At 70.8% G+C, this 57,671-nt stretch carries 51 protein-coding genes and 1 pseudogene (2 of these 52 only partly in view); 32 read left to right on the top strand and 20 right to left on the bottom strand.

Annotation, left to right across the window (positions count from 1 at the left end; all coding sequences use genetic code 11):
• Together CLV43_RS01330 and CLV43_RS01335 are read right to left on the bottom strand one after the other, a co-directional pair.
• Positions 1-1,036, bottom strand: partial view of an SWIM zinc finger family protein gene (locus tag CLV43_RS01330; protein WP_106185102.1) — the 5' portion only. The gene continues 251 nt to the left of window position 1, outside the view; the window shows 1,036 of its 1,287 coding nt (coding positions 1-1,036); the start codon lies at positions 1,034-1,036; its stop codon lies beyond the left edge, outside the window.
• A 38-nt stretch (positions 1,037-1,074) separates the two neighbouring features.
• Positions 1,075-2,253, bottom strand: a complete 1,179-nt coding sequence (locus tag CLV43_RS01335) for a homogentisate 1,2-dioxygenase (protein ID WP_106185898.1) — start codon at positions 2,251-2,253, stop codon at positions 1,075-1,077.
• A gap of 68 nt (positions 2,254-2,321) precedes the next feature.
• On the opposite strand from CLV43_RS01335, the gene CLV43_RS01340 reads away from it, so the two are divergent.
• Genes CLV43_RS01340 through CLV43_RS01350 form a run of 3 tightly spaced genes read left to right on the top strand, consistent with a single transcriptional unit; the run spans position 2,322 to position 5,053 of the window.
• Complete coding sequence (locus tag CLV43_RS01340; RefSeq protein ID WP_425445711.1) at positions 2,322-3,188, top strand: hypothetical protein; 867 nt, start codon at positions 2,322-2,324, stop codon at positions 3,186-3,188.
• On the top strand, positions 3,185-4,366 hold the full coding sequence (locus CLV43_RS01345) for a fumarylacetoacetate hydrolase family protein (RefSeq protein WP_106185104.1): 1,182 nt from the start codon (positions 3,185-3,187) through the stop codon (positions 4,364-4,366). Before CLV43_RS01340 ends, CLV43_RS01345 begins: the two co-directional genes overlap by 4 nt.
• A gap of 6 nt (positions 4,367-4,372) precedes the next feature.
• On the top strand, positions 4,373-5,053 hold the full coding sequence (locus tag CLV43_RS01350) for an IclR family transcriptional regulator (RefSeq protein ID WP_106185105.1): 681 nt from the start codon (positions 4,373-4,375) through the stop codon (positions 5,051-5,053).
• A gap of 1 nt (position 5,054) precedes the next feature.
• On the opposite strand, the gene CLV43_RS01355 is transcribed toward CLV43_RS01350, so the two are convergent.
• A complete protein-coding gene (locus tag CLV43_RS01355) occupies positions 5,055-5,657 on the bottom strand; it encodes a TMEM165/GDT1 family protein (protein WP_106185106.1) in 603 nt (200 codons plus the stop codon).
• 349 nt (positions 5,658-6,006) lie between these two features.
• Between CLV43_RS01355 and CLV43_RS01360 the strand changes: the two genes are divergently transcribed.
• From CLV43_RS01360 to CLV43_RS01375, 4 genes are read left to right on the top strand one after another with little or no spacing between them, the layout of a single operon-like run.
• Positions 6,007-7,470, top strand: a complete 1,464-nt coding sequence (locus CLV43_RS01360) for a cytochrome ubiquinol oxidase subunit I (protein ID WP_106185107.1) — start codon at positions 6,007-6,009, stop codon at positions 7,468-7,470.
• A 13-nt stretch (positions 7,471-7,483) separates the two neighbouring features.
• Positions 7,484-8,497, top strand: coding sequence for a cytochrome d ubiquinol oxidase subunit II (gene cydB, locus CLV43_RS01365; protein WP_106185108.1), 1,014 nt, complete (start codon positions 7,484-7,486; stop codon positions 8,495-8,497).
• A complete protein-coding gene (gene cydD, locus CLV43_RS01370) occupies positions 8,494-11,862 on the top strand; it encodes a thiol reductant ABC exporter subunit CydD (RefSeq protein WP_245886055.1) in 3,369 nt (1,122 codons plus the stop codon). Before cydB ends, cydD begins: the two co-directional genes overlap by 4 nt.
• A 5-nt stretch (positions 11,863-11,867) precedes the next feature.
• A complete protein-coding gene (locus tag CLV43_RS01375) occupies positions 11,868-12,989 on the top strand; it encodes a sensor histidine kinase (protein ID WP_425445712.1) in 1,122 nt (373 codons plus the stop codon).
• A 43-nt stretch (positions 12,990-13,032) separates the two neighbouring features.
• Here the strand turns inward: CLV43_RS01375 and CLV43_RS01380 are convergent, their stop codons facing one another.
• Positions 13,033-13,662: a response regulator gene (locus CLV43_RS01380; RefSeq protein ID WP_106185900.1), complete on the bottom strand. Its 630-nt coding sequence runs from the start codon at positions 13,660-13,662 to the stop codon at positions 13,033-13,035.
• Positions 13,663-13,722: 60 nt separating this feature from the next.
• Between CLV43_RS01380 and CLV43_RS01385 the strand changes: the two genes are divergently transcribed.
• Positions 13,723-14,205 carry a GNAT family N-acetyltransferase gene (locus CLV43_RS01385; RefSeq protein ID WP_106185110.1) on the top strand — a complete coding sequence of 161 codons (483 nt, stop codon included), beginning with the start codon at positions 13,723-13,725 and terminating at the stop codon, positions 14,203-14,205.
• Positions 14,206-14,256: 51 nt separating this feature from the next.
• Here the strand turns inward: CLV43_RS01385 and CLV43_RS01390 are convergent, their stop codons facing one another.
• Positions 14,257-14,853: a macro domain-containing protein gene (locus tag CLV43_RS01390; RefSeq protein ID WP_245886056.1), complete on the bottom strand. Its 597-nt coding sequence runs from the start codon at positions 14,851-14,853 to the stop codon at positions 14,257-14,259.
• A 114-nt stretch (positions 14,854-14,967) separates the two neighbouring features.
• On the opposite strand from CLV43_RS01390, the gene pheA reads away from it, so the two are divergent.
• Positions 14,968-15,882 carry a prephenate dehydratase gene (gene pheA, locus CLV43_RS01395; protein ID WP_106185112.1) on the top strand — a complete coding sequence of 305 codons (915 nt, stop codon included), beginning with the start codon at positions 14,968-14,970 and terminating at the stop codon, positions 15,880-15,882.
• On the top strand, positions 15,879-16,502 hold the full coding sequence (locus CLV43_RS01400; protein WP_106185113.1) for a histidine phosphatase family protein: 624 nt from the start codon (positions 15,879-15,881) through the stop codon (positions 16,500-16,502). The genes pheA and CLV43_RS01400 overlap by 4 nt, the downstream gene beginning before the upstream one ends.
• A 9-nt stretch (positions 16,503-16,511) precedes the next feature.
• Here CLV43_RS01400 and CLV43_RS01405 read toward each other — a convergent pair whose 3' ends face one another.
• The 3 genes from CLV43_RS01405 to CLV43_RS01415 form a co-directional block, all read right to left on the bottom strand.
• Entirely contained in the window at positions 16,512-17,720 is a 1,209-nt protein-coding gene (locus CLV43_RS01405; protein WP_106185901.1) for a cytochrome P450 family protein, read from the bottom strand.
• 195 nt (positions 17,721-17,915) lie between these two features.
• Complete coding sequence (locus CLV43_RS01410; protein ID WP_106185114.1) at positions 17,916-18,266, bottom strand: metallopeptidase family protein; 351 nt, start codon at positions 18,264-18,266, stop codon at positions 17,916-17,918.
• Positions 18,263-19,297 carry a septum formation family protein gene (locus CLV43_RS01415; RefSeq protein ID WP_106185115.1) on the bottom strand — a complete coding sequence of 345 codons (1,035 nt, stop codon included), beginning with the start codon at positions 19,295-19,297 and terminating at the stop codon, positions 18,263-18,265. The genes CLV43_RS01410 and CLV43_RS01415 overlap by 4 nt, the downstream gene beginning before the upstream one ends.
• Before the next feature lie 180 nt (positions 19,298-19,477).
• Here CLV43_RS01415 and CLV43_RS01420 point away from each other — a divergent pair, with 180 nt between their 5' ends.
• The 5 genes from CLV43_RS01420 (at position 19,478) to CLV43_RS01440 (ending at position 24,689) form a co-directional block, all read left to right on the top strand.
• Positions 19,478-20,185 carry a hypothetical protein gene (locus tag CLV43_RS01420; protein WP_342749742.1) on the top strand — a complete coding sequence of 236 codons (708 nt, stop codon included), beginning with the start codon at positions 19,478-19,480 and terminating at the stop codon, positions 20,183-20,185.
• A gap of 1 nt (position 20,186) precedes the next feature.
• Positions 20,187-21,350: a glutathionylspermidine synthase family protein gene (locus CLV43_RS01425; protein ID WP_106185116.1), complete on the top strand. Its 1,164-nt coding sequence runs from the start codon at positions 20,187-20,189 to the stop codon at positions 21,348-21,350.
• A gap of 25 nt (positions 21,351-21,375) precedes the next feature.
• Positions 21,376-21,828 (top strand): DUF350 domain-containing protein, encoded by a 453-nt coding sequence (locus CLV43_RS01430; protein ID WP_106185117.1) that lies wholly within the window; start codon positions 21,376-21,378, stop codon positions 21,826-21,828.
• 48 nt (positions 21,829-21,876) lie between these two features.
• A complete protein-coding gene (serS, locus tag CLV43_RS01435; protein ID WP_106185118.1) occupies positions 21,877-23,136 on the top strand; it encodes a serine--tRNA ligase in 1,260 nt (419 codons plus the stop codon).
• Positions 23,137-23,318: 182 nt separating this feature from the next.
• The gene (locus CLV43_RS01440) at positions 23,319-24,689 is read left to right on the top strand and encodes a hypothetical protein (RefSeq protein ID WP_106185119.1); all 1,371 of its coding nucleotides are present in this window, start codon (positions 23,319-23,321) and stop codon (positions 24,687-24,689) included.
• 82 nt (positions 24,690-24,771) lie between these two features.
• Here CLV43_RS01440 and lhgO read toward each other — a convergent pair whose 3' ends face one another.
• The 3 genes from lhgO to CLV43_RS01455 form a co-directional block, all read right to left on the bottom strand.
• A complete protein-coding gene (gene lhgO, locus CLV43_RS01445) occupies positions 24,772-25,944 on the bottom strand; it encodes an L-2-hydroxyglutarate oxidase (RefSeq protein WP_106185903.1) in 1,173 nt (390 codons plus the stop codon).
• Between the two features lie 11 nt (positions 25,945-25,955).
• The gene (locus CLV43_RS01450) at positions 25,956-27,152 is read right to left on the bottom strand and encodes a glycosyltransferase family 4 protein (RefSeq protein ID WP_170155661.1); all 1,197 of its coding nucleotides are present in this window, start codon (positions 27,150-27,152) and stop codon (positions 25,956-25,958) included.
• Positions 27,153-27,295: 143 nt separating this feature from the next.
• Complete coding sequence (locus CLV43_RS01455) at positions 27,296-28,102, bottom strand: glycosyltransferase (RefSeq protein ID WP_211304193.1); 807 nt, start codon at positions 28,100-28,102, stop codon at positions 27,296-27,298.
• A gap of 335 nt (positions 28,103-28,437) precedes the next feature.
• Between CLV43_RS01455 and CLV43_RS01460 the strand changes: the two genes are divergently transcribed.
• On the top strand, positions 28,438-30,435 hold the full coding sequence (locus CLV43_RS01460) for a glycosyltransferase family protein (protein ID WP_106185122.1): 1,998 nt from the start codon (positions 28,438-28,440) through the stop codon (positions 30,433-30,435).
• Positions 30,436-30,961: 526 nt separating this feature from the next.
• On the opposite strand, the gene CLV43_RS01465 is transcribed toward CLV43_RS01460, so the two are convergent.
• Positions 30,962-31,936 (bottom strand): Gfo/Idh/MocA family protein, encoded by a 975-nt coding sequence (locus CLV43_RS01465; protein ID WP_106185123.1) that lies wholly within the window; start codon positions 31,934-31,936, stop codon positions 30,962-30,964.
• Complete coding sequence (locus CLV43_RS01470) at positions 31,933-33,030, bottom strand: DegT/DnrJ/EryC1/StrS family aminotransferase (protein WP_106185124.1); 1,098 nt, start codon at positions 33,028-33,030, stop codon at positions 31,933-31,935. Before CLV43_RS01470 ends, CLV43_RS01465 begins: the two co-directional genes overlap by 4 nt.
• A gap of 177 nt (positions 33,031-33,207) precedes the next feature.
• Between CLV43_RS01470 and CLV43_RS01475 the strand changes: the two genes are divergently transcribed.
• From CLV43_RS01475 to CLV43_RS01505, 7 genes are all read left to right on the top strand, one after another.
• Positions 33,208-33,906, top strand: a complete 699-nt coding sequence (locus CLV43_RS01475; protein WP_106185125.1) for an acyl-ACP--UDP-N-acetylglucosamine O-acyltransferase family protein — start codon at positions 33,208-33,210, stop codon at positions 33,904-33,906.
• A gap of 32 nt (positions 33,907-33,938) precedes the next feature.
• Positions 33,939-34,178, top strand: a complete 240-nt coding sequence (locus CLV43_RS01480; protein WP_106185904.1) for an acyl carrier protein — start codon at positions 33,939-33,941, stop codon at positions 34,176-34,178.
• 201 nt (positions 34,179-34,379) lie between these two features.
• Positions 34,380-35,117 (top strand): SDR family NAD(P)-dependent oxidoreductase, encoded by a 738-nt coding sequence (locus CLV43_RS01485; RefSeq protein ID WP_106185126.1) that lies wholly within the window; start codon positions 34,380-34,382, stop codon positions 35,115-35,117.
• Positions 35,114-36,526 carry an AMP-binding protein gene (locus tag CLV43_RS01490; RefSeq protein ID WP_425445713.1) on the top strand — a complete coding sequence of 471 codons (1,413 nt, stop codon included), beginning with the start codon at positions 35,114-35,116 and terminating at the stop codon, positions 36,524-36,526. The genes CLV43_RS01485 and CLV43_RS01490 overlap by 4 nt, the downstream gene beginning before the upstream one ends.
• Positions 36,523-37,590, top strand: coding sequence for a LuxE/PaaK family acyltransferase (locus CLV43_RS01495; RefSeq protein ID WP_106185127.1), 1,068 nt, complete (start codon positions 36,523-36,525; stop codon positions 37,588-37,590). Before CLV43_RS01490 ends, CLV43_RS01495 begins: the two co-directional genes overlap by 4 nt.
• Complete coding sequence (locus CLV43_RS01500) at positions 37,587-38,819, top strand: acyl-CoA reductase (protein WP_106185128.1); 1,233 nt, start codon at positions 37,587-37,589, stop codon at positions 38,817-38,819. Before CLV43_RS01495 ends, CLV43_RS01500 begins: the two co-directional genes overlap by 4 nt.
• Positions 38,820-38,866: 47 nt before the next feature.
• Positions 38,867-39,871, top strand: coding sequence for a lysylphosphatidylglycerol synthase domain-containing protein (locus tag CLV43_RS01505; RefSeq protein WP_170155662.1), 1,005 nt, complete (start codon positions 38,867-38,869; stop codon positions 39,869-39,871).
• A gap of 62 nt (positions 39,872-39,933) precedes the next feature.
• Here CLV43_RS01505 and CLV43_RS01510 read toward each other — a convergent pair whose 3' ends face one another.
• The gene (locus tag CLV43_RS01510; protein ID WP_170155663.1) at positions 39,934-41,862 is read right to left on the bottom strand and encodes a DUF8189 domain-containing protein; all 1,929 of its coding nucleotides are present in this window, start codon (positions 41,860-41,862) and stop codon (positions 39,934-39,936) included.
• A gap of 193 nt (positions 41,863-42,055) precedes the next feature.
• Between CLV43_RS01510 and CLV43_RS49940 the strand changes: the two genes are divergently transcribed.
• On the top strand, positions 42,056-42,184 hold the full coding sequence (locus CLV43_RS49940) for a hypothetical protein (RefSeq protein WP_281262136.1): 129 nt from the start codon (positions 42,056-42,058) through the stop codon (positions 42,182-42,184).
• Here CLV43_RS49940 and CLV43_RS01515 read toward each other — a convergent pair.
• The gene (locus CLV43_RS01515) at positions 42,181-42,993 is read right to left on the bottom strand and encodes an HAD family hydrolase (RefSeq protein WP_106185131.1); all 813 of its coding nucleotides are present in this window, start codon (positions 42,991-42,993) and stop codon (positions 42,181-42,183) included. The two genes, CLV43_RS49940 and CLV43_RS01515, sit on opposite strands and share 4 nt — an antisense overlap.
• A 58-nt stretch (positions 42,994-43,051) precedes the next feature.
• Between CLV43_RS01515 and CLV43_RS01520 the strand changes: the two genes are divergently transcribed.
• A complete protein-coding gene (locus CLV43_RS01520) occupies positions 43,052-43,963 on the top strand; it encodes an LLM class flavin-dependent oxidoreductase (RefSeq protein ID WP_106185132.1) in 912 nt (303 codons plus the stop codon).
• A gap of 147 nt (positions 43,964-44,110) precedes the next feature.
• On the opposite strand, the gene cutA is transcribed toward CLV43_RS01520, so the two are convergent.
• Positions 44,111-44,446 carry a divalent-cation tolerance protein CutA gene (gene cutA / locus CLV43_RS01525; protein WP_106185133.1) on the bottom strand — a complete coding sequence of 112 codons (336 nt, stop codon included), beginning with the start codon at positions 44,444-44,446 and terminating at the stop codon, positions 44,111-44,113.
• Between the two features lie 112 nt (positions 44,447-44,558).
• Between cutA and CLV43_RS01530 the strand changes: the two are divergent.
• Positions 44,559-44,645 (top strand): annotated as a pseudogene (locus tag CLV43_RS01530) (IS5/IS1182 family transposase); the annotation flags it as partial.
• A 233-nt stretch (positions 44,646-44,878) separates the two neighbouring features.
• Here CLV43_RS01530 and CLV43_RS01535 read toward each other — a convergent pair.
• A complete protein-coding gene (locus CLV43_RS01535; protein ID WP_106185134.1) occupies positions 44,879-46,645 on the bottom strand; it encodes a PIG-L family deacetylase in 1,767 nt (588 codons plus the stop codon).
• Entirely contained in the window at positions 46,642-48,531 is a 1,890-nt protein-coding gene (locus CLV43_RS01540) for a DUF6541 family protein (RefSeq protein ID WP_245886057.1), read from the bottom strand. The genes CLV43_RS01535 and CLV43_RS01540 overlap by 4 nt, the downstream gene beginning before the upstream one ends.
• A gap of 212 nt (positions 48,532-48,743) precedes the next feature.
• Here CLV43_RS01540 and CLV43_RS01545 point away from each other — a divergent pair, with 212 nt between their 5' ends.
• The 5 genes from CLV43_RS01545 (at position 48,744) to CLV43_RS01565 (ending at position 55,694) form a co-directional block, all read left to right on the top strand.
• Positions 48,744-49,763, top strand: coding sequence for a glycosyltransferase family 2 protein (locus CLV43_RS01545; protein WP_106185136.1), 1,020 nt, complete (start codon positions 48,744-48,746; stop codon positions 49,761-49,763).
• The gene (locus CLV43_RS01550; protein WP_211304194.1) at positions 49,760-50,155 is read left to right on the top strand and encodes a GtrA family protein; all 396 of its coding nucleotides are present in this window, start codon (positions 49,760-49,762) and stop codon (positions 50,153-50,155) included. Before CLV43_RS01545 ends, CLV43_RS01550 begins: the two co-directional genes overlap by 4 nt.
• Entirely contained in the window at positions 50,152-52,215 is a 2,064-nt protein-coding gene (locus tag CLV43_RS01555; RefSeq protein ID WP_106185137.1) for a hypothetical protein, read from the top strand. The genes CLV43_RS01550 and CLV43_RS01555 overlap by 4 nt, the downstream gene beginning before the upstream one ends.
• 42 nt (positions 52,216-52,257) lie before the next feature.
• Positions 52,258-53,466 carry a UDP-galactopyranose mutase gene (gene glf / locus CLV43_RS01560; protein ID WP_106185138.1) on the top strand — a complete coding sequence of 403 codons (1,209 nt, stop codon included), beginning with the start codon at positions 52,258-52,260 and terminating at the stop codon, positions 53,464-53,466.
• Between the two features lie 251 nt (positions 53,467-53,717).
• Complete coding sequence (locus CLV43_RS01565; protein WP_281262137.1) at positions 53,718-55,694, top strand: glycosyltransferase; 1,977 nt, start codon at positions 53,718-53,720, stop codon at positions 55,692-55,694.
• A 63-nt stretch (positions 55,695-55,757) separates the two neighbouring features.
• Here CLV43_RS01565 and CLV43_RS01570 read toward each other — a convergent pair whose 3' ends face one another.
• Positions 55,758-56,219, bottom strand: coding sequence for a CoA-binding protein (locus CLV43_RS01570; RefSeq protein WP_106185140.1), 462 nt, complete (start codon positions 56,217-56,219; stop codon positions 55,758-55,760).
• A complete protein-coding gene (locus CLV43_RS01575; protein WP_106185141.1) occupies positions 56,216-57,508 on the bottom strand; it encodes an O-acetylhomoserine aminocarboxypropyltransferase/cysteine synthase family protein in 1,293 nt (430 codons plus the stop codon). Before CLV43_RS01575 ends, CLV43_RS01570 begins: the two co-directional genes overlap by 4 nt.
• 88 nt (positions 57,509-57,596) lie before the next feature.
• Between CLV43_RS01575 and CLV43_RS01580 the strand changes: the two genes are divergently transcribed.
• Positions 57,597-57,671 carry the 5' portion of a class I SAM-dependent methyltransferase gene (locus CLV43_RS01580; protein WP_106185142.1) on the top strand. It continues 684 nt past the right edge of the window, so the window shows 75 of its 759 coding nt (coding positions 1-75); its start codon is at positions 57,597-57,599; the stop codon falls past the right edge of the window.

Raw genomic sequence — 57,671 nt, forward strand, 5'->3', positions numbered from 1 at the left:
GTTCGAGGCCGGCGAGGGCTTCCCGCCAGGTCATGGGTACCGGGATGGCCTCGGGGGGCCGTTCGGCGAGCAGCTCACCCACCGCGACCCGGCGCGGTGCCACGCCGGGGTACGGGTGCAGCGTGCCCGTCACCTCGCGGCCGTGCGGCAGCGACGGGGCGGGCTTCGCGCCACCGGCCGCGTACCGGATGCCGACCACCCACTCCGCGCGGTCGCGGCCCCAGCTCCACTGCCGGACCGACCGGACGAGGCCGTCGTCGGTCTCCATCCGCAGCAGGGCCACCCAGCGGTCCGACCAGCCCGGTGATGCCCGCACCCGCTCCTCCGGCACGGGGAACCCCAGCCGGGCCCGCACAACGTCGCCCAGCGGCCCGTCAGCGCCCTCGGAGAGCGTGGCCAGCAGGTGGAGGCCGCCGAGCCGATCCGCGGCGTCCACGGCCCACTGCGGGCCTCCCGCGGCCACGACCTCGCGCAGCCCGCCGACCGCCGCGGCCAGACCTGGCGCCTGCGCGTCGACCATCCGCGCGGTGATCGAGTGCCACCAGGCCGCGTCGCGCCCCGGCAGCCCGGCCACGCCGGACCCCGCGACGTCGCTGAGCCAGTCGCGCAGCGCGGCCACGCCGCCGCGCACCGCCTCGGCCCGGTCGCGGGCCGTCTTCTCCTTCGCCCGCGCGCGCCGCTGCACGGCCTCCGGCGAGGAGTCCGCGGGAGCCGCGGGCGCGTTCCGCCTCGCCTGCCAGCCGTCGGCCCAGTCCGGCGGCGCGTCGGCGACCGGCACGTCGCCCCGGACGTGCACCAGTTGCAGCGCCACCGCGTGCTTGCACGGGAACTTCCGCGACGGGCAGGAGCACTTGGTCGACCGGTCGCCGAGGTCGACGCACACCCGGTACGGGTTCTTGCCGCTGCCGGGGCACAAACCCCACAGCAGAGCCGCCGTCCGGCCGGTGCCGCTCCACCCCGCGGTGGCGGCCAGCCGGGTGGCGCTGCTCGCCACCTGACCGTCCGGCGCCTGCTCCAGCACTGCCTGTGCGTCCATGGTCGAAACGCTAGAGCAGGGCACCGACAAGAACGGTCTTAGTCCAGGTCAGGACCCCTGCGAGCCCACGACCACGCGTACTTCGGGTCCTCCGTCGCCAGCGCTGCCTCACCCAGTTCCAAGGGGCGGAACGTGTCGACCATGACGGCGGTCTCGTCGAAGTACTCGACGCCCAGCGACGCCTCGACGGCACCGGGCTGCGGGCCGTGCGTGCAGCCCGACGGGTGCAGCGAGAGCGACCCGATGCCGATGCCGGAGCCCTTGCGCGCCTCGTAGTTCCCGCCGACGTAGAACATCAGCTCGTCGGAGTCCACGTTCGCGTGGTTGTAGGGCACCGGGACCGCGAGCGGGTGGTAGTCGACCTTGCGCGGGCAGAACGAGCAGACCACGAAGTTCGGCCCCTCGAACGTCTGGTGCACCGGCGGCGGCTGGTGCACGCGCCCGGTGATCGGCTCGAAGTCGCGGATGTTGAACGCCCACGGGTACAGGCAGCCGTCCCAGCCGACCACGTCGAACGGGTGGTTGGCGTAGGTGAACCTGGTCAGCCCCGCGCGGTGCCGCACGAGCACGTCGACGTCCTCGCCGTCGACCAGCAGCGGCTCCACCGGGCCGCGCAGGTCGCGCTCGCAGTACGGCGAGTGCTCCAGGAACTGCCCCTTCGCGGACAGGTACCGCTTCGGCGGCCCGATGTGCCCGGTGGCCTCCAGGACGAGCACGTCCATCGGCTCGTCGGGAACCACCCGGTAGGTGCACGAAGTGGGGATCACGACGTAGTCGCCGTCGCCCACGGTGATCGCGCCGTAGATGGTCTCCACGGTCCCGCTGCCCGCCCGGACGTAGAGCAGCTCGTCGCCCGCGGCGTTGCGGTAGAGCGGGCTGGGCGCGTTCGCGACCACGAACCCGATCGTCACGTCGGCGTTGCCGAACAGCGTGCGACGGCCGGTGACCGCGTCCACCTCGCCGTCGGGCCAGCTCAGCGCGGGTGTCCGGAAGTGGCGCGGCTTGAGCGGGAGGTTCGGCGAGGTGGCGCCGCGGGTGTCCTCGACGGTCTGCGCGTCCACGATCGCGGTGGGCAGGAACCGGTGGTAGAGAAGTGCGGAGTCGGCCGAGAAGCCCTCCACGCCCATGAGCTCTTCCGCGTACAGCCCACCGTCCGGATCGCGGAACTGGGTGTGGCGCTTTCGGGGGATCTCACCGACTTGGCGGTAGTACGCCATGATCACTCCGGGCGTTCGATAGTCGGACATCTTTGTTCATTGACCGATACGCCACTAGCGTGTCAGCCGTGTCAAGCGCCTTCGAACTCCGTGCGCCAGGTCCACGCGGTACTCCGCCCCTGCTGGCAAGGCTTGTCGACGATGCCGCCCTGTTCCCGCCGGGCAACGCGTCCATGCCCGACGCGGTGCGCGGGCACCTCGACGCGCGTGTCGGCGAGTGGGCCGGCGCCATGGGCCTGTTCCTGTGTCCAGCGTCACGTCTGGCCGAGCTGATCACCGAGTTGATCAAGGTCAAGCCGGTGAAGCCCATCGCCCTGTCGCTGGTCATCGACACCGGCCTCGGCGGTGTCCCCAAGGCCGTGTCGATCGTCGAGTCCCGCAGCGAGCTCCTCGCGCTGCGGATGGTCGAGATGCCCGCCCCCTCCGACGTCGACGAGGTGTGGCTCGAACGCGTCTCCGAGTTCGTGCCCGAGGACGTGATCCGCGTGGTCGAGCCCCGGCGCGGCGGCGCCGAGTGGCTCGACGGCGTGCGCCGCGTCATCGAGCACGGGAGCTGGCCCAAGCTGCGCTGCGGCGGGGTCAGCAAGGAGAACTTCCCGAGTGTCGACGAGGTCGCGGACTTCCTCGCGGTGGTGAGCCACAGCGGGGTCGCGTTCAAGGCCACCGCGGGCCTGCACCACGCCGTCCGGCAGACCGACGAGGCCACCGGCTTCACCCACCACGGGTTCCTCAACCTGCTGGTGGCCACCGCCAGGTCGCTGTCGGGCGGGGACGTGCGGGAGGCGCTGGGCAGCACCGACGCCCAGGCGCTGTCCGCCGAGGCCAACGAGCTGACCGACCCGGCCGCCCACGCCGTCCGCGGCGTCTTCGCGTCCTACGGCTCCTGCTCGCTGGCCGACCCGATCGCCGACCTCGACGACCTGGGTCTGCTGTGAGCTGGGTCGACGCACCCGCGTTCGACCGCGACGAGCCGTTCGGGCCGCAGACGCTGCCCTACGGCGTCGTCGACGCCGGGGTGGCGGTCCGCGTCGGCGACCGGGCCGTGCCGCTGCGACCGCTCGCCGGGTACTTCGGCGACCGGCTGGCCGACCTGGTGGCCGCGGACACGCTCGACCCGCTGCTGGCCGCCGGCCGGCCGGTGTGGAGCGAGCTGCGCGCCCGCGTGGTCGAGCTGGTCGCGGCCACGGCCGCCCCGCGCGGCGCCGAGCTGGTGCCGCTGACCGGCGCGGTCCTGCCGTTCTCGGTCGCGGACTACGTGGACTTCTACTCCTCGCGCCACCACGCGGAGAACGTCGGCAAGATCTTCCGGCCGGACTCCTCCGCGCTGCCGCCGAACTGGACGCACCTGCCGATCGGCTACCACGGCCGTGCGGGCACGGTCGTCGTGTCCGGCACGGACGTGGTCCGCCCGCACGGCCAGCGCCGCGGCCACCCGAACCCCGAGTTCGGACCGTCCCGGCGGCTCGACATCGAGGCCGAGGTCGGCTTCGTGTGCGGCGGGCCGGTCGCCTCGCGGCTGTCCACCTCCCGCGCGGCCGAGCACGTGTTCGGCGTCGTCCTGCTCAACGACTGGTCGGCCCGCGACATCCAGGCGTGGGAGTACCAGCCGCTCGGCCCGTTCCTCGGCAAGTCGTTCGCCACCTCGATCTCCGCGTGGATCACCCCGCTGGAGGCGTTCGCGGTGGCGCGGGTGACCCCGCCGCCGCTGCCCAACCCGCTGCACGACTACCTCGTCGAGGACCAGTCGTGGGGGCTCGACCTGAGCATCGAGGTCGAGTGGAACGGCACGGTCGTCTCGCGGCCCCCGTTCCGCGAGCAGTCGTGGACGTTCACCCAGCAGCTCGCGCACCTGTCGGTCAACGGCGCTACGGTGCGACCGGGAGACCTCATCGCGTCCGGCACGGTCTCCGGGGCGGAACGCGACGAGCGCGGCTCGTTCCTCGAACTGAGCTGGGGCGGCGAGCAGCCGGTCGCCCTGTCCGACGGCAGCGAGCGGACCTTCCTCGAGGACGGCGACACGGTGCGCATCACCGCGACCGCCCCCGGCGAGGAGGGCTCGCTGGTCGGCCTCGCCGAAGTGGTCGGCACGATCGAGCCCGCCGACGGGAAGTAGAAGACCTTGGTCAGACCGCACTCGGACCCCCGCGGCCGCGCGCCCGTTCCGGTGACGCCCTCGAAGGAGAGCTCGCTGACCCTGGAACGGGGCCTCGCCCTGCTCCAGGCCGTCGCCGACGCGGAGACCGACGCGCCGAGCATCAGCGAGCTGGCGGCCGCCATCGGCGCCAGCCGGGCCGCGGTCTACCGGCTCCTGGTGCCGCTGCAGTCCAGGGGACTGGTGCGGCGCGAGGGCTCCAAGGTGCGGCTCGGGCTCGGCGTGCTGCGGCTGGCGGCGAACGTGCTGCCGCAGCTGCGGCAGGCCGCCCAGCCCGCGCTGCGGGAGCTGGCGGACCAGGTGGGCGCGACCGCGCACCTGACCGTGGCGGACGGCAGCGAGGCGCAGGCGGTCGCCGTCGTGGAACCGTCCTGGACGGCCTTCCACGTGGCCTACCGGGTCGGCAGCAGGCACCCGGTGCACCGCGGCGCGGCGGGCAAGGCCATCGGGCTGCCCGTGGACGTCCGGCAGTGGGTGCAGTCGACCGGCGAGCTCCAGCCCGGCGCCTACGGCGTCGCGTCACCCGTGCGCGGCGTGCCCGGACTGCGGGCCAGCGTGGGCGTGGTGGCGCTGGAGAGGCTCGACGGCGAGTCCATCGGGCCGCAGGTCGTGCGGGCCGCGCAGGACGTGGCGGCCGCGCTCAAGTAGCTCAGCCGAACACCGCCTGCCACAGCGCGATCAGCGCGAACGCGGCGAACACGAACCCCGCGCCGCGGTTGATCAGGTGCGCGGGCACCCTGCGGCTGATCTTGCTGCCGATGAACACGGCCAGCCCCGAGACGACCATCAGCGCGAGGAACGTGCCGAGCACGACCGCCGTCGGCTGGGCGAACCGCGCGGCCACACCCACGGCGGCGAGCTGCGAGGCGTCCCCGAACTCCGCGGCGAACAGCGTGCCGAACGACGTCAGCGCGGCCCGGCGGAACGTCGCGGGCTGCTTGCCCGCACCCGACCCGTCGGCCTCGTCGGTGTCGTCCTTCGCGAAACCCTCGCGGAACAGCAGGAACGCGCCGATCCCGAAGATCAGGAACACCGCGCCCGCGACCAGCCGGTTCGGCAGCAGGGCGATGGCGCTGCCCAGCGCCACGGCGATGACGGCCTGGAAGGCGAACGCGACAGCGGCACCCGCCAGCACCGGCATGGGGCGGAACCTGGTGGTCAGCACCAGGGTCAACGCCGTTGTCTTGTCCGGGAGCTCAAGCAGGAACACCAGCCCGAAAGCGGTGACCAGAGCCAGGAACCACGATGCCATTGGGCGAGCCTCCACGTCCGATGAAGCCCGGACGGAGGCGCAGCAGACCCCGACCGGGCATGGTGCACTACCCGGCCGGAGGTCTCGTTCGCCCACGCGAAGTGGGTGAGGGACCGGATCCCGCAACTGGCGGATCAGTATGTCGATCACCTCGCCGCGCCACAGCCGTTGACGAGCACTGGTGGCAGCGGGAACTACTCCCCTCTGGCACCACCGATGCTACAGGGCGCACGGGTCCACCGCGATGTCGACCGCGGCACAGTCCCGGTCCGGCCGGGACCTAGGTCCTACCCGAACGGGGGACCGTCGCACCTGATCAGGACCGGTGCCGCGGACCTACCGTCGAAGTGTGGACGTACTGGATCTCGCGCGGTGGCAGTTCGGCATCACCACCGTCTACCACTTCCTCATGGTGCCCCTGACGATCGGCCTGTCCCTCCTCGTCGCCTGCATGCAGACCGCGTGGGTGCGCACCGGGGACCGGCGCTACTACGCGATGACCAAGTTCTGGGGCAAGCTGCTGCTGATCAACTTCGCCATGGGCGTGGTGACCGGCATCGTCCAGGAGTTCCAGTTCGGCATGACCTGGAGTGCCTACTCCCGCTTCGTCGGCGACGTCTTCGGCGCCCCGCTCGCGATGGAGGGCCTGGTCGCGTTCTTCGTCGAGTCGACCTTCCTCGGCCTGTGGATCTTCGGGTGGGACCGGCTGTCCAAGAAGGTCCACCTCGCCTGCGCCTGGGCGTTCTCGCTCGCCACCATCGCGTCGGCCTACTTCATCCTGGCCGCGAACTCGTGGATGCAGCACCCGGTCGGCATCGAGCTCGCCGACGGCCGCGCCCGGCTCACCTCGATCTGGGCGGTGCTGACCAACAACACCGTCCTCGCCGCCTTCCCGCACACGATCTTCGGCGCGTTCGCCGTCGCCGCCACGTTCCTCGTCGGCATCGGCGCCTGGCACCTGTGGAAGCGCACCGACGAGGAACCCGTGTGGCGCTCGTCGTTGAAGCTCGGCACGTGGGTCGGCGTGGTGGCGTTCGCCGGGGTCGCGATCACCGGCGACTTCCAGGGCAAGCTGATGTTCGAGCAGCAGCCGATGAAGATGGCCGCCGCCGAAGCCCTCTGCCACACCGAACAACCGGCGAGCTTCTCGGTGTTCGCGATCGGCGACGTGACCCGCGCCGACTGCGAGAGCGTCAAGAGCATCACCGTGCCCGCGCTGCTGTCCTTCCTGGCGCACAACGACTTCACCAGCGAGGTCAAGGGCCTCGACGAGCTCGTCCCGCTGTACCAGCAGAAGTACGGCACCAACTACCCGGTGGACGAGCGGCTCGGCGAGCTGTCCGGCAAGCCGATCGACTACGTGCCCGTGCTGCCGGTGACCTACTGGGGCTTCCGGCTGATGATCGGCTTCGGCGCGATCGCCGCGGGCGCAGGCCTGGCCGCGCTCTGGCTCACCCGGCGAGGTCGGGTCCCGCGCGGCAGGTGGTTCCCGCTCGCCGCGCTGGCGAGCATCGCGACCCCGTTCCTGGCCAACAGCTTCGGCTGGATCTTCACCGAGATGGGCCGCCAGCCGTTCGTCGTCGTGCCCAACCCGTCCGGAGTGGACGGCGTGTGGATGTTCACCGCCCAGGCGGTGTCCTCGTCCACGGCGGGCGAGGTGCTCACGTCGCTGGTCGTGCTCACCACCGTCTACGGACTGCTGGCCTGCATCGAGGTCTTCCTGCTCCGCCGCTACGTCCGCGCCGGGGTGGCGGGCGTGATACCGCCGCCGAAACCCGCCGAGACCGACGACGCCCTCACCTTCGCGTACTGAGAGGAGAACGGCCGTGGACCTCGCAACCGTCTGGTTCTGCGTGATCGCCCTGCTGTGGCTGGGCTACCTCTTCCTGGAGGGCTTCGACTTCGGCGTCGGCATGCTGCTGCCGGTGCTCGGCCGCGACGAGACCGAACGCCGCGTCCTGGTCAACACCATCGGCCCGGTCTGGGACGGCAACGAGGTGTGGCTCCTGGTCGCGGGCGGCGCGACGTTCGCCGCCTTCCCCGGCTGGTACGCCTCCCTGTTCAGCGCCGTCTACCTGCCGCTCGTGCTGTTCCTGGTCGGCCTGATCGGCCGCGGCGTCGCGTTCGAGTACCGTGGCAAGGTCGACTCGGACCGGTGGCGCTCCCGCTGGGACAAGGTGATCGTGGCGGGCTCGTGGATCGCCCCGCTGTCGGTCGGCCTGCTGCTCACCTCCAGCGTTCTCGGCCTGCCGATCGACGCCAACGGCGACCGCGTCGGCTCGCCGTTCGCCTCGATCCGCTGGGACACCGTCCTCGGCGCCCTCGCGGTCGCGGGCTACGCGCTCGTGCACGGCGCGGTGTTCATCGCCCTCAAGACCGAAGGCGACATCCGGCTCCGGGCCCGCAGGCTCGCCCTGCGCATCGCCCCCGTGGCACTGCTGCCCCTGGTGGTGCTGCTGCTCGTCGTCCAGCTCCACTCGGGCTCGGTGTGGACGTGGGCCGCGTCGATCGTGGTGGCGCTCGCGGCGCTGGGCGCCATGGCGAGGCTCTACCTGGGCCGCGAAGGCCAGGCGTTCGCGCTCATGGCCGTCGCCGTGGTCGGCGTGGTGGTCGCGCTCTTCGGCGCGCTGTACCCCAACGTGCTGCCCTCCACCCTCGACCCGGCGAACTCGCTGACCGTCGCGGACACCGCGTCCAGCCCGTACACGCTCACGGTGATGACCTGGGTCGCCGCCTTCGGCACCCCCGCGGTGCTCGTCTACCAGGCGTGGACCTACTGGGTGTTCCGCAAGCGCATCGGCACCCGCCACATCCCACCCGTCCACGTCCCGACGTCGTGAAGGGCCCGCTCGGCGCACTCCCCGCGCTGTCCCGCTCGGCCAGGTGGGCACTCGCCTGGTGCGCCTGCCTCGCCGCCCTGACCGCCGCCGCCACCGTCGCGCAGGCGGTGGCCCTCGCGACCGCCCTCACCGGCGGCTCGTCCTGGACCGCGCTGGCCGGGGCCGTCCTCGCCCGCGCCGCACTGGCCTGGGCCACCGAGACCGTCGCCGCCCGCGCCGCCGCGGGCGCGAAGGAGGAGCTGCGAGCCGCGGTACTGGACCGCTCACTCGCACTCGGACCCGCCTGGATCGCCGACCGCGGCCCGGCGGAGCTCACCGTCCTCGCCACCAAGGGCCTGGACGCGCTCGACGCCTACTTCACCCGCTACCTGCCCGCACTGGTGACCACCGCCGTCGTCCCACCGCTGGTCGGCGCCTGGATCCTGCTCACCGACCCCACGTCCGCCGTCCTGATCGCCCTGACCATCCCGCTGATCCCGGTGTTCGCCATCCTCATCGGCCTGTTCACCCAACGGCAGGTCACCGCGGCCGCCGAGACCACCGAACGCCTCTCCGGCCACCTGCTCCAGCTCGTCCGCGCCCTACCGGTGCTCACCGCGTTCCGCCGCGCCGAGGCGCAGGCCACGGCCGTCCGCCGGATCGGCGACCGCCACCGCAAGGCCACCATGGGCACCCTGCGCGTCGCGTTCCTGTCCGCGCTCGTGCTGGAGATCGCCGCCTCGCTGTCGGTCGCCCTGATCGCCGTCGGCGTCGGCCTCCGCCTCGTCTCCGGCGACCTCACCCTCACCACGGCACTGGTCGTCCTGATCCTGGCCCCCGAGTGCTACCTGCCGCTCAGGGCCGCGGGCGCCGCCCACCACGCCAGCGAGGACGGCCTCGAAGCCGTCCGCCGCGTCAACGACATCCTGACCAGCGCGGACCCGGATGGTGTGGTCCCGGCGAACGCGACTCGGGCGAGCACGAGCACTCCGCAAACCATGGCCACCCTGACCAGCCCGGCTTCGACCAGCCCGGCTTCGACCCGCCCGGCTTCGACCAGCACCAACACCGCTTCGACCAGCACGAACACAGCACCGCACACAACGCAGCCCCCACCCGTCCCTGGGGGGCGTCCCTGCTCCAGCCTACCGCCCTCACCCGGTCGGGAAGCAGTTGTCGATCTTGCCTGTGGACAACCCCTGGACCTGTGGACAACCGGCGTCCGATCGGGTGACACCGTGCTTGACGTGCGGGATCTGCACGTGCAGCGGCGCGAGCAGGACGCTCCGGACGGGCTGGGCTTCGTGGTGCGCGCGGGGGAGGTGCACCGGTTGGACGGGCCGAGCGGGTCGGGGAAGTCGACGACGATGGCGGTGCTGCTCGGGTTCGTGCGGCCGGACGCCGGTCAGGTGCTGGTCTGCGGAAACGACCTGTCCACTGTGGATTTGTCGACTTGGCGCCGAATCGTCTCCTGGGTGCCGCAGCGGCCCGCGTTCGCGGGGACGACGGTCGTCGAGGAGCTGGAGCTCGTCCTCGGCCGCAGGCCCGAACGGGCGGAGCTGGCCGAGGTCGCGGCGGAGCACCTTTACGACCGGCGCGTCAACGAGCTGTCCACAGGTGAGCGCCAGCGCGTGGCCGTGGCGCGAGCCCTCCTGAAGGTGCGCGCCGGGGCACGGGTGCTGCTGCTCGACGAGCCGACCGCGCACCTCGACCCGCCGACCGCGGCCCTGGTGATGGCCGCCGTCCACCGGGCCGCCGCGACCGGCGTCGCCGTCGTCCTCGCGACGCACCGGCTCGCGGGGGACACCGACGAACCGGTGCCCGCCGAGGCCACCGGAACCGACCACCGGGACAGCGCCAGGGTGAGGAAACCGGGACGGCTGCTCACCGGTCGAGCGCTCGCCGGAGCCGCGCTCGGCATCGCGGCGCTCGGCAGCGGCGTGGCGCTCAGCGCGCTGGCCGCCCACCTGATCGCCCGCGCCGCCGAGCAGCCACCGATCCTCACGCTGTCCGTGCTCGTGGTCGGCGTGCGGACGTTCGCGCTGGCCAAGGGCGTGCTGCGCTACCTGGAACGGCTCGTGTCGCACGAGGCCGCGTTCCGGCTCGCGGGAGACCTGAGAGTCCGGCTGTGGGAGGCGCTGGTGCGGCTCGGCCCCGCCCGGCTGCGCCGCGACACCCTCCAACGGCTGGTCGACGACACCGACACCGTCCGCGACCTGGTGCCCCGCGTGCTGCTGCCCCCGATCGTCGCGGCGGGCGTGAGCGCGGGCGCGGTGCTGCTGTTCACCCTCATCCACCCGGCCGCCGGGCTGGCACTGGCGGTCGCGCTCCTGGTCGGCGGCCTGACCGCTCCCGCGGTGGCCGTCGCGGTCGAACGCCGCGCCAGCACCGTCCTGGCCCGCGGCCGCCGCGCCCTCGGGGCGGAGGTGTTCACGCTGCTCGACGCGGCCCCGGACCTCATCTCGTTCGGCGCGCACGAGCGCAAGCGCGCCGACGTCGCCGAACGCGACACCGAGCTGGTCCGGCAGGCCCGCAGGCAGGCGCTCGGCGCGGGCGCGGCCACGGCCGTGCTCCAGTTGACGACCGGTCTCGCCTCGCTGGTCTGCACGGCGCTCGCCATCGGCCACGTCGACCCGCTGCTGCTCCCGGTCCTCGGCCTGGTGCCCCTGGCGCTGGCCGAAGCGCTCGGCGGGCTGCCGCAGGCCGCGCAGCAACGCGCCGCCCTGCGCGAGGCGCACCAGCGGCTGACCGAGGTGATCGACAGCGACGAACGCGCGGAACGCGGCCCCGACGGACCCGTCCGGCTGCGGCACGCCGACCTCGGCTGGCCCGGCGCGGAGCCCGTGCTCAGGGACGTCGACCTCGACCTGCCGGTCGGCTGGACCGCCGTCGTCGGACCGTCCGGCGCGGGCAAGTCGACGCTGTTCGCGACCCTGCTGGGCTTCCTGGCGCCGGTCCGGGCACCGCACCGGGTGGCGTGGTGCCCGCAGGAACCGCAGCTGGTCGCCACGACCCTCCGCGAGAACCTCCGGATGGCCGACCCGCACGCGGACGACGAGCGGCTGCGCGACGCGCTGCGGCTGGCCGGGCTGCCGGAGTGGACCGACCGGCTCGACACGGCGATCGGCAACGGCCTGCTGTCCGGCGGCGAGGCGCAACGGGTCGCGCTGGCCAGGGCGGTGCTGCACGACGCCGACCTGGTGCTGCTCGACGAGCCGACCGCCCACCTCGACCCGCCGACCGCGCGGGCGCTGCTCGACCGGCTCGCGGTCGCGCTGGAAGGCCGCACCGTCGTCCACATCACCCACCGCCCCGAGGAGACCGCGGGCGCGGACCTGGTGCTCGACGTCGCCGACGGGCACGTGCGGGAACGGGCCTACCGTTGACCGTCGTGGACCCCAGGCAGGTGCTCGCCGCGTCGACCGAGATCACGTCGGCCGCGCTCGCGGGCGACGACCCCGACGCCGTGCTCCCGCTCGTCGTCCGCTCCGCCGCGGCACTCGCCGAGGCGGACCTCGGCCTCGCGATGCTCACCGCCGACGACGGCAGGCTCGTCGTCGAGGCCTCCCACGGCTTCGGCTTCGACGGCGACCCCGTCGGCTCCGTCCTGTCCTCCCGCTCCGCCGCCGCCAGAGCGGCCCGCGGCGGTGTCCCCGTGGTCGCCACCGACGTCACCACCGACCCGCGCACCGCGCCGTTCGTGCCCAAGTCCCTGCGCGGCTACGGCCCCTTCGCCGTCGCCCCCTTCGGCACCCGCGAACGCAAGATCGGCGCCCTCGCCGTCTACCGCCGCCGCGGCGAACCGCCGTTCGACCCCGAGACCGTGGACCTGCTCGCCGCCTTCGCCGCGCAAGCGGGCCTGGCCGTGGTCCTCGCCGAAGGCGCGACCGCCCGCAGGCGGATCGCCGTCTACCAGGAACGCGAGCGCATCGCCCGCGACCTGCACGACGTCATCATCCAGCGGCTCTACGCCACCGGCGTCCAGCTCGACCTGCTCGGCCGCCGCCTCGGCAAGCAGCTCGACGCCCGCGAGACCACCCGCCTCACCGAGGCCGTCGACCAGCTCGACGACACCATCGCCGAGGTCAGGGCCACCGTCCGCGCCCTGCGCAGCGCCGACCCCGGCAAGTCCGCCCACCGCGACCTCGTCGACTCGGTCCGCGCCGAGATCCGCATCGCGGGCGAGCTCCTCGGCTTCACCCCGTCCCTCGACGTCGAAGGCGACCCCACCACCGTCCCCGCGGACCTCGCCGACCACCTCCGCGCGGCACTCCGCGAAGCCCTCTCCAACGTCGTCCGCCACTCCGGCGCCCACACCGTGGACATCGCCCTGCACCGCGAACCCCACCGCCTGCTGCTGCGCGTGACCGACGACGGCTGCGGCATCCCCCGCGGCGTCGCCACCCGCGGCCTGCGCCACCTGGAGGAACGCGCCATCGCGGCGGGCGGGAGCAGCGAGGTCGCGTCGTCGCCGAGCACGGGGACGACGATCACCTGGCAGGTCCCGCTGTGAGGACACCCGCGGTTGAAGCAGTGCCGACCACGACGAGCACCGCTCAGCGGGACCGCCGCGCCACCCAGGCCGCCGCCTGCGTCCGCCGCTCCATCCCCAGCTTCGCCAGCACGGCCGTCACGTAGTTCTTCACCGTCTTCTCCGCCACGAACAACCGCTCGGCGATCTGCCGGTTGCTCATCCCCTCCCCGATCAGCTCCAGCACCCGCCTCTCCTGGTCGGTCAACCCGGCCAGCACGTCCGGCTCGGCTGGGCGGCGCATGCGGTCGAGCACCCTGGCCGTCGTCACCGGGTCGAGCAGCGACCGGCCCGCGGCGACCTCGCGCACGGCCGTGACCAGGTCCTGGCCGCGCACCTGCTTCAGCAGGTACCCCGACGCGCCCGCCATGATCGCCCCGACCAGCGCCTCCTCGTCGTCGAACGCCGTCAGCACCAGGCACCGGGGCCCGTCCGGCAGCGCGCGCAACCGCTTGCACAGCTCCACGCCGCTCCCGTCGGGCAGCTGCACGTCCACCACGGCCACGTCCGGCCGGGCGGCGCCGGCCCGGACGACGGCCTCGGCGACGCCGCCCGCCTCGGCGACCACCTCGATGTCGTCCTCGTCGTCGAGCATCTCGCGCAGACCCCTGCGCACGACTTCGTGGTCGTCGACGAGCAACACGCGTACGGACACGGACCAACCGTACGGCGAATGCCGGTTCACGAGCGGCCCTCGTGTTGACACAGTTCAAGCATGGTCGTTCGCCCCATCGAGGAAGCCGATCGGATCGTTGTCGGACGTCTGGTTCTCGAACTCCAGCACGCGCACACCGCGGTGGCGCACGGGGAGGTGTTCTTCCCCGCCAGCCTGCCCGGGTTCCTCGTGGAGCAGCAGGACCGCGTGCTGGGTCTGCTGACCTACGCGACCTCCGGGCCGGTGATGGAGATCGTCACCATCGACGCCCTCCGCCGCGGCCGGGGGGTCGGCAGCTCGCTGGTCGACGCCGCGGTGCTGCGCGCGCGGGAGCTCGGGTGCACGCGCATCCGGCTGACCACGACGAACGACAACCTGGACGCGATGCGCTTCTACCAGCGCCGCGGGTTCAAGCTGGCGGCGTTGCGGCCGGACGCGGTGCGCGAGTCGCGCAGGTTGAAGCCCGAGATCCCGGTCGTCGGGGACTACGGCATCCCCATCACGGACGAGCTGGACCTGGAGAGACGGGTCTCGATCCGCTAGTTGTGCACAGCTGTCCACATGGTTGTCCACAGGTCTGTGCACAACCTGTGGCTAACGCCTCGGCAACGGGCTGAACACCTCGTCCCACGCCGCGGCGACTTGGCGCGCGCACGTCTCCGGCGCGACGCCGCCCACGCCCGTGCCCAGACCGGGCATGGCGAGGGTGCGCACGACCTCGCGGACCGGTCTGCCGTCCTCGAGCCGCCCCTCCTGCCACAGCCGCAGCACGGCCCGCGCCGCGAGGTACGGGTGCACCGTGTCCTCCGGCAGGCGTTCACCGGGGTGGCGCACGGTCGGCGCGCTGATCAGCCACTGCGGCTCGGGTTCGCCGGTGGACACCAGCATCGCCTCGCCGACGGGCAGTTCGCCGCCGTGCAGCGCGAGCACCGCGCTGCGCACGGCGGTCTCGACGTCCGGGAAGGCCCGCGCGTAGACGGCGTCCATGCCGCCCCGCATCCAGCCGTAGGAGTTGGCCGGGCTGACGACCGCCTCGGCGATGATGTCGAGCACGGAACCCCGGTGGACCCGGATCCCCGCCCGACCTTCCGCCACCGAGAGCCAGGCCGTGGCCAAGGGCTCGTCGACGGCGCACAACACGATTTGGGGAGCTGCCGGAGTGTTGATCTCACCCTCCGCATCGGGGGACACGCGGACAAGCATTCCAGTTGCGACACCCACTTCGGAACCGGGTTGGGCACCGGCCGGTCGGGTGATCCTCGACTCAACGGCGGTCACGCTGCGCGGCCCTCGTATGGTTGCCCCGTGTCGCGCATCGCCTATTTCGGGCCACAAGGGACGTTCACGGAGCAGGCCGCCCTCGGCTTCGTCCACGCCGGACGCGACGAGCTCGTTCCATTCGCGACGGTCCCGCAGGCGCTGGCCGCCGTCCGCGAAGGCGACACCGAGGCCGCGTGCGTGCCCGTGGAGAACTCCGTGGAGGGCGCCGTCCCGGCGACCATGGACGCGCTCGCCGAAGGCGAACCGCTGGTCGCCGTGGCCGAGAGCGTGCTGGCGGTGCGGTTCAGCGTCCTGGTCCGGCCGGACACCGAGGTCGTCCGCACGGTCGCCAGCCACCCGCACGCCCTCGCCCAGGTCCGGCACTGGCTGGCCGAGCACCTGCCGGACGCCACCGCCGTGTCCACGACGTCGACGGCCGCCGCGGCCGTCGCGGTCCAGCGCGGCGAGTTCGACGCGGCCGTGAGCGCCCCGGTCGCGATCAACCACTACCCGCTGCGCGAACTGGCCACCGGGGTCGCCGACGTGGCCGACGCGAAGACCCGCTTCCTGCTCCTGCGCCGCCCCGGCGCGCTGCCCGAGCCCACCGGCGCCGACCGCACCTCCCTGGTCGTCACGACCGCCGACCGGGTCGGCGTCCTGGCCGAGCTGCTGACCGAGCTGGCGCTGCGCGGGATCAGCCTGACCAGGATCGAGTCCCGCCCGACCAAGGGCCGCCTCGGCGAGTACCGCTTCTACATCGACCTCCTCGGCCACGTGGCCGAACCCAGGGTGGGCGACGCGCTCGCGGCGCTGCACCGGCACTGCAGGCAGGCCCGGTTCCTCGGGTCCTACCCGCAGGCCGAGCCCGCCGTGAGCGGCGACCTGGTCGCCGCCAGCAACGAGGACTTCATCGCGGCGGCCGACTGGGTGGCCTCGGTACGACAAGGAGCGGGCGCGTGAAGTTGATGCTGGTGCGGCACGGCGAGACCGCGTCCAACCTGAAGATGACCCTCGACTCCGTGCCGCCCGGCCCGCCGCTGACCGACCTCGGCCAGGAGCAGGCGAACCGGCTCGCCGAGGCGCTGGCCGACGAGCCCGTGGTGGCCGTCTACGCCAGCACGGCCGTGCGCGCGCAGCAGACGGCGGCACCCGTCGCCGCGCGGCACGGACTGGCCGTGCAGGTCGTGGAGGGCGTGCAGGAGATCTTCTGCGGCGACCTGGAGGGCCGGTCCGACCGCGAGTCGTACGGGGTGTTCGTGAAGACCGCCGCGGCGTGGGCGGAGGGCGACCTCGACCTCACCCTGCCCGGCGGCGAGAACGGCCGCCAGGTGGTCGACCGCTGCACCGGCACCATCGCGAAGATCACCGAAGGGGTCGCGGAGGGGACGGTCGTGCTGGTCAGCCACGGTGGCGCCATCCGGCTGACCGGCCAGGCGCTCGCGCCGAACGTGACGTCGGGCATGGCCGCGACCGGCCTGCTGCCCAACACCGGACGGGTCGTGCTCGAGTCCGACGGCGACGCCTGGCGCTGCGTGGCGTGGTCCGGCGTCGACATCCCGTCCGACCGACCCCTCGGGTAGATCCACTCGCTATTTCCGCACCCGAACCGGCAATTCGACGTGCCCGTTGTAGATGAACGTCGGCAACGGCTGGAGTTCCGCGGCGGGCACCGCCAGTTCGATGTCCGGAAAATGCGAGAACAGCGCTGGCAGTGCGATTGATGCCTCCATTCGGGCTAGTGGCGAGCCGATGCAGTGGTGCACGCCGTGCCCGAATGCGAGGTGTTCCTTGTCGGTCCGGCCCAGGTCGAACTCGTTCGCGGTGCGGCCGTGCGCGACCGGGTCGCGGCCCGCGGCGCCGAACGACAGCAGGATCGGCTCACCGGCCTTGATCACCACCTCGTAGCCGAGGTCGATGTCCTCCACGGCGTAGCGCAGCGGCAGGTGCTGCACCGGGCCCTCCAGGCGCAGCGTCTCCTCGATCACGTCGACCCAGCTCGCGTCGCCCGCCTTGACCAGCTTGAGCTGGTCGGGGTGGGTGAGCAGGGAGACGACGGCCTTGCCCAGCAGGTTCGCCGTGGTCCCGCTGCCCGCGCCGATCATCAGCACGAGCGCGGTGTTGACCTCGGCCTCGGAGAGCTGCTCCTCGCCGTACCGGGCGGCGATGAGGTCGCTGGCCATGTCGTCGCCCGGCACCATGTACCGGGTCGCGACAAGGGCCCCGAGGCACATCGTGAGGTCCATGAAGTCGCGGTCGTCCGAGGTGGGCCGGTTGATCGCCTGGATCGCGTGCGACGCCCTCCCCCGGAACGAGTCGGGGATGCCGATCAGGTCGCACAGCGCCTCGGCGGGCACCACGTCGGTGAACGCCCGCCGCAGGTCCAGCACCTCGCCGGGTCGTGCCCGGCTCAGCTCCCGCATGATCCGGTCCACGGTGCCGTGCACCTTCGCGCGCACGGACTCCACCCGGCGCGGCGTGAACGCGCTCGCCATCAGCATCCGCAGCCGCTGGTGGTCGGGACCGTAGGTGGTGAAGGCGTTCGCGGTCGAGATGAACCCGCGCAGCGGCCAGTCCAGCGGCAGGCCCGCGTAGGCGGGCCAGTGCCGCTGGGGGTCCTTCGACACGCGCGGGTCCTCGCAGAGCCGTTTGACGACCTGGTGTCTGGTCACGGACCAGGCCGAGATGCCGCCGGGCAGCATTACCCGCGTCGCGGGGCCCTTGACGCGGAGGCGGTCGTTCTCGGCGTGCAGGAATCGCCCGGAGGGGTCGATCGTCGTCTGACGAAACTGCGGCTCCATGGTCACGGTCTCCGGGTGTGATCGGTACGTGATCTGACGAGGCAGTATTATCGTGCATTGTGGAAAATCACGGTCAAGTGATCCCGCGAGTCGTGTTTCAACGGCATTGATGCGCCGAACGGCCTCCGTCGTGCGAATAGCGGTCGACGAGCGGTCGGTGAGCGGAGTCCGCTAACCGACAAGTGTGGGAGATCCCTAGCCCCAGCCGAGTTCGTGCAGGCGGGCGTCGTCCACGCCGAAGTGGTGGGCGATCTCGTGCACCACGGTGATCGCCACTTCGTTCACCACGTCGTCCTCGTCGTGGCAGATGTCGAGGATGGCCTCGCGGTAGATGAAGATCCGATCCGGCAGCACGCCGCCGTAGTCGGAAGTCCGTTCGGTGAGCGCCACGCCGTGGTAGAGCCCGAGCAGCGACGGCTCGTCCGGGTTGCGGTCCTCGATCAGCACCACGACGTTGTCCATCGCCGCCGCGAAGTCCGGCGGGATCAGGTCGAGCGACTCGCCGACCAGCTCCTCGAACCGGTCGCGCGTCATCTCGACGCTCACGACGTCTTCGGCGGCGAGCTGGACGGGTTCGACGACGACGACTCGCCCGGCTTCTGGCTCGTCGCCGACGGCTTGCCCGAGGCCGACCCCTCCTCGGAGTGCAGCGGCGCGCCGGTGGCCTCCGCCTGGCTCACGGCGGTGGTCTGCGGCGGGTTCGACGTGGTCAGCGGCGGCGCGTCGGGGTTGCGCACGGACCCGCTGAACGCGGTCAGCCCGGAGGCGTCCGCCGGGATGGCGCCGATCTTGCAGTTCACCCGCTTCGACCCGGCGGCCCAGCTCTCCGGCGCCCGGTTGTCCCAGGTCACGACCAGGCCCTTGCCCTTGAGGTCGACCCCGCCCGCGTACTCGGCGGCCATCGCGTCGCAGGTCGCGGGCAGCACCTCGTCCTGCTTCTCCGGCGGCGGGAAGTCCGCGCCCTGGATCGCGGCGCCGAGGTCCACCACGCCGATGATCTCGAACGTGTGCGGCTGGGCGCAGTCCACCGGGTCGCCGACGGACTTGCCGTTGAGGCCGAGGCAGACGCCGGGGTCGTACACGTCGGACTGGTCCTGCTTCTTGGCCGTCCCGAACGAGGGCAGCAGCCCACCGGCCGGGCCGACCACCTGGAGACCGCAGCGCAACGTGCGGAAACCGGCGGCCCACTCCTGCGTACCGGGGTTGAGCGGGCCGACGGTGTACTTGCCGAACGGGTCGTACCTGCCGGTCAGGTAGTCCAGCGACGGCTTGGTGCACTGGTCGAGGCTGATCTTCGCCCACTCGTCGGCCGTCGGGTACTTCGCGTCCTTCGGATAAGTGGCGGTCAGGTCCACCTTCCCGGTGACCTCGAACAGGTGCTGGTTGCCGCAGTCGACCTTCTTGACGTCCGACAGGTCGGATTTCGTCCAGTTGAGGCAGTCGGACGCTTCGGACTCGTACGCTGGGTTGACGGTCGGCCGGGTGGAGCTGCCGAGTGCGCCACCGCCGCTGACCGGCCAAGATGTGAACGCGCTCAGCCCGAGGAGGAGGAAACCCCCCACGGACGCGCCGACCATGACCAACCGCGTACCGCGGATGTGGCCACCACGACGAAACCACTGAGCGTTCATAGACATCTACTCCATGATGCCTGTGCCGTCCGAGCCGCCGACGAGGCGGGGGAGGAGTGTTGCTATTAGGACACTCACCACCCGCTTCTCGACTGATCTCTGTACCGTCCCCGCCGGGAGTGGCTGATGACTGAGAACGACAGGTCCGGGACCTCTGGAACACCCTGGACCGGATCCGAAGGACCAACGCCGCCGAGCGGCGTGCCGAGCAGCGGCGTGCCCGCGGAGGGTTCCGCGCCGCCGCCGTACGTGCCTGCCACCGAGCAACCGCCTCAGCAGCCGACCAACCCGCGCGGGCGGATCCGGCAGCAGGACGGCTCGTCGAAGCCGCGTCCGCCGACACTGGCCGAGCAGCGCGCCCGCGCCGCCGCCCAGCAGGAGCTGATCGAGGCCGACCAGGCCCGCGAGGCCGAGTACCAGCGGAAGAAGAAGCTCCGCAAGCGGCTGCTCATCGGCGGCGGCGTCACGGTCGGCGTGGTCGCGCTGGTCGCGATCGGCTACGCGGCGCTGAGCCCCGACAACGTGACCGCGACGTGCGTGACCAACGACGACGTCGTGGTCGCGGACGACAACAACTGCGACGAGAACTACGCGCGGGCGCACGGCGGCTACACCAGCGGCGGGTTCATCTACATGCCCATCGTCGGCGGTGGCTACAGCCAGTACCGCTACAACTACGGCGGCACGGGGGTGGTCGGGCAGAAGATCTCCGGCGGCACCACGGTCAAGCCGCCGAAGGCGAGCATCTCGACGCGGTCGGGCACCAGCATCCAGCGCGGCGGGTTCGGCGTGTCCAGCGGCGGCAGCAAGAGCGGCACGAGCGGGGGCAGCTGAGTTGCGCCGTGCCACCGCACCGCCGCGGCCGAACTGGCAGCGGACCGTCTCGGAGCAGGGTCTCGTGTTCGGCGCGCCCGCCAGGGGCGTGAACGGCATCGAACGCCCCTACTGGGACGAGTCGGCGCACTACGTCTTCGAGATGAGCGACATCCTCTCGCTCGAGGCCGACGTGGAGCTGCTGCACAGCATGTGCCTGGAAGCCGTCGACAACGTGGTGCTGACCGAGCGCTACCGCGACTTCGGCATCCAGGAGTGGATCTGGCCCAAGATCGCCGAGTCGTGGAAGCGGCGCGACCCGCACGTCTACGGCCGGTTCGACCTGCGCTACGACGGGTCGGGCCCGGCCAAGATGCTCGAGTACAACGCGGACACGCCGACCTCGCTGCTCGAGGCCGCGGTGCTCCAGTGGTACTGGAAGACCGAGGTGTTCCCGGACGACGACCAGTGGAACTCGATCCACGAGAAGCTGGTCGAGCGCTGGGGTGAGATCGGGGCGCTGCTGCCCTCCAACGAGCTGCACTTCACGTGGTCGTCGGCCGACACCTCCGGCGAGGACCACATCACGCTCGCCTACCTGCAGGAGACCGCGGCCGAGGCCGGCATGAACACCGTCGGCCTGTCGATCGAGGACATCGGCTGGGACACCCTGCTCAAGCGGTTCGTCGACCTCGAAGAGGCACCGATGAACACCGTGGTGAAGCTGTACCCGTGGGAGTGGGTGGTCGACGAGCGGTTCGGCCGCTTCGCGGTGGACAGCCTGCCCGGCACGCTGTGGGTCGAGCCGCTGTGGAAGATGCTGCTGTCGAACAAGGCCCTGCTCGCGGTGCTGTGGGAGATGTACCCCGGCCACCCGAACCTGCTGCCGGCGTACCTCGACGACCCCGGCCTGCTCACGGAGTACGTGCGCAAGCCGAGGCTGGGCCGCGAGGGCTCGAACATCCAGATCGTCGCTCCCGGCTACGAGACCCAGACCGGTGGGGTCTACGGCAAGGAGGGCTTCGTCTACCAGCTGTTCGACCCGCTGCCCGAGTTCGACGGCTACCGCCCCGCCCTGGGTGCGTGGGTCGTCGGCGACCAGGCCGCGGGCCTGGGCATCCGCGAGACAGTCGGTCTGGTGACCGACGACGGCGCGGCTTTCGTTCCCCACCGGATCGTCGAATGACGCACCAGCACCACATGGAGGGCCAGTGATCACCCAACTCGCGTTGGACCCCGGATTCGGTTCCACGATCGGCCGGGGCATCGGCGCGATCGCGCTGTACGCCGTCGTCGGTCTGCTGCTGATGGTCGTCGGCTTCTACGCCATCGACTTCACCACGCCCGGCCAGCTCAGCGGCCTGGTCCGCACCGGCAAGCCGAACGCGGTCATCGTGACCGCCGCGGGCCTGTTCAGCATGGCGCTCATCATCGTGGTCGCGATCTACAGCTCCGAGGGCAAGCTCACCGAGGGCCTGCTCTACTCGTTGATCTTCGGTTTCGTCGGGATCATCGTGCAGGTCGTCGCCGTGCGACTGCTGGAGTGGGTCACCCGGCTCGACATCGGCAGGCTCATCGAGTCGGAGGCGTTCGCCCCGGCGAGCGTCGTCGTGGCCAGCGCGCACGTCGCGCTGGGCCTCGTGGTGGCGGTCGCCATCAGCTAGTGATATCCGAAGGCGGTCGCGAGGGGTGACGGACTACCCTTACCCCTCGTGATCGACCTGAAGGCAGTGCGCGAGAACCCCGAAGCCGTCCGTGCGTCGCAGCGAGCGCGCGGTGAGGACGAGTCGGTGGTCGACGCGCTGCTGTCCGCGGACGAACGCCGACGTGCCGCCATCTCCAGGGCGGACGCGCTGCGGGGCGAGCAGAAGCTGTTCGGCAAGCAGGTCGGCAGGGCCAAGGGCGAGGAGCGCGAGGCGCTGCTGGCCAAGGGCAAGGAGCTGGCCGCCGAGGTCAAGGCCGCGGAGGCCGAGCAGCACGCCGCCGAGGCGGAGCTGACCGAGCTGCACCGCGCCATCCCCAACGTCGTGCACCCCGACGCCCCCGAGGGCGGCGAGGACGACTACGTCGTGCTCAAGCACGTCGGCGAGCCCCGCGAGTTCGACTTCGAGCCGCTGGACCACCTCGACCTGGGCGTGAAGCTCGGCGCGATCGACATGGAGCGCGGGGCCAAGGTCTCGGGCTCGCGGTTCTACTTCCTCACCGGCATCGGTGCCCAGCTGGAGCTCGCGCTGCTCAACATGGCCGCGAGCCTGGCCACCGAGAACGGCTTCACCCTCATGATCACGCCCACCCTGGTGCGGCCGGAGATCATGGCGGGTACCGGCTTCCTCGGCCAGCACGCCAGCGAGGTGTACCGGCTGCGCGACGACGACCTGTACCTGGTCGGCACGTCGGAGGTGCCGCTGGCCGGCTACCACGCGGACGAGATCCTCGACGGCGAGCGCCGGTACGCGGGCTGGTCGTCGTGCTACCGCCGCGAAGCGGGGTCCTACGGCAAGGACACCCGCGGCATCATCCGCGTGCACCAGTTCAACAAGGTCGAGATGTTCTCCTACGTGCGTCCCGAGGACGCCGAGGCGGAGCACGCGCGCCTGCTGGGCTGGGAAGAGGAGATGCTCGGCCGCGTCGAGGTGCCCTACCGGGTCATCGACACCGCGGCGGGCGACCTCGGCACCAGCGCGGCCCGCAAGTTCGACTGCGAGGCCTGGGTTCCGTCGCAGCGGGCGTACCGCGAGCTGACGTCGACCTCGAACTGCACCACGTTCCAGGCGCGCAGGCTGAACATCCGCTACCGCGACGAGAACGGCAAGCCGCAGACCGTCGCCACGCTCAACGGCACCCTCGCCACGACCCGGTGGATCGTTGCCATCCTGGAGAACCACCAGATGGGTGACGGTTCGGTGCGCGTCCCCGCCGCGCTCCGCCCATACTTGGGCGGCCGCGAGGTCCTGGAGCCGATCTCCCGGTAGCACATCGGCGGGGTAAATATGTGACTCTTCGTCATATTCCCGGCGTTACACTGCTCTGACCGGCCATGTCTCAGATGGGTAACGAATACGTTCCGTAATGCTCCGGCGTGCACCGTTTGTGTAGCTCCTGAGTCCTCTCTGACGACACGTAGTTGGTCAGGGGATACAACAGGGGAGTCCACATGGTGTTTCAGATCGCCGTAGGGTCCACCGAGCTCACGCCGAAGGTTCCGGCGTTCCCGAGCTTGTGGATGGGGGGCTACGGCTGGAGCCCGCGCGGCAGTTCGCCGGGCAACGTGGCGCGCGAGCTCAAGGCGCACTGCATGGTCATCTGGGACGACGGGTACCCGAACGTCCTGCTCCGCGCGGACCTCATCAGCATCCCGCGCGACATGAACCAGTGGATCCGAGGCACCCTCATCGACGAGGGCCTGCTCGCGGACACCGACTTCCTGATGGTCAGCAGCCACACCCACTCGGGGCCGTTGGTCGGCGACATCAGACCCAACCCGTACATCCTCATGGGGCTGAACCAGGCGGACATCGACGCGGTCAACGGCACGACCAACGTGCTGATCGACCGCCTGCTGGACCTCGTGCGGGCCACGCTCAACAAGACGCGCACGACCGTGACGTTCCGGTACGCCGAGACGACGGCCAACATCGGCTACAACCGCGTCGAGAACCAGACCTACGTGATGAACACGGTGCCGATCCTGGTCGCCCGCAAGGCGAACAACAACCGGGTCGCCGTGCTGTTCGGCGCCGGGTCGCACCCGGTGTCGCGCGGCAACGACACCACGTTCGACTGCGACTACCCCGGCCGCGCGGCCGCCCAGATCGAGGCCTCGCTCGGCGTGCCCGCGATGTTCTTCCAGGGCACCTGCGGCGACCAGAACGCCAACGAGCCCCGCGGCAACAGCCAGGTCGTCAACCTCGGCGACAAGCTCGCGAACGCGGTGATCAACAAGATCAACGCGAACACGGGCTTCACCAACGTGACCGGTCCGATAATGACCAGGATCGAGGAGGTGCAGCTGCCGTTCGCGGTCGACACCACCAACCCGACCGTGGTCGCCAACCTGCGCAACCGCTACGCCGCGCGCCTCACCCAGTTCCCGACCGACGACGTCAACTACCGGCACGCCAAGGTCATGGTCGACATGATCGACGGCCCCGGTCTGCCGACGCACATCGCGATGCCGATCCAGCGGTGGCGCTTCAACGGCCTCACCATCCTCGCGCTCTCGCACGAGGTGCTCAGCGGCTTCCACGTGAAGCTGAAGGCCGCGTACACGGGCAAGCTCTGGGTCATGGGCTACGCGAACGAGGTCGAGGCCTACATCGCCCCGGACAACGTGCTCTGGAACGGCGGTTACGAGGCGGGCTTCGAGTGGCCCGACAACACGATCGCGGGCGGCGGCTCGTACGCCGAGGTCTACGCCTGGCCCGCTCCGCTCAAGGCCTCCCCGGTCGGCGTCTCGCCCGCCGTGGCGGGCAGCGCGGAGAAGATCATCATGGACTGCTGCCTCGACCTGCTGAACAACCCGTAGCGGCCCCGGACCCTCGGCCCTCGCGTCCGCCAGGACACGGGGGCCGAGTGCTGTCCAGGTGCCGGTGCCGTCGAGCCGGTGCCTAGACCAGCCCCGCCACGTGCCGCCCGATCTCCAGGGCGCAGGTGGCCGCAGGCGAAGGGGCGTTCAGCACGTGCACCTGCCCAGGGCCCGTCTCGATCAGGAAGTCGTCCACCAGCGAGCCGTCGGGCAGCATCGCCTGCGCCCGCACGCCCGCCCCGGCGGGCACCAGGTCGTCGGCCGTCACCGCGGGCACCAGCCGGGCCAGGCTCGCGGCGAACCGCTTGCGCGACAGCGAGCGCAGCACCTCCTCGGCGCCGGTCCGCGCGAACCTGCGCGCCAACCGCCAGGTTCCTGGGAAGCGGGCCACGTCCAGCACGTCGGCGGGGGAGACGTCCCGCCAGCGGTACCCCTCCCGGCGCAGCGCCAGCACCGCGTTCGGGCCCGCGTGCACGGTGCCGTCGAGCATCCGGGTCAGGTGCACGCCGAGGAACGGCAGCGTCGGGTCGGGCACCGGGTAGATCAGCCCGCGGACCAGGTCGCGGCTCTCCGGCCGCAGCTCGAAGTACTCGCCGCGGAACGGCACGATGGTCGCCTTCGGGCGCAGCCCGGCCATGCGGGCCACCCGGTCGCTGTGCAGGCCCGCGCAGTTCACCAGCGCGTCCGCGGTGACGACGCCCTGCGGCGTGGCCACCTGCACCCGGCCGCCCGCCGTCCGGATCCCCAGCGCCGGGCTGAACAGGCGCAGGTCGGCGCCGCGCCCGATGAGCTGCCCGACCAGCGCCGCGCACACCGCCGGGAAGTCGATCACGCCGGTGCTCTCCACCCGCAGGGCCGCGACGGCGGCCACCTCGGGCTCGTGCTCGCGGGCCTCGTCGGCGGAGATCAGCTTGGCCGGGACGCCGTTGGCCTCGGCGCGCTCGGCCAGCTGGTGCAGGCGGGGGAGCTCGTCGTCGGAGGTGGCGACGACCAGCTTGCCGCACACCTCCACCGGCACCCCGTGCTCGCGGGCGAAGGCGGTCATGGAGGCGTTCCCGGCCACCGACATCCGCGCCTTCAGCGACCCCGGCTTGTAGTACAGCCCGGCGTGCACGACGTTGCTGTTGTGCCCGGTCTGGTGCGCGGCCCAGTGGCCTTCCTTCTCCAGCACCACCACCCGGTCACCGCGGGCGGCCAGCTCGGCCGCGACCGCCAGCCCGACGATGCCGCCGCCGATCACCACCACGCGCCGCACCGGTGCTCCCATCACTCGACCGCCAGTCGTCTGAGGATATCGAGGTTGGCGGCGCAGATCCGGGGCATGTCCAGGTTGTTGTGCACCCACTTGCGGCCCGCCGCGCCGATGTCCGAGGCCAGGTCGGGGTCGTCGAGCAGCTGGTTGATCGACGCCGCCAGCTCGTCGGTGTCGCCGGGGGTGACCAGCAGCGTCTCCTCCCCGTTCGCGATGCGGGCGCAGGAGAAGTAGTCCGCGCGCTCGGCCAGCACGGTGGGGGTGCCCGCGGCCATCGCCTCCAGGCTGGCGATGCCGATGCCGAACCCCTGCAGGTCGTGCACCTCGACGTCGGAGCCCGCCAGCAGGCCGGGGATGTCGGACTTGGGGAGCGCTCCGGTGCAGACGACCGCGTGCAGCACGCCCAGCCGCCGCGCGCGCTCCAGGAACGCGCGGTAGTAGACGCCGCCGACCACCAGGACCTTCGCGTCCGGGTGGCTCGCGAGCACCCGCGGCAGCGCCTCGACGAGCGCCACGCGGTCGCGCACCGGGATCACGTGGCCGAGCGAGGCGATCACCGGGCCGTCGCCGAGGTCGAACCGCGCGCGCAGCGCCGCGCGCTCGGCCTCGCGGTCCAATTCCTCGAACCGGTGCAGTTCGACCCCCACCGGAACCTGTTCGATCCGCTCGGCCGGGATTGCGTACCGGCGCCTGATGTAGTGGTGGAAGATGCGGTCGATCGCGACCACCGAGGTCGGCCGGATGTGGGCGAGGACCGGGCGCACCACGAGAGCGTCGAGCAGTCTCATCACGAGGTGCGAAAAGCGCATCGGGCTTTGCAGCCGGGTGTGCAGCGTCAACAGCGAGGGGATCCGCCTGCTGCGCGCCCACAACCCGCTCTGCCACGTCAGGTCGAAGAACTGGCCGTGCTGGTGGATCACGTCCGGGCGGAACTCGTCGAGCAACCGGAAAACCCGCTTGCGGTTACCCCAGCGCAACGCGAACGTGATATCGAAGTTGAACGAGAATCGCGATTCGGGGAGCGTCCACGAGGGCAGGCGGACGATCCGGATACCGTCCCGCACTTCTTCGGCAGGTGCTTTGCGGTAACCGGCGGCGATCACCAGCACCTCGTGCCCCTGCTCGGCGTAATACCTGCTCAACGTGTCCGCAACATGGGCGCTACCGCCCACCCGAGGGGGGAAGAAGTTGTTGACGACGACGATCCGCACCCGGAGGACTCCCACAGTCGGCTGTACCGAAGACCGGACGGACCATCGTGATGATGCGTCCTTGAGGTATTCGGCAGGAACAGCCGGTCACTGAAGTACACGATCCGGCGAACATCCCGTTCGCCGGATCGTGTCGAGTCGTCCTAGCGGGCGCGGCGCTTGCGGTGCTTCGCGCGTACCTTGAAAAGACCGATACCCATCTTGTAGGCGTCGTTCACCACGTTGATGGTGCTGCCCCCGCGCGTTTGCTGACCGCGCAGCCGAACCGGGACCTCGACCGGACGAATTCCGTCCTGCTCGGCGAGGTAGGCCAATTCGGTGGTGAGCAGGAAACCGGGCTCGGTCAATTTGCCGACCACGCCGCGAGCCCATTCACCGTTGAGCACGAAAGTGCCCTGCGGGTCGCGCGTGCGCATACCGAGAACGGCGAGCCGGAGCACGAGGAATCCGGTGCTGAGCACCGCGCGCACCAGGCTGCGGTCGATTGCCGAGTCCGGGTGCGCCTTCGAGCCGATGAACACCTTGTGCTTGTCCAGGCCCACTTTCCGCGCCTGGTCGAGGTCGTCGAACCCGAAGGGGAGGTCGTCGGCGGTGAGCACGACGTGGGCGCCCCGGCTGGCCGCGATGCCCATCCGCAGCGCGTTGCCCAGGCCCTTCTCCGAGCTCAGCACCCGCAGCTCGACCTGCGCGAACTGCCACGACTTCTCGATCGACCGCGCGAGCTCGAGCGTGTTGTCCGTCGACCCGTTCTCGACCACGACGATCTCGTTGCGCTCCCCGTCGAGGTGCTCCCCGAGTTCCTTCAACGTGGCTTCGAGGCCGTCCGCGCCGTTGTACGCCGGCACGATGTAGCTGAGTGCGACTGGACTGCTAGCCCCTGGCGTTCCCACGTCAACTCCCTGGCAGACTGTGCCGATGCTGGCCAGTTCGTTTCCGGCCTGCGACGGCACGCACCCTATCGTGGGTGCGCGTCGGTGCCGGTGGCGCCTCTAGTTCTCGGCCGCCAGTGATCGGATCCACGCGAAAGGGCGATGCAGTGACTCTGACCGAGAGTCGAGCCGTTGATCTTCCCGATTCCGCCGGGCCTGGCGACAACGCCACCGGTGAGCAGGGTGGTCGGTGGATCGGTTTCCTCACCGTCCTGGGCGTTGCGGCCTTCGTCGGGATTGTCGCGCAACTGCCGCTGATCCGTAATCGGATCTTCTATTACTGGGACGATTCGGCGGCCGCGTTTCTGCCGCACTGGTTCAAAATCGGGACCGAGCTGCGCAGCGGCAACTGGCCGATGCTGGCGCCGGACGCCTGGATGGGCGGCAACTTCCTCAGCGAGGTCCAGCTGTCGCTGTGGAACCCGGTGTCGCTGGCCAACTACGTGCTGGTCTCCGTCCTGCCGGACCTCGCCGTGGCCGCCACCCTGGTGAAGACCGAGTTCCTCGTCCTGCTCGCGATCGGCACCTACCTGCTGGCCCGCGAGTACGGCGCGAACCGCGGTGCGGCGGCCGCCGTCGCCACCGCGCTCCCGTTCTCCGGCTACACCCTCTTCTTCGACGCCTCCGCGTGGGTCGCGGGCCTGATCGGCTTCGCCTGGCTGCCGTGGGTCTGGTGGGCCGCCCGCCGCGTCGGCACCGGCCGGTCCAACCCGCTGCTGCTGCTCGTCCTGGGCTACCTGGGCATGAGCGTCGGCAGCCCGTACGGCGCGCTCGGCATCGTGGTCATCCTGCTCGGCGTCGCCGTCGAGCTGCTGGTCCGCAAGAACTGGCCCGGCCTGGTCAGGGTCGTCGTGACCGGCGCGATCGTCGGCATGAGCACCCTCGTGGTCTACCTGCCGCTGCTCGGCAGCTCCGCGGTCACCTGGCGCACCGACAGCAAGCTCGACAACAACGGCTTCCTGGTGCCCGCGCTGTCCGACCTGTTCGGGCTGAGCGCCCCGACGTTCCAGGCCCAGCTGGAGTCGTGGCAGGGCACCGAGGCGTTCACGTTCCCGATCACCTACCTGGCCTGGTTCGTCGCCCCGCTGATCCCGTGGCTGAAGTGGTCCGAGCTGCGCACCCGCGCTCGCGACTACCTGGGCCTGTTCATCTTCGGCACGGTGTACGTGCTGTTCACCATCGGCCCGTCGAACATGGGCATGTTCCGCTGGCCCGCCAGGCTCGTCGAGTACGTGTACCTGCCGGTCGTCGTGCTGTTCGCGGTCGTGCTGACCAAGGGGCTGCACAAGACCGCGGCGCGCAACCGGGCGATCATCAGCGGTGTCATCGTGCTGGCCGGGTTCTACCTGTCCTGGGCCTCGCAGCCGCACAGCTTCCAGTACCACGTGGGCGCGGCCGTCGGCGTCGGGATCCTGCTGACCGCGTTCCTCTTCGCGACCCGCCGGGCGCCCAAGTACGCGGCGCTCGTCCTGGTCGTCGGCACCGCGGGCGTCCTCGGCTTCCAGCTGATCCACTACAAGGGCAACAACAACGTCAACCCGTGGAACTTCCCCCACGACGTGTCCGCGATGCAGGACCGGTTCGACCACCGGTACGAGGGCAGCACGCTGCTCGTCGCCGACACCGGCGTGCTGGCCAAGAACACCGGCGGGGTGTCGCCCGAGCAGAGCTGGCGCGACGGGCTGTTCGGCGCGCAGTGGGAGGTCGCGGGGGTCCAGGCGCTGAACTCCTACACGGGCCTGGGGTACACGACGTTCTCCGACGCCCTGTGCATGAACTACTACGGCGGTGTGTGTCCGGGGGCGTTCGACCGGATCTGGCAGGCGACGTCGTCGAAGGTGGACGTGCCGCTCGCGGACGCGCTGCGGCTGGAGACCGTGGTCGTGGCCAACGGCTACCTGGACGGGCCGACGACCGCGCCCGACGGGTGGTCGGAGAAGGAGCGCACCAAGGCCGTCACGGTCCTGCACCGCGATGCCCCGCTGGCCTGGGCCGGTGGACGGCTGTCGTACGCGGCGCCCGGTGTGGAGGTCCAGGAGGACAAGGCGACCGGGGCCGAAGGGGAGACGTCGAAGTACACCGGGTCCGGGACCGTGCTCTACGCGGCGCTGGCCTGGCCGGGGTGGACGGCGACGGTGGACGGGAAGTCGGTCGAGGTGAAGCAGGGACCCGCGGGGTTGATCCAGCTGGACCTGCCCGCGGCGAAGGACGGCGGGAGCACCGTGGTGCTGGACTTCCAGCCGCCGGGGTTGAGCCTGGGGTGGAAGGTGACGCTGGTGGCGGTCGTGCTGGGGCTTGGGTTTGCGGTGCTGGTGTTCGTGCGGGAGAGGCGGCGGAGGGTGGTTGTGGAGTAGGGGGAGGTGTGCGGGGGCGCCCTGGGGTTTCGGCCCTGGGGCGTTTTTGCGTGTTGGGGGGTTGGTCTGTCGGGGTTGGTCCGTTGTGGTCGGTCCGTTGTGGTCGGTTGGTTGGGGTTGCTTGGGGGGTCGATCGGTGGGGTTGCTTGTGGGGTCAATCGGCGGGGGTCGCATCCGCCGTGGGGGGTGCGGCCGGCTTGACTTGGGGCCCCTTTTTTGGGCTTCGTCGGGCGAAAAAGGGCAGGTGGTAGAGCCTGCCCGCCGCCGCAAGTCTAAGCCCAAAAACCCCAAGTCAAGCCGGCCGCCAGCGGACGAGCGGGCTCGCTTTCAGCGTCGTTGGGGGGCGAGCACTGCTCGTTTTCAGCGTCGTTGGGGGGCTTGTGCTGCTCGTTTTCGGCGTCGTTGGGGGGCTTGTGTTCGCTTCCAGCGTTGTTGAGCGGCTTGCCGGGTGGGTGGGGTGCTTGGTGGGAAAGCGAAAGGGCCCGTGCACTGGGTGCGCGGGCCCTTTCGGTTCTGACCGGGCGTCTTAGCCGAGGGCTGAGACGGTGGCGTGGTGGACTGCTAGGTGGGCGGGGAGGATGGCCGCGCGTTCGGCGGTTACCTCGGTGGAGCCCGCGCCCTTTTCGAGCAGGTTGAGGAAGTGGTTGAGCTGGGCCGCGAGCGGTTCCGCGCTCTGCATGATGGTCGGGAGCTCGATGACCGTCTGCTGCTTGTACCCGACGCCGTCGGCGGCGGGGGAGTCGGCGACGTGGCGGTAGATCGTGATGTCCCTGCGGAGCAGGTCGATCTCGATCAGCCGGTCCAGCTCCAGCACGGAGATCTGGCGGACCTTGCGCTGGGAGATGCGGCTCGCGGAGATGGTCGCGAGGGCGCCGTGCGCGAAGGACATGGTGGCGTCGGCGCTGTCCTCGGACTTGTTCTCCTTGGACTGCGGCTGGAAGAAGCCGAAGGAGCCCTTGACCGCGGACGGGGCCTCGCCGATGAAGCCGATGGCCAGGTCGATGTCGTGGATGAGCAGGTCGGTGGCGACACCGGTCTTGATCCGCGGCACGAACGGGGAGTGGCGCATGGCGTTGACCTGGACGACCTCGCCGATGAACTGCTTGGCGGTGAGGATGGCCGGGTTGAAGCGCTCGAGGAAGCCGCAGACCAGCGGGAGGCCGAGGCGCTCCGAGGTCTCGACGAGCTCGGCCGACTGCTCGTAGGTGGCCGCGAGCGGCTTCTCCACGAGGAGGGGCTTGCCCATCTCCAGGACCTGCTTGGCGATGTCGTAGTGCGCCTCGGTGGCCGCCGCGATGACGACGGCGTCGACCTTCGCCAGCTCGTCGATCGAGTCGGTGTAGGTGGCGCCGTAGCGCTCGGCGATCTCCTTGCCGATCTCCGCGCGCTGCTCGACGAGCAGGGTGAAGTCCGCGCGGTCGGACTGGGAGAGCACGCGGGCGTGCAGCGAGCCCATCATGCCCGCGCCGACGAGGGCGATCCTGGGCTTGGCCGTGGTCACGCGCCGAACACCTCCCGGACGGAAGCGACGATGGTCTCGAGCTCGGCGTCGGTGAGCTTCGGGTGCACGGGCAGCGACAGCGCCTGCTCGGCGACCTTCTTGGCCACCGGCACGTCGGAGGCGATCACGTCCGCGCGGTCGCGGTAGCAGTCGTAGTCGAACACCAGCTTCGGGTAGTAGATCCCGTTGCCGATGCCCTTCTCGTTGAGCTTCGCGGACAGCTCGTCGCGGGTCACGGCGGCGTCCTCGCCGACGAGCACCGTGTACTGGTGCCACACGTGCTCGCGGCCCGGCAGCACACCGGGGACGGTGAGGCCGGTGATGTCGGCGAGGCCCTTCGACAGCACGTCGGCGTTGCGCTGGCGCGCGGCCGTGAGCGTCGGGAGGTTCTCCAGCTGCGGGATGCCCAGCGCGGCGTGCAGGTCGGTCAGGCGGTAGTTGTGGCCCGCCATCTCGTACTGGTAGCGGGCGCGCATGCCCTGGTTCCGCATGACGCGCAGCTTGTCGGCCAGCGCGTCGTCGGAGGTGGTGATCATCCCGCCCTCGGCGGTGGTGATGTTCTTGGTGGCGTAGAGCGAGAAGCAGCCGATGCCGAAGCTGCCCGCGGCCTTGCCCTCGAACGTCGCGCCGACGGCCTGCGCGCTGTCCTCGACGATGGTCAGGCCGTGCTGCTCGGCGAGCGGCACCAGCTTGCCCATGTCCGCGGTCTGGCCGTACAGGTGCACCGGCATGAGGACCTTGGTCCGGTCGGTGACCTGCGCGGACACCGCGTCGGCGTCGATGCAGAAGTCGTCGGTGCGGATGTCGGCGAACCGGGCGGTGGCGCCCGCCTCCAGGATCGCGTTCAACGTCGCGACGAAGGTGAAGGGCGAGGTGATGACCTCGTCGCCCGGCTTGAGGTCCAGGGCCTGGATGGAGGCCACCAGCGCGGTGGTGCCGTTGTTCACGGCGATCGCGTGGGGGACCCCGGCGACCTTGGCGAAGGCCTCTTCGAAGCGCTTGACCATGGGGCCCTGGGCGATGACACCGGACCGGAGCACCTCAAGAACCAGCGGCTCCGCGTCTTGGACGTCGACAACGGTGATGGGAATCATGCAGCAGTCTTTCGCTCCGGAGACGGTGGATTGCGTCCGGTACAGTGACTGGTCGTCCCGCCCCTGACGCGTTGCCACACGTTACCCGCCGATTGCGGCCGTGTTGCCGTGGGTCCACAGCAGGGGGCAGGGCAGTGACCTGGGTCATTCGACGACTTCTGAGCAGGAACGGACCTCGTGGCCAACCGCATTCACCCCACCGCCGTCATCGGCGAAGGCGTCGAGCTGGGCGATGACAACGTCATCGGCCCGTACGCCGTGATCGTCGGGCAGACCAGGATCGGCAGCGGGAACTGGATCGGCCCGCACGTGTCCATCGGCACCCCCGCGGAGGACCGGACCGGTCCCCACCCGGCCGGATGGGACGGGGAGCTGGAGGGCGCGGGTGTCGAGATCGGCGACCGCAACCGGATCCGCGAGTACTTCACGATGCACCAGGGCACCTGGCGCACGACCCGCGTCGGCGACGGCAACTACCTGCTCTCGCGCACCCACCTCGGCCACGACTGCCTGGTGGACGACTTCGTCACGCTGGCGTCGGTGCAGCTCGGCGGGCACTGCCACATCTGGTCGCACGCGAACGTCGGCATGGGTACCGTCGTGCACCAGAAGGCCGAGGTCGGGCCCGGTGCGATGGTCGGCATGGGCGGCGCGGTCCGCAAGGACATCGGCCCGTTCACCATCTCGGTGGGCAACCCGGCCAGGGTCTCGGGCATCAACGTGGTGGGCCTGAGCCGCCGCGGGTGCGACGAGGCGACGATCGCGGCGCTGGAGCCGTTCCTCAAGGGGACCGGCGAACTGCCCGCCTCCGGCGTGCCGGAGGAGCTGGCGACCCTGCTGAAGGCGTGGGCCGACCGCGCCCCCGCCGACCACTGACCCATCCCCCGAGCACGGAGATCGAGAACACCATGGCGCTGAACGACAAGCTTCGCGACGTCTTCGTCGAGGCACTGGGCATCGACGCTTCCGTCGACGTGGAGAACCTCAAGTACCGCGACATCGAGGAGTGGGACTCCGTCGGCCACATGGCGCTGGTCGCGGCCATCGAGGACGAGTTCGACGTCGAGTTCGCGACCGACCAGGTCATCGACATGAGCAGCTTCAAGGTCGCCGTCGACATGCTCGAGGGCCTCGGCGCGAAGGCCTGAGCCGATCCACCGGAGCGGTCCGCTCCGCACCTGGGCGCCGTGCGTCCGCGCTCGCGCGGGCGCACGGCGTTCGCCTGTGCGGGCCGCGCCCGGCCGTCCACTTCCGTGTTTCGGGCCTGCTTCATGCCGGTAACGAGCCGTCTCGGTGGGCAAGTACCCTCGACGGGGATCCAAGACGTGCCTAACAGGACTGGTTGAACTGTGACTGACCTCACCGACAAGGTAGCCATCGTCACCGGCGGCACCAGGGGGATCGGCCTGGCCACCGTCACCGCGCTGGCCGAGGCGGGTGCGACCGTCGTGCTGACCGGTCGCGACGAGGCCGTCGCCAAGGAGGCCGCGGCGGGCGTCCCCGGCGGCAGGGTGACCGGCGTGGCCCTCGACGTCACCGACTCCGCGGCCGTGAGCAGCACGATCCGCGCGGTCGCCAAGGAGCACGGCAGGCTCGACGTCGTCGTCGCGAACGCGGGCGTCCTTGAGGGCGCCCTGGTCGGGATGATGAAGGACGACCTGGTCGAGCGGATGCTGTCGACGAACGTCGCGGGCACGCTCTACACGGTCCAGGCCGCCGCCCGCGCGATGATGCGCAAGAAGACCGGTTCGATCGTGCTCCTGGCCTCCATCGCCGGTGAGCAGGGCAGCGCGGGCCAGAGCGCGTACGCGGCGTCGAAGGCGGGCGTGACCGCCATCGCGAAGTCCACCGCCAAGGAGCTCGGCCGGTACGGGATCCGCGTCAACGCGGTGGCCCCCGGCGTGATCGACACCGCGATGACCGCCGCGATGGGCGAAGAAGCCATCGCGGCCAACGTCGAGCAGACCCCGCTCGGCAGGCTCGGCTCCCCGGAGGACGTGGCGAAGGCCATCCGCTTCCTGGCGGGCGACGAGGCCGCGTTCGTCACGGGCCAGGTGCTCGGCGTCGACGGGGGCCTCGTCCTGTGACGGCGCGCGGTCTGCTCGACGGCGGCGGTCGGCTGGTCGACGCCGTCAGCGGTGAGGTGTTCGAACCCGAGGAGCTGCGCGCGCGGGTCGGCGCGGTCGCCGCCGAGCTGGCCGACGTGCCGCCCGGTGTGCTGTTCGCCCGCACGGACGTCGACGTGGCCAGCGTGCTGCGGTACCTGGCGGCGTTCGAGGCGCACCGCGCCGTGGCGCTGCTGGACGCGGGCCAGGACCGCGAGGTGCTGCTGGAGCTGGTCGCCCGCTTCCGCCCGGCCGCCGTGCTCGGCGCCGACGGCGACGCCCCCGAGGGGTACCGCGGCGGTGTCGTCGGCGGCCCCGCGTGGGTCCGCGAGTCGGCCGACGGCGTGACCCCGCACCCCGACCTCGCCGTCCTGCTGCCCACCAGCGGCTCGACCGGCAACCCCAAGTTCGTCCGGCTCTCCCGCTCCGCCGTGCTGGCGAACGCCGAGGCCATCGCGGACGTGCTGGGCATCGACGCGGCCGAGGTCGCGCCGACCAGCCTGCCGCTGCACTACAGCTACGGCATGTCCGTGCTCAACAGCCACCTCGTGCGCGGCGCGACCGTCGTCGTCGAGGGCTCCGGCGTGATGGGCAGGCCGTTCTGGACGGCGGTCGAGGAGTACAAGATCACCTCGCTGGCCGGCGTCCCGTACCACTACGAGATGCTCAAGCGGCTCAAGTTCGACCCGGCCAAGTACCCCAGCCTGCGCACCATCACGCAGGCGGGCGGCAAGCTGCGGGACGACCTGGTCGTGCTGTTCAACGACAAGATGCTGGCCGTCGGCGGCCGCATGTTCGTCATGTACGGGCAGACCGAGGCGGGCCCCCGCATGTCGACCATCCCGGCGGAACGGCTGGCCGACAAGATCGGCTCGGCCGGTCCGGCGCTGCCCGGCGGCGCGTTCGTGATCCGCGCCGAGGACGGCACCGAGACCACCGAGCCGGACGTCGTCGGCGAGGTCCTCTACCGCGGCCCGAACGTGATGATGGGCTACGCCGAGAGCGAGGCCGAGCTGGCCGAGGGCGACACCCGTCACGGCGAGCTGGAGACCGGCGACCTCGGCAGGCTCGACTCCGACGGGTACCTGCACCTCACGGGCAGGCTCAAGCGGATCGGCAAGGTCTTCGGGAACAGGGTCAACCTCGACGACCTGGAACAACTGCTGCGCGGTTCGGGGTTGGACCTGGGAGCGGCGGCCGCGGTGCCCGCGGGCGACAAGGTGGTCGTCTGGGTGGAGGACTGCGCCGCCGACACGCGCAAGGCGGCGGCCCGCACGCTCGCGGAGAAGCTGCACCTGCACGTGTCCGGATTCGACGTGCGGGACATCGACGCCCTGCCGCTGCTCCCCAGCGGCAAGATCGACTACCGCTCCCTGGAGGGACGGGCATGACAGCCACAGCAGAAGGTGTCTTCGGACTGGCCCAGGCCGAGCGCGAGGCGGCGCTGCTGCCCGCGCTGACCGAGCTGACCGAGCACCACCGGGCCACCTGCGAGCCGTACGACCGCATCCTGGGCTCGCTCGGGTACGCGCACGGCGCGGAGTTCGGCACGGTCGAGGAAGTGCCGTGGCTGCCGGTCCGGATGTTCAAGCACCACGTGCTCAAGTCCGTGCCGGACGACGAGGTGTTCAAGGTCCTCACGTCGTCGGGCACGACCGGCGCCGAGGTCTCCCGCATCTACCTGGACAAGCAGGCCGCGGGTGACCAGCCGCGCTACCTGGGCCGCACGCTCCAGGCCGTGCTCGGCGAGAAGCGGCTGCCGATGCTGATGGTCGACACGATCGGCATCATCAAGAACCGCCGCTCGTTCTCGGCCCGCGGCGCGGGTGTGCTCGGCATGGCGAACTTCGGCCGCCAGCACGTGTACGCGCTCGACGAGGACGACAAGCCGGACGTGGAGGCCATCAAGGGCTTCCTGGCCAAGCACGGCTCCGAGCCGTTCCTGATCTTCGGCTTCACCTTCATGGTGTGGCAGTACCTCTACGAGGTCGCCCGCGAGCACGAGCTGGACCTGTCCAACGGCATCCTCATCCACTCCGGTGGCTGGAAGAAGCTGATCGACCGGGCCGTGGACAACGCGGAGTTCCGGCGCGCGTTCGCCGCGGACACCGGGCTGACCAGGATCCACAACTACTACGGCATGGTCGAGCAGCTCGGCACCGTGTTCGTGGAGGGCCCGTCGGGCAACTCCCTGTACTGCCCCGACTTCGCGGACGTCGTGATCCGCGATCCCGAGACGTGGGCGGAGCAACCCGTCGGCGTGCCGGGCGTCATTGAAGTGGTCAGCACCGTGCCGCGCTCCTACCCCGGCCACGCGCTGCTCACCGAGGACCTCGGCGTCGTGCACGGCGTCGACGACGGCGACTGGCCGGGGAAGCGCTTCTCGGTACTGGGTCGTCTGCCGCGCGCGGAGGCCCGTGGATGTTCGGACACCTTCAGCGGAGGAGCGGCGTGAGCCCCATCCAGCAGCGGTTCCCGGCCGGGCCGGACGTCGAGGTCGCCGACCTCCTCGCCGCGGTGACCGCCGAGCCCGAAGGCGGACGGCTCAAGGTCGGCGACCCCCGGATCGTGGACTTCATCGTGAAGTTCGCCCGCAAGCTGCTCGCCCCCGCGACCGCCCGTCGGTTCCCGGAGCTGGCGTCGCTGGGCTTCTTCCTGCGCCGCGGTGAGATCACCAAGGCCCTGGCGGGCCTGGAGACGACCGGCGACGAGCTGCGCTTCCCGCGTGGACTGGTGTTCCACGTGCCACCGGCCAACGTGGACACGATCTTCGTGTACTCGTGGGCGCTGTCCGCGCTGGCGGGCAACCCCAACGTCGTGCGGATCTCCGCCCGGTCCGCCGGTGCCGCCGAGACCGTGATCGCGTGCCTGAACGAGGCGCTCGCCGAAGCGGACCCGATCGTCGCGCAGACCCAGCGGATGGTCACCTACGGCCGCGACGAGGCCGTGACGTCGGCGCTGTCGGCCGCGTGCGACCTGCGGGTCATCTGGGGCGGTGACCGGTCGGTCGCCGAGATCCGCAAGAGCCCGATCGCGCCGCACGCCCGCGACCTCACGTTCCCGGACCGGGCGTCGTTCGCCGCGATCTCCGTCGACGGCTGGGCCAACGCCACCCCGGAGCAGCGCCGCGACGCCGCCACCGGGTTCTACAACGACTCGTACTGGTTCGACCAGGCCGCCTGCTCGTCGCCCCGCACCCTGTTCTGGGTCGGCGACGAGGCGGCGGCCCAGGTCGGCCGCACCGAGTTCCTCGCCCTGCTGGGCGAGGTCGTGGCCGCCAAGCACTTCGTGGTCGAGCCCGCGATGGCCGTGCAGAAGCGGGTGTCCGCGTACGGCGTCGCCGCCGAGGGCCACGCGACCGCGATCCACTTCAACGGCAACGCGGTCGCCACGCTGGAGCTGAGCGACCCCGCCGACGTGCCGCGCGAGTGGCTCGGCGTCGGCACGTTCCCGCAGGCGACGCTGACGGGGCTGGACGAGTTCGTGCGCATCGCCGAGCGCAAGGACCAGACGTTCAGCCACTTCGGCTTCCAGCGCGAGGAGCTCGTCGAGTTCGCCCACGCCCTCGCGGGCCGGGGCATTGACAGGATCGTCCCGTTCGGATCTGCTCTCAGCTTCGCCGCGGTCTGGGACGGCTACGACCTGCTGTCCGAGTTCAGCCGCCTCACCACGGTGACCGGCTGATACCCATGGCCGAGCCCACTTCGCCCCCCGACATCACCGGAGACCCGATGAAGGTCCAGGACGACCTGGCCACCACGGACGACACCGCGGCCGAAGTCGCCGCGCCGTCCAGCCGCAAGGCGACCATCATCGCCTGGGCCAAGCGACTGCTCGTCCTCCTGGTGCTGGCCGCGGCCACCTACCAGGTCGTCGACCAGTGGAACGCGGTCTCGAAGACGCTGCTCTCGCTGTCGTGGCAGTCGATCGTGCTGTCGATGCTCGCGGTGTACGCGGGCGTCTGGCTCGGACCGGTGGTCTGGAAGGTCGTGCTGTCGGACCTCGGCGCCCCGGTGCGGGTGTCGGAGGCGTCGAAGTTCTACCTCGTCGGGCAGCTCGGCAAGTACGTGCCCGGCGCGGTGTGGGCCGTGCTGCTGTCGATGGAGCTGGCCAAGGAGGCGGGCGTCAGCCGCGCGCGGAGCTTCACCGCGGGCCTGATCGCCACCGGCCTCGGCGTGGTCGCCTCGATGATCACCGGGCTGCTCGCCCTGCCGATCATCCTCGACGGCGACCACCCGGAGCTGCTGTGGCTGTTCGCGCTCCTGGTCGTGGGCCTGGTGTTCCTGCACCCGGTGCCGCTGACCTGGCTCGTGTCGACGGTCCTCAAGCTGCTCCGCAAGGCCCCGCTGCCGCACCGCCTCAACGGCTTCGCCATCTTCAAGGGCGTCGTGCTGGCGGTCGCGATCTACGTGATGTTCGGCGTGCACCTGTGGCTGCTGGCCACCTCGGTCGGCGCGCCCGGCCTCAACACGCTGATCCTGTGCGCGGGAGCCATGGGCGTGTCGATGACCGCGGGTCTGATGGCGTTCTTCCTGCCGTCCGGCCTGGGTGCCCGCGAGGCCGTCATCGTCGCCGCGCTGGCGACCGTGATGCCCGCACCCCAGGCGCTCGCGCTCGCCGTGGTGTCGCGCCTGGTGTTCACCATCGCCGACCTCAGCTCCGCGGGCATCGCGGCCGGCTTCGTCTGGTTGCAGGGCAAGCGCGGCGTCGCGCCGACCGCCCCCGTCGTCGACTAGCACCGTCCGACGGGAACGGGCCCTCGCCGGATGTCGGCGGGGGCCCGTTCCCGTCGGGGCGACTAGCTCCCGGCCTGTTGCCAGGCGCCGAACGCGCCGTCCGGACCCGCGGTGGTCTGGATCGCCTCGTACAGCTTGGCGTCCCCGCCGACGACCAGCACGCGCACCTTGCCCATCGCGTCGCGCACCGCGGCGGGCCCGACCTCGCAGTAGCCGCCGAGGTCCGTCCACGCCCCGAACGCGCCGTTGGACGCCTGCCGCGAGACGCTGATGCCGTACCCGTCGTTGCGGTTGAACGCCAGGATCCGCGGCGTCGAACCGCCCGAGGTCACCGCCGCGACCGGCCCGACGCCGCCCTGGCCGCCGATGTGGGTGAGGCTGGTGGCCCAGGCGCCGTTCACGGTCTTCTCCGCCAGCGTGCCGCTCGCACCGTCGCCCTGCTCGCGGCTGACGATCCGGACCTTGCCGGTCGACTCGACCGCGACGCCCGGCCCGAACGTGCACTCGGCCGTGCTGGTGAGCGCCTGGTAGACCGTGCCCGAGCCGGGGTTCTGGTACCAGTGCAGGGTCTTGCCGCCGCCGTCGGCGAAGACGTGCAGCTTGCCGCTGGGGGCGGTGATCGCCACCGGCGGGGTCATGGCCTTGCCGCCGCCACCGGTGACCTCGTACCAGGTGCTGAAGCCGGAGCCCTGCTCGAAGGCGTTGCTGATCTTGCCGGCGGCGTTGACCACGTACATCTCGATGCCGCCGTCGGAGTTCACGCCGAGCGCGGGGGTGCCGTAGGCGGGGCTGGAGCCGTTGGGGTTGCCCACGTTGGTCCACGTGGTCTCGAAACCGGCGCCCGGTGCGGACTGCTTGGTGGTGAGCACCGACCCGGTGTCCAGGTCGAGCACGGCGACGCGCAGCCTGCCGTCGCCGCGCAGCGCCACCGCGACGCCCGGCGCGAACGAGCCCGTCTTGAGGGTGGTGGGGCCGACCCAGGCGCCGCCGTTGGGCTGCTTCCACACCGCCAGCGAGTCACCGGTGACGACGAAGGCGTGCAGCACGCCGGTGCTGTCGATCGCGGCCCACGGGGCCACCACGGGCCAGCGCTGGTAGTTGCGGGCCAGGTTGCTGTCGAAGGAGCCGCCGGTGAGCGGGTCGAGCGCGGCGTAGGCCTGGTAACCGGCGGTCTTGGGGTTGAGCAGGGCGTTCGGCACGTTGGCCGGCGCGCTCTGCGTGTTGTAGCAGCGGTAGCGGGTCAGCAGCGCGAGCGGCCTGCCGGTCGGGCCGCCGTAGGCCTTCACGGCCTTCTGGGCGAACTTCGCGGCGGCGATGTGGTCCCAGTGGTCCGGCTGGTCGACGAACCGGGCGTCCTCGGGGAACGGGTCCTGCACGCGGATCGCGGTCGGCTGGAACTGCACGAGCAGCGCGAGCAGCACGGCGTTCAGCGCGGCCTGGTTGTAGGTCTGGACGGGCACGGCGCTGCCGGTCGGGCGGATGGTGCTGGTGCTGTAGTTCGGGTTCTCCCACAGCTTCGTCAGCGCGTCGGTGTGCAGGTCGTCGCCCGCGTCCGGCAGGCTGAGGTAGATCATCTGGATCTGCGGTGCGCCGTTCAGCGTGTCGATCTCGACGGTCTTGCCCGCGACGGACATGGTCGCGCGGGTCCAGCTGTTGGGCTTGCCCGCGAGCACCGCCCACGCCCGCCGGGACCCCTCCTGCAGGTTCGCGGCCAGCTGCTCGCGGGTCTGCTGACCGGACACGCCGTTGAACTCGTCGGCGCCCAGGACGACCGTCCTCACCGGACGTCCTGACTGGATCGACGGCTGGATGTCCGGGTTCAGGAACAGCAGGTCGTCGTCCGTGTGCGCGACGATCTGCAGGAAGCTGCCACCGGTGGGCAGGGAGCGCGCCCCCGCCGCGCCCGCCGTTCCGGTTCCGACGCCGATCGCGGCCGTCGTAGCAGCCGTGATACCGGCCACCATCACCGTTCTGCGACTGATGTGAGCCATCTGCGATTCCCCCCAAAGAATGAATCGTCCCATGTGGACCGGCGAGAAGACGTCCCACGTGTTAAGCGGGTTGCCTCAGGGATTCGATCCGGGGGGATCACTTGTTACGCAGGGCTCCGGCGGTTCCCAAGAACGCCCGGCATGTGTCACTCTAATGGCGTAATCGGTGCTGCGGAGTGACGGGAGCTACCTGATGAGGTTCGCGAAGAACGCCCGGTTGGCGGTAGCCGCGTTCGGGCTGGTCGCGCTGGCCCTCCTCGCCGTCGCGCCGGGCTCGGCGGGACTCGCCGACCAGCCCGGCTCCGTGCGGATCACGGGCTAGAACCAGCGCTCCAGCACCAGCGCCACACCGTCGTCGGTGTGCTGCGCGGTCACCTCGTCCGCCACCGCCCGCGCCTCCGCGTGCGCGTTGGCCATCGCCACCCCGTGGCCGGCCCAGGTCAGCATCGGCACGTCGTTCGGCATGTCCCCGAACGCCACCACGTCCTCCCGCGGCACGCCCGCGCGCTCGGCCACGTCCGCCAGCCCGGTCGCCTTCGTGACACCGGCCGCGGACAGCTCGACCAGCCCGCTGTTCGTGGAGAACGTCACGACGACCTCCTCGCCCAGCACGGCCTCCGCCGCGAGCGCCATCTCCGCGCTCGTCATCGTGTCGTGCTGCGCGAGCAGCTTCACGGCGGTGCGGCCGAGCACCTCGGCGAGCGGCACCTCGACGTCGTCGCTGTCGATCCACGGGTGCCGGTAGGTCCGCTCCGCCACGAACGGCCGGACGCGGTCGTCGTGCGCGGTCGCACCGACCCGCTCGGAGGCGAACGCCACGTCCGGGATCGCCTCGCGCAGCGCCTCGGCCAGGTCCGACAGCAGCACCGGCTCCAGCCCGCGCTGCCAGACCACCCGGTCCTCGCCGACGTCGTAGAGCGCCGCACCGTTCGCGCACACCACGAACCCGGTCGTCCCGACCTGCTCCGCGATCATCGACACCCAGCGCGGCGGACGACCCGTGACCAACACGAACGGGGTACCCGACCCGATCACCCGCCGGACCACCGCCGCCGTCCGTTCGCTCACCCGGTTGTCCAGGCCGATCAGCGTTCCGTCGATGTCCGAGGCAACCAAGCGGGGTCTCTCCACACCCTCATACTGCCTTGCCCGTTCGTGGCCGTGGGGTGGTCATCGTTACTGTTCCCCTGTGCGTACCGGCATCGTCATCCTCCCCGAACACCGCTGGTGGGTGGCCGAGCCCAAGTGGCGCGCCGCCGAGGAGCTGGGCTTCCACCACGCGTGGACCTACGACCACCTCGGCTGGCGGACCCTCGTGGACGGCCCCTGGTTCGGCGCCGTCCCGACCCTCACCGCGGCCGCCGCCGTCACCTCCCGCATCAGGCTCGGCACCCTGGTGGCCACCCCCAACTTCCGGCACCCGGTGCCGTTCGCGCGCGACCTGATGGCGCTGGACGACGTGTCCGACGGCCGCATCGCGCTCGGGGTGGGCGCCGGCGCCCAGGGCGGGTACGACACCCGTGTCACCGGCGGTGGTGACGTGGTCGGCCGGGCGGCCCGGTTCGGCGAGTTCGTCGAGCTGCTGGACCTGCTGCTCACCCGCGAGCGGACCACCTGGAAGGGCGAGTTCTACGAGGCCGTCGAGGCCCGCAGCGCCCCAGGTTGCGTGCAGCGGCCGCGGCTGCCGTTCGTGGTGGCGGCGAACGGGCCGAAGGCCATGGACGTGGCGGTCCGCTACGGCACGGGGTGGGTGACGACCGGCGCGGGCGGCGAGACCGTCGAGGAGTGGTGGCGCGGTGTCGAGTCGTTGTCGGACGCGTTCGACGAGAAGCTGGCGTCCATCGAACGGGCACGGGAGACGGCCGACCGGTACCTGCTGCTCGACGCCGCGCCGCTCTACTCGCTGACCAGCGTCGAGGTCTTCCGCGACATGGTCGGCCGCGCCCAGGACCTCGGCTTCACCGACGTGATCACGCACTGGCCGCGCGAGGACGGCGTGTACGCCGGCAGCGAGTCGGTGCTGGAACAGGTCGCCGCCGACGTCCTCCCGGAACTGACCGCCGTCCCCATGCCGTGGCCCGCACCGCCGCGCAAGGACTGACGCACCGAACCGGACGTCCCCCGGTCGTGAAGGCCCCCTGAGCCACGAGGCCCAGTGATTGCTGGCTTGGTCGTGGCTCGCATGACGCTGGGCGTGGGTTCTTGGAACGTTGGCACTGTGCTGGGCATGGCCGGCGTTCAACGACGTTCAGTCATCGGTCGTATCCGGGTTGGTGGCTTCGGCGAGCCAAGCCAGATACGCGGCAGGGGCCTCAGCGATAACCGTTGCGATGATCTCCGGATTGTCCCAGGGGTGGTTCTCCTGAAGGTGGATCTCAAGTGCTACGTACCGAGTTTCGGTTGTTTTGAAGATCACCTTCCATTCTTCGCTTTCATTGATTTCGCCGTGGTGGCGGTAGACGGACGTAACGGGACCTATGATCTGGACACCTCCTGCTAGTCGATCTGCAACCGCACTTCTCGCCAGTGAAATCGCTTGGGCGCGAGTCGCAGTTGCAGTCGTAACCTGAAGATATTTATCCATGTGCTCAGTCTAGTGGCTGCCCGAGGCGCAAGAGCTGTGCTGCGCTGGGTGCGAGTCCACCCTTCGGGCGGTCGTTTCTGGTTGAGGCCTAGAACTACTTCTTAGGCCTCCACGCCGGGAACGCCGCGCCGATATCCACGGGGCGTTGTTCAAGTTGGCCTGCGCACTGATATGTGACCGACGCCTCCGCTTATTTTGATAGGAGGTCTTGGTTTGATTCCCAATCTGCGGGAACATTCGCGCACGATGCCGGTTGCCACCTGTGGAGGTCCCGCGCGCAGGCGTCGTACCAGCGTGGGAGCAATGTGGCTTAGCCCAAGGTGCTCAGGGGCCCGACGTTTTCCGCGAGGTCGTTTTTCGGGTTCTTCAGCACAGCCCGCCCAGAGGTACTCCGATCGTGGAGCCCTCACCTGGGAAAATACCGCACGGTGGTCAGGTCAGCGGATCGGTGGCCAGCTGTCCGTCGGGGCCGATGGCGAGTGCGAGGACGCCGTTGTCGTCGGGGACGACGGCGGGGTAGTCGACGGTGGGGGTCTTGCGGGGGGTCCAGGGGGCGAAGCCGCCGCCGGGGAGCTCGTGGGTGGTGGTGACGGCGCCGTCGGCGTCCCGGCCGACCAGCACCAGGCCGTTCCGGTCTACGGCCGCGACCTGGCCGGGGCCGCCGGGGCCGGGGACGAGGACGGGGGTGGTCCAGCCGGTGGGGGTGCGCTTGCTGATGGCGACCTCGCCGGTGAGCGCCACCCGGTACAGCAGTGCGTCCCGCAGCACGACGGGGGCGGCGGCCGGTGTCGCCGACGGGAAGGCGGCGTCCCAGCCGTTGTGCCAGCGCTGGACGCCGGTGGTGGTCGTGCCGAAGACCTCGACGCCGTCCGGGCCGTTCACGGCGGCGAGGCCGTCGAGGATGCCGGAGCCGCCCAGGTCCTCCCACTTCCCCCACGAGCCGTCCGCGGCCTGCGACACCCTGGCCACCCCGCCGCCGCTGGTGCGCACGAACACGCTGACGGGGCCGTCGGGGGTGGCGAGGGCGAACGGGGCGCCGACGTCGGTGCCGGGGGACGGGCTGTCCAGGTCGGTCCAGGTGCCGCCGCGCCAGCAGGTGATGGTGTCCTTGTCGGTCCGCCGCCCGCACACGTGCAGGCCGTCGCGGCCGGTGGCGACGCTCAACGCCGGGGCGAGGACGCCGCCGGGCGGTGCGAGGTCGGTGCTGGTCCACGCGCCGTCGCGGCGGGTCCAGGCGGTGACCTGGCCGGAGCGGACGGCGAAGGCGCGCAGGTCGCCGTGCTCGTCGCGGCCGACCCAGGAGACGCCGCGCGGCCAGCGGTGGTACATCCGCCTTGGCCAGTCCTGGTAGCTCTGCTGGTCGCCGACCATGGGGTCGTGGACGCGGTACCGCGCGAAGTCGTCGAGCTTGTCCCGCTGCTGGGCCTGGTCGAGGTTCACCGGGACCTGCTCGACGTTGTAGTCGCGGTAGCCGACCTGGACGAACACCGGCTGCTTGGCCGACCTGCGGTAGAGCAGGGCGGCCTCCTCGGTGAACCTCGCGGTCATCAGGTGGTCGGGGTGGTCGTAGAACGGCTGCCAGTGCGGGTACGAGGTGTCCGGGTGGGTGTCCTGGGTGCGCACGACGGTCGGTTGGAACCTGGTCATCAGCGTCTGGAGCAGGTCGAGCAGCGCGTAGCGGGTGTACCGGTAGGAGCGCGGCACCTTCGCCCCGCTGGGCACGAGGGTCGCGGCGCGGACGGACTCGCTGCGGTCGGCCCACAGCTTGCGCAGGGCGTGCTGGCCGCCGTGGTCCTCCGGCAGGTTGACGAAGATCAGCTTGATCCCCGGCCGCGCGCTCAGCTCGTACTGCTCGACCGAGTGGTCCGCGTCGATCCGCAGCGCCGAGCCGCGCCACTCGTCGGGCGCGCCCGCCATGGCGGCGTAGGCGGCGCGGACGCCCTCCTGCCGCTGGGCGACGTAGCCGGGCACGTCCGCGGCGTTGGACTCGCCGCTGGTCAGGTACACCGTGACGACCTGGCGGCCTGCGCGGATGTCGTCGCCGAGGTCGGGGTTCATGAACAGCAGGTCGTCGTCCTGGTGGGCGACGACCTGCAACGACAGCGGCCCGGTCGAGGCGGTCTCCGCGGGGACGCGGGCCGAGCAGGCGATGACCAGCCCGGTGAGGGCCAGCGCGACGAGCAGGCGCAGGTGCTTCACGGTGCCGCGCTCTCCGGTCCGACCAGTCTGTACACGACCGCGTCCTCGTTCTCGTAGACCTTGGCCAGGAAGTCGGCCCCACCCAGATCACGCAGCCCGGTGGCCCGGCGGTTGTACTCGCGGACGAACCCGCGGCCGATCAGGACGTACCGGACGTTCAGGTGCTGCACCGCGGCGCGCACCTTCGGGTCGGTGTCGTAGTCGCGGAAGTGCGCCTGGAGGGTGAACACGTCGGGCGACTCCAGGGAGCCGTCGTAGTGCCCGGCGACCGGGTGGACACCGGCGATCGCGTACATCCACAACGACCCGTCGTTGCGGTCGTTGAGCACCCGCTCGTCCGGTTTCACCAGCCCGCCGAGCTCCTGCATGGCGAGGACCTCGTTCTTCGTCACCACGTAGGACTGGTCCTCGCGCGCGGTGTACCCGTACGCCCGGTGCGCCTGGACCTCGTTCGCGCGGACGTACAGGCCGCCGCTGAGCAGCACCAGCACGCCCAGCGCGGCCGCCGAGGTGACCAGCGGGACGCGCAGGCGGCGGCCGAGCAGGTCGTGCACCTGCGCCACCCCGTGCCCGGCGACCACGCACAGCGGCACGGTGGCCAGCGCGACCAGCCGGAACTGGTCGTTCCACCACGGGCTGGTCGCCTTCGCCACCCACGGCTGGGAGAACGACGCCGTCAGCACGAAGATCGCGCCGAACAGCAGCGCGGGCCCGGCGACCCAGCGCAGCGCGGCGAGCCGCCGGAACGCGAACAGCCCGATCCACAGGGCGACGGCCAGCCAGATCTGCGGGCGCGCGGTCACGTGCTGGAACGTCAGCAGGGTGCCCACGGCCTGGCTGACCGGGAACGTCGACGGCCAGTCGACCAGCGCGATGTTGCCGGACACGCTCAGCGCGCCGAACAGGTGCGGCACCGCCACCAGTCCGCCCACCGCCATCGGCGGCAGCAGCGCGACCAGGTCGCGCCGGGCCGTCGACCAGGTGCCCCACCAGCGCTGCACCAGCATCGGGAGGACGAACAGGATCCCGCCGAACAACGTGCTGGAGTGCACCGCGAGCAGCCCGACGGCGCAGGCGGCGAGCACCGCGCCGGTGTCCGGCGAGGGCCTGCGCAGGTACCGGTCGAGCACGGTCGCCAGCACCGGTGTGAACGCCAGCCCGACGGTGAACGGCAGCAGCGGGCCGCGCCACAGGTTGTCGTAGGTCGCGCTGGTCGCCGCGACCGCGACGAGCGCCGTGGCGCCCGCGGTCACCGCGCGGCCGCCGAAGTGCCGGACCAGCGCGGCCAGCGACAGCGCCAGCAGACCGGGCAGCAGCACCGTGGTCGCGTTCAGCACGGCCGGGACCGGGGCCCCGCCGAGCGTGTACACCAGGCTGCCGACGAGGTGGTAGGCGTTCGGGTAGAACAGGCCGCCGGGCAGCTCGTACCAGTTGACCCTGCTCGTGCCGTACAGGCTGCCGTCGCCGGTGTCGGCGATGTAGCGGATCCCGTTGGCGTGGTAGCCCGCGTCCCAGTCCTGCGGGATGGCGTTCAGGTCGCCGCCCATCGCCCGGAACAGCACCACGAACCCCACCGCGAACGCCGCCAGCAGGCACAGCGCGACCGCCGCGTCCGCCCGGCGCGTCCACGGGGAAGGCGGTTCGCCGCCGCGGGAGAACCGCCGCAGCCACAGGAACACCGCGGCCACGGCCAGCGTGTAGACGCAGAACGTAACGGGCGTGAAGGGGATGCCGATCTTCCAGAGCCAGGGTCCCGCGACACCTGCGACGAAGTACGTGAGCAGCGGCGAGACCGAGGCGAGCGACCAGCCCCGCAGCCCCGTGGCGAGCGCCACCAGGCCACCGGGCACCCAGAGCACCAGGACGGCGAGGGCGATCGTGGTCACGGTCGGCAACATGCCTGCGTGGTTGGGCACACGACCACCTGGGGGTTTGGCGCGAGGTCGACCCCGCGGCGGAGGCCGGTAGGTTATCGGCCCCCCTCACCGCTGCGTACAGTGACTACCGCAAGACGCCGGGGCAGGGTAGGGGAGCAACCTGAAGAAGGCCTGAAGCGTCTTGAGCTGTGTAGGAGTCGTGCGTACCGGGGAGGAACCGCATGCGCCTGTCGGTCGTCATTCCGTGCTTCAACGAGGAGCGCGGGCTGGCGGAGCTGCACGAGGTGCTCTGCCGCGTGCTGCCGGAGGTGTCGGAGGACTTCGAGGTCATCCTGGTCGACGACGGCAGCAAGGACGGAACGCTCGGCGAGCTGCGCCTGCTCGCCGACCGCGACCCCAGGTTCAGGTTCCTCGCGTTGAGCCGGAACTTCGGCAAGGAAGCCGCCATGTTGGCGGGTTTGAGCCAGGCAAACGGCGAGCTGGTGGCCATCATGGACGCCGACCTCCAGCACCCGCCCGAACTGCTCGGCCGGATGGTCGACCTCCTCGCGGGCGGCTACGACCAGGTCGTAGCCCGGCGCACCAGGACCGGCGAGAAGCCGACTCGCAAGATGCTCTCGCACCTGTACTACCGGTTGATCAACAAGGTCGTGGACGTCGAGCTCGAGGACGGCGTCGGCGACTTCCGCGTGCTGACCCGCCGCGCCGTGCAGGCGCTGCTCTCGCTCGGCGAGTACAACCGGTTCTCCAAGGGCCTGTTCGCCTGGATCGGCTTCGACACCGCCGTCGTGGACTACGAGAACGTGCAGCGGCACGCGGGCAACAGCACGTGGACGTTCCGCAAGCTGCTGAACTACGGCATCGACGGCGTGGTGTCGTTCAACAACCGCCCGCTGCGCCTGGCGATCTACCTCGGCGGCCTCGTGACGGCGCTGGCGTTCTGCTACTCGGTCTTCATCGTCGTGCACGCCGTCCGCGACGGGATCTTCGTCCCCGGCTACGTGACGATCATGTGCGGCGTGCTCGGACTGGGCGGTCTGCAGCTGCTGTTCCTCGGCGTGATCGGCGAGTACCTGGGCCGCATCTACTACGAGACCAAGCGCAGACCGCACTTCCTGGTCAAGGAGTCCAGCGGCCGCCCCATCCCGGTCACCGTCCCGCTGGGACCCGAGGTGGCCGACCACTCCGACCTCGCGGGCACCCCGGTGGTCATGCCCTTCGCGGAGCGCACCCCGTCGTGAACCAGCAGCTCGCCAGGATCCTCCGGTTCGGGCTCGTCGGAGTGGTCAACACGGGGGTCTACTACGGCTGCTACCTCCTGTTCTGCCGGTGGCTGCCGGTCATGGCGGCGCACGTGCTCGCCTTCGCCGTGGCGATGGTCGGCTCGTACTTCCTGAGCTGCTACTTCACCTTCCGCACCAAGCCGACGTGGCGGAAGTTCCTGCTCTTCCCGCTCTCCAACGCGACGAACTTCGTGATCAGCACCGCGGGCCTGTACCTGCTCGTGCACTGGCTCGACGTGGACAGCCGGATCGCGCCGCTGGTCGCGGCCGCCGCGGCCATCCCGTTCACCTACCTCGTCGCCCAGTTCGTGCTGGTCACCCGCACCGCCGAAAGTGAGCTCCAGCCTTGACCCAGCTCGCCCGCAGGGCGCTGCCGGCAGCGGCGGTCGTCCTGGTCGTCGCGCTGCTCGCCGAACTCCCGTTCCTGCGCAACAGGTTCTTCTACGTCTGGGACGACAGCGCCGCGCAGTTCCTGCCCACGTGGCACTTCCTCGGCGACCGGCTCGCCGCGGGCGAGTGGCCGGTGTTCCTGTCGGTCGACAACTGGATGGGCGGCAACTTCTCCGCCGAGGCCCTGTTCGGCCTGTGGAACCCGGTCAACCTGGCGAACTACCTGCTGGTGTCCCGGTTCGACGACCTCGCGCTCGCCGGGCTGGTGGTGAAGACCGAGTTCCTGGTGCTGCTCGCGCTGGGCGCGTACCTGCTCTGCCGCGAGTACGACGCCAAGCCCGCCGCGGCCGCCGTCATCGCGATCGCCTTGCCGTTCGGCGGTTTCACGCTCTACTACGACACCGCGTCGTGGGTGGCGGGCCTGATGGCGTTCACCTGGATCCCGTACACGTGGTGGTCGGCCCGCCGGGTCGCCCGCGGCGTCGGGAGTCCACTGTGGCCGTTCCTGTTCGGCGCGCTCGCCGTCACGACGGGGAACCCGTACGGGCTGCTCGGCGTGTGCGCGGTGCTGGCCGCGCTGCTGGTCGAGTCGTGGCTGGTCCGCGACCGCGCGGCGCTGCTGCGGCTGGTGCTGGTCGGCGTGCTCGTCGCGCTGGTCGTGCCGCTGGTGTACCTGCCGCTGCTGGGGAACTCGGCGGTGACCGAGCGCGCGGGCCAGGGCTTCGCCGCCACCGGCATGCTGATGCCGAGGCTGTCGGACTTCCTCAACCCGTCCATGCCCAGCCACCAGCCGATGATCACCACGTTCGCCAACCCGACCCGGCTGAGCGTGCCCGGTGTGTACTTCGCCTGGTTCGTCGTGCCGCTGCTGCCCTGGCTGGACTGGGGGATCGTCAGGCAGCGGTGGCGCGAGCTGACGGCGGTGTTCGTCGTGTTCGGCGGGTACCTGCTGCTGGCGATCGGACCGTCGAACATGTGGATGTTCCGGTTCCCGCTGCGCCACGTCGAGGTGATCTACCTGGCGTTCGGCGTGGTCTTCGCGGTGCTGCTCAGCGCGGGCCTGCGCACCGACCGGACGCGCGCGCGTGTGCTGGTCACCACGGGCGCCCTGCTGTTCACCGCCTACCTGACGTTCGCGGCGGGCCCGTGGGAGTTCCGCCGCCACCTGGTGTCGCTGGCGCTGCTCGTGGTCGGCACCGCGCTGGCCGTGCGGCTGGCGAACACCCGCGCGCTGCACGTGGTGCTGGTGGCGGGCGTGGCGCTCGCGCTGCTGCTGCAGACCGCCTGGTTCCCCAAGAACGCCGACGTCGCGCAGTACGCGTTCCCGCGCACGGTCTCCGAGCTGCGCGCCGACGACTACCAGGGCACCACCTACCAGGTCGGCTCGGTCGTCGTCGGCAACAACGGGCTGCTGCTCGACGCGGCCACCGTCGCCTCCTACACCGGCATGGGCTACCGGAAGTTCAAGCAGGCCACCTGCATGAACTACCTCGGCACGACCTGCGCGCAGGGCCTCGACAAGCTGCTGGAGCCCACCGAGGTCGGCCCGCCGCTGATCGACCTCATGCGGGTGGAGACCGTCGTCGTGCAGAAGGCGGTCAACCCGAACCCGGTCACGCCGCCGGGCTGGCGGGTCGAGCGGAGCAACGATCTCGTCACGGTGTTGCGGCGCACGGGGGACATCCCGTGGCCGGGCGGACGGGTTTCCTGGACCGATGCAGGACTCTCCGCCGACCGCTCGACCGACACCCGCGAGGAGCTGCGTGTGGACCGCCCCGGCAAGGTCGTCCTCGCCAGGCTGAACTGGCCGGGCTACCGCGCAGAGCTCGACGGGCAGCCCGTGGACGTGCGGGAAGGTCCGGCCGGACTCGTCGTCCTCGACGTGCCGAAGGCGGGCTCGCTGACCCTCACCTGGAGACCGCCCGGTCTGGTGCCCGGACTCGTCGCCGCGGCGCTGGCCGTGCTCGGCGCGCTGGCCCTGAGCGCGGTGACCGTCGTGCGCCGCCGTCGTTTTGGCTGATCAAGGGACTTGTCCGCAAAACAGGGGCGATTGGGGTTCGCCATGGGGGCACCGCTATCCTCGGGCGCCGTGAGCTTCGCTGGTTATGACCTGATCGTTGTCGGTTCCGGATTCTTCGGTCTCACGGTTGCCGAGCGCACCGCGACCCAGCTGAACAAGCGGGTCCTGGTCCTCGAGCGCCGCGAGCACATTGGTGGCAACGCCTACTCGGAGGCGGAGCCGGAGACGGGCATCGAGGTGCACCGCTACGGCGCGCACCTCTTCCACACCTCCAACAAGCGGGTGTGGGAGTACGTCAACCAGTTCACCGAGTTCACCGGTTATCAGCACCGCGTGTTCGCCAAGTACCAGGACCAGGTCTACTCGTTCCCGATGAACCTGGCCCTTATCAACCAGTTCTTCGGCAAGTCCCACACGCCGGACGAGGCCCGCGAGCTCATCGCGAAGCTCTCCAGCGAGATCGAGACCGCCGACGCGCAGAACCTCGAGGAGAAGGCGATCTCGCTGATCGGCCGCCCCCTCTACGAGGCGTTCATCCGCGGCTACACCGCCAAGCAGTGGCAGACGGACCCGAAGAACCTGCCCGCGGCCAACATCACCCGGCTGCCGGTGCGCTACAACTTCGAGAACCGCTACTTCAACGACGACTTCGAGGGCCTGCCGGTCGACGGCTACACCGCGTGGCTCGAGAAGATGGCGGAGCACGAGAACATCGAGGTCCGGCTGAACACGGACTACTTCGACGTCAAGGACGAGATCCCGGCGGGCACCCCGGTCGTCTACACCGGGCCGCTGGACCACTACTTCGACTACTCCGAAGGCCGTCTTGGCTGGCGTACCCTCGACTTCGAGCGCGAGGTCGTGAACACGGGCGACTTCCAGGGCACCTCCGTCATGAACTACAACGACGAAGAGGTCCCCTACACCCGCATCCACGAGTTCCGGCACTTCCACCCGGAGCGGGACTACCCGAAGGACAAGACGGTCATCGTCCGCGAGTTCTCCCGCTTCGCCAAGGAGGACGACGAGCCGTACTACCCGATCAACACCGCCGAGGACCGCACCATGCTGGAGCGGTACCGCGAGCTGGCCAAGGTCGAGGCGACCGAGCGCAACGTGCTGTTCGGCGGGCGGCTGGGCACCTACCAGTACCTCGACATGCACATGGCGATCGGCGCCGCGCTGAGCGCGTTCGACAACAAGATCGCGCCGCACCTGACCGACGGCAAGCCGATCGACGGCAGCATCTGATCTTGAGCGCACGGTGATCGCCCGGTGGGACGTCGGATTCCCACCGGGCGATCACCTTTTGTGAACACGGTGGAACGGCAAGCGCCCGGACGGGCGGCGGCCGCCCCCGTGGGTACTATGTGGCTTAACGCCGCCGCACCTGAACCACGACTCGTGGCGTTCGCGGTGCGGCGCTTCTCGCCATGACCACACGCCGAACGTTCGAATCTGAACCCGAAACCGCGTTGATGGCGGTTCGCCGGAGGAAGCACGTGACCGAGCAGGCCAAGGCCGCTAGCGCCGCCGCCCCGAAGATCGAGACGACCGCTCCGGACAGCAAGGTCAGCGACGTGGCTTCGGTCCGCGTCGCGGCCAGGGGAGCGGGACTCAACCCGAACCAGGTGCTGCAGCGGGTGATCCTGCCCCGCGACGAGGACCCGCTCGACGTCCGTCCGCTGTACCTGGACGAGCCCGCGAACGTGCACAGCCACGTCGTGTCCCGCCGGTCGGTGACCGTGCCGTCGTCGGCCAAGGTCTCGTTCGCGTCGTACTTCAACGCGTTCCCGGCCAGCTACTGGAAGCGCTGGACCGTCGTCGAGGAGGTCGTGCTGCGCCTGTCCGTGCGCGGCGCGGGCCGCGTCGACGTCTACCGCTCCAAGCCCAGCGGCGACCACATCCACCTCGAGGGCCACGCCGTGCGCAGCCCGAAGGCGTGGACGAACCTCGAGCTGCGGATCAGCCTCAAGCCGTTCGAGGACGGCGGCTGGATCTGGTTCGACGTGTTCACCGACGACACGGCGCTGGAGATCAAGGAAGCCGCGTGGACGACGGACACGCCGCTGCCGGAGCAGAAGGTCGCCATCGGCATGACGACCATGCGCCCGATCGACGCGGTCATCGCGCTGCGGGCGCTCGGCGAGGACCCCGCGGTCCTCGACGTCGTGCAGAAGGTGTTCGTCGCCGACCAGGGCGCCGTCAAGGTCAAGGACACCCAGGGCTACGCCGAGGCGCGCAAGCTCCTCGGTGACAAGCTGGAGATCATCGAGCAGGAGAACCTCGGCGGCTCGGGCGGCTTCACCCGCGGCCTGTACGAGGCGATCGAGCACACCGACGTCGCCCAGATCATGCTCATGGACGACGACATCCGGCTGGAGCCGGACGCCGTGCTGCGCTCCAACGCGTTCGCCCGCGCCTGCGCCCAGCCGGTCATCGTCGGCAGCCACATGCTGAACCTGCAGGCCCGCTCGCGGCTGCACAGCATGGGCGAGGTCGTCGACCTGGCCACCTGCAACTGGCGCGCGGCCCCCGGTGCCCTCACCGACCACGACTTCTCGACGGACACCCTCCGCGAGACCGAAGAGCTGCACCTGCGCATCAACTCCACCTACAACGGCTGGTGGATGTGCCTGTTCCCGCGCGAGGTCGTGCAGCGCACCGGCTACCCGCTGCCGCTGTTCATCAAGTGGGACGACGCGGAGTACTCGCTGCGCGCGCTGGAGAAGGGCTACCCGACGGTGTCGCTGCCCGGCTCCGCCGTGTGGCACATGCCGTGGACCGACAAGAACGACGCCACGGACTGGCAGGCCTACTTCCACACCCGCAACCGCCTGGTGATGGCGGCGCTGCACAGCCCGTACGACATCCGCTCCACGCTGCTGAAGCAGGGCCTCAAGCTCACCCTGCGCCACCTGCTGTCGATGGAGTACTCCACCGTCGCCGTGCAGCAGAAGGCCATCGAGGACTTCCTCGCGGGCCCGAGCAAGCTGTTCGACTCGCTGCGCACCGCGCTGCCGGAGATCCAGCAGCTGCGCAAGCAGTACACCGACGCCCAGATCCTCACGTCGGCCCGCGAGTTCCCGCCGCCCACCTACGACATGGTGCGCGCCGAGCAGATGCTCAAGCCCCCGGTGAACCCCGCGGTCATCGCCGCCAAGGCCTCCAAGGCCCTGCTGCACAACCTGCGCGACCCGGAGAGCTCCACGGCCGACCGCCCGCAGATCAACGTGCCCGCCACCAACGCCCGCTGGTTCCTCCTCGGCAACCTGGACAGCGCCACCGTGTCCAACGCCGACGGCAGCGGTGTCGCGTTCCGCAAGCGCGACCCGAAGGAGTTCCGCCAGCTGGCCGCGAGGTCGGCGCGCAACTACCGCAGGCTCGCCCAGGAGTGGCCGCGCCTGAAGAAGGTCTACCGCGACGCCCTCCCCGAGCTCACCTCGGTGGAGTCGTGGCGGAAGATCTTCGAGAACTGATCTCGACCTGATCCGCCGCGAGGAGGCCCGGACCCGCTGGTCCGGGCCTTCTCGCTGTGCGGCTCACGCCCGGCGCGAGGTGATGACCCCGGTGTTGAACCCGGCCAGGTGCAGCCCGCCGTGGAACCGGGCGTGCTCGATCTTCACGCACCGGTTCATCACGACGTTCAGACCCGCTTCCTCGGCCTTCGCCGCGGCTCCCTCGTGGTGCAGCCCCAGCTGCAACCACAGCGTCCGGGCGCCCGCGGCGACCACCTCGTCCGCCACACCGGGCAGGTCCTCGTGCTTGCGGAACACCGACACCAGGTCCGGCACCTCCGGGAGGTCGGCCAACGACGGGTGGACCCGGTGGCCCAGCAGCTCGTCCAGCCGCGGGTTCACGAAGTAGACCCGGTAGTCCGTGGACGACAGCAGGTACGTCGCCACGAAGAAGCTGGGACGCGCCGTGGTGGCCGAGGCCCCCACCAGCGCCACGGACCTCGTCTCCCGCAGCAGCGCCTGCCTGCCGACCGCCGACTCGATCATTTCACCGCCCTGGTCAACGCCTGGTCCAAGTCCCACAGGACGTCGTCGACGTCCTCCAGGCCCACCGAGATCCGGATCAGGTCCGGGGTCACCCCGGCCGCCACCAGCTGCTCGTCCGTCAGCTGCTGGTGCGTGGTCGAACCGGGGTGGATCACCAGCGTCCGCACGTCCCCGACGTTCGCCAGGTGGCTGCACAGCTCCACCGACTCCACGAACCGCTGCCCGGCCCCGCGGCCCCCGACGACCCCGAACGCGAACACCGCCCCCGGCCCGGCGGGCAGGTACCGCGCGGCCCGCGCGTGGTGCCGGTGCGAGGGCAGCCCGGCGTAGGACACCCACGACACCCGCTCGTCGGCCTCCAGCCACTCGGCGACGGCTTGGGCGTTGCGGACGTGCTCGTCCATCCGTTGCGGCAGCGTCTCCACGCCCTGGAGCAGCAGGAACGCCGACTGCGGTGACAGCGCCGCCCCGATGTCGCGCAGCTGCTCGGCCCGCAACCGGGTGCAGAACGCGTACTCCCCGAAGTTCTCCCAGTACCGCAGGCCGCCGTAGCTGGGCACGACCTCGGTCATCCGCGGGAAGTTCCCGTTGCCCCAGTCGAACCCGCCGGAGTCCACGACGACACCGCCGAGCGTCGTGCCGTGCCCGCCGAGGAACTTCGTCGCCGAGTGCAGCACGATGTCGGCGCCGTGCTCCAACGGCCGCACCAGGTACGGCGTCGCCAGGGTCGCGTCCACCACCAGCGGGATCCCGTGCGAGTGCGCCAGCTCGGCCAGACCGGCCAGGTCGGCGATCACCCCGGACGGGTTGCCGATCACCTCGGTGAAGATCAGCTTCGTGCGGTCGGTGACGGCCGCGGCGTAGTCGGCGACGTCCTCGCCAGCCACGAACGTCGTGGACACGCCGAACCGGGCCAGCGTGCCGGTGAGCTGGGTGACCGTGCCACCGTAGAGCCCCGACGCCGACACGACGTGGTCGCCCGCCTCGGTCAGCGCGGCGAACGTGAGGAACTCGGCCGCCTGGCCGCTGGACGTGGCGACCGCCCCGATCCCGCCCTCCAGGCTGGCGACGCGCTCCTCGAACGCGGCCACCGTGGGGTTGCCGATCCGGCTGTAGACGTTGCCGTACTTCTGCAGCGCGAACAGGTTCGCGGCGTCCGCGGTGTCCTGGAAGACGAAGCTCGTCGTCTGGTAGATCGGCACGGCGCGGGCACCGGTGGTCGGGTCGGGCGCGCCACCCGCGTGCAGCGCCCTGGTGCGGAAGCCCCAGGCGCGGTCCTCTCGGCTCATCCTGCCGATCCTCACCCATCCGGACCCCGTGCGGAAGGCGGTCCACGCGGTGGGACAACCGAACCACCGGGTCGGGCGTACTCAAGCCATGGGGAGCAAGAGGAGAGCGGATTACTACGACGGTCCGGCCCACGACTACGTGAGCTACTGGGACGGGCGCGAC

The organism is Umezawaea tangerina, from assembly GCF_003002815.1.
Lineage (GTDB): Bacteria > Actinomycetota > Actinomycetes > Mycobacteriales > Pseudonocardiaceae > Umezawaea > Umezawaea tangerina.

Coding starts and splice junctions, on each gene's coding strand:
- CLV43_RS01335 (WP_106185898.1), bottom strand. CDS start 2,253: ATGGCGTACTACCGCCAAGTCGGTGAGATCCCCCGAAAGCGCCACACC.
- CLV43_RS01355 (WP_106185106.1), bottom strand. CDS start 5,657: ATGGCATCGTGGTTCCTGGCTCTGGTCACCGCTTTCGGGCTGGTGTTC.
- CLV43_RS01385 (WP_106185110.1), top strand. CDS start 13,723: ATGGTCGTTCGCCCCATCGAGGAAGCCGATCGGATCGTTGTCGGACGT.
- CLV43_RS01405 (WP_106185901.1), bottom strand. CDS start 17,720: ATGGAGCCGCAGTTTCGTCAGACGACGATCGACCCCTCCGGGCGATTC.
- CLV43_RS01415 (WP_106185115.1), bottom strand. CDS start 19,297: ATGGTCGGCGCGTCCGTGGGGGGTTTCCTCCTCCTCGGGCTGAGCGCG.
- CLV43_RS01420 (WP_342749742.1), top strand. CDS start 19,478: ATGACTGAGAACGACAGGTCCGGGACCTCTGGAACACCCTGGACCGGA.
- CLV43_RS01440 (WP_106185119.1), top strand. CDS start 23,319: ATGGTGTTTCAGATCGCCGTAGGGTCCACCGAGCTCACGCCGAAGGTT.
- CLV43_RS01460 (WP_106185122.1), top strand. CDS start 28,438: ATGCTGGCGCCGGACGCCTGGATGGGCGGCAACTTCCTCAGCGAGGTC.
- CLV43_RS01470 (WP_106185124.1), bottom strand. CDS start 33,030: ATGATTCCCATCACCGTTGTCGACGTCCAAGACGCGGAGCCGCTGGTT.
- CLV43_RS01480 (WP_106185904.1), top strand. CDS start 33,939: ATGGCGCTGAACGACAAGCTTCGCGACGTCTTCGTCGAGGCACTGGGC.
- CLV43_RS01495 (WP_106185127.1), top strand. CDS start 36,523: ATGACAGCCACAGCAGAAGGTGTCTTCGGACTGGCCCAGGCCGAGCGC.
- CLV43_RS01505 (WP_170155662.1), top strand. CDS start 38,867: ATGAAGGTCCAGGACGACCTGGCCACCACGGACGACACCGCGGCCGAA.
- CLV43_RS01510 (WP_170155663.1), bottom strand. CDS start 41,862: ATGGCTCACATCAGTCGCAGAACGGTGATGGTGGCCGGTATCACGGCT.
- CLV43_RS49940 (WP_281262136.1), top strand. CDS start 42,056: ATGAGGTTCGCGAAGAACGCCCGGTTGGCGGTAGCCGCGTTCGGGCTG.
- cutA (WP_106185133.1), bottom strand. CDS start 44,446: ATGGATAAATATCTTCAGGTTACGACTGCAACTGCGACTCGCGCCCAA.
- CLV43_RS01545 (WP_106185136.1), top strand. CDS start 48,744: ATGCGCCTGTCGGTCGTCATTCCGTGCTTCAACGAGGAGCGCGGGCTG.
- glf (WP_106185138.1), top strand. CDS start 52,258: ATGGGGGCACCGCTATCCTCGGGCGCCGTGAGCTTCGCTGGTTATGAC.
- CLV43_RS01570 (WP_106185140.1), bottom strand. CDS start 56,219: ATGATCGAGTCGGCGGTCGGCAGGCAGGCGCTGCTGCGGGAGACGAGG.
- CLV43_RS01575 (WP_106185141.1), bottom strand. CDS start 57,508: ATGAGCCGAGAGGACCGCGCCTGGGGCTTCCGCACCAGGGCGCTGCAC.